This window comes from Nocardia sp. CA-084685, assembly GCF_050955785.1.
GTDB lineage: Bacteria > Actinomycetota > Actinomycetes > Mycobacteriales > Mycobacteriaceae > Nocardia.
In genome coordinates this window covers 2,298,179-2,353,322 of the sequence record NZ_CP192094.1, presented here as the reverse complement: position 1 = coordinate 2,353,322, position 55,144 = coordinate 2,298,179, and the positions used below count along the sequence as shown (strand labels likewise).

At 64.5% G+C, this 55,144-nt stretch carries 60 protein-coding genes, 1 tRNA gene and 1 pseudogene (2 of these 62 cut by a window edge); 16 read left to right on the top strand and 46 right to left on the bottom strand.

Annotated features, from left to right (window positions below; translation table 11 throughout):
- A protein-coding gene (locus ACQP2U_RS10560; protein WP_433714507.1) for a crotonase/enoyl-CoA hydratase family protein crosses the window boundary here: on the top strand, positions 1-517 show its 3' portion. 284 nt of this gene lie to the left of the window's left edge; 517 of the gene's 801 nt are visible here — the last part of the coding sequence; the start codon falls outside the window, past its left edge; its stop codon occupies positions 515-517.
- Between the two features lie 17 nt (positions 518-534).
- On the opposite strand, the gene ACQP2U_RS10555 is transcribed toward ACQP2U_RS10560, so the two are convergent.
- The 5 genes from ACQP2U_RS10555 to ACQP2U_RS10535 all read right to left on the bottom strand — a co-directional run bounded on the left by ACQP2U_RS10555 (position 535) and on the right by ACQP2U_RS10535 (position 4,953).
- Positions 535-1,194 (bottom strand): response regulator, encoded by a 660-nt coding sequence (locus tag ACQP2U_RS10555; RefSeq protein ID WP_433714506.1) that lies wholly within the window; start codon positions 1,192-1,194, stop codon positions 535-537.
- Between the two features lie 84 nt (positions 1,195-1,278).
- Positions 1,279-1,479 (bottom strand): DUF7489 domain-containing protein, encoded by a 201-nt coding sequence (locus ACQP2U_RS10550; RefSeq protein WP_397032882.1) that lies wholly within the window; start codon positions 1,477-1,479, stop codon positions 1,279-1,281.
- A 175-nt stretch (positions 1,480-1,654) separates the two neighbouring features.
- Positions 1,655-2,743: a sensor histidine kinase gene (locus tag ACQP2U_RS10545; RefSeq protein WP_433714505.1), complete on the bottom strand. Its 1,089-nt coding sequence runs from the start codon at positions 2,741-2,743 to the stop codon at positions 1,655-1,657.
- A 292-nt stretch (positions 2,744-3,035) separates the two neighbouring features.
- Entirely contained in the window at positions 3,036-3,353 is a 318-nt protein-coding gene (locus ACQP2U_RS10540) for a hypothetical protein (RefSeq protein ID WP_433714504.1), read from the bottom strand.
- Positions 3,354-3,555: 202 nt separating this feature from the next.
- On the bottom strand, positions 3,556-4,953 hold the full coding sequence (locus ACQP2U_RS10535) for a nucleobase:cation symporter-2 family protein (RefSeq protein WP_433714503.1): 1,398 nt from the start codon (positions 4,951-4,953) through the stop codon (positions 3,556-3,558).
- 253 nt (positions 4,954-5,206) lie between these two features.
- On the opposite strand from ACQP2U_RS10535, the gene ACQP2U_RS10530 reads away from it, so the two are divergent.
- Positions 5,207-5,473: a hypothetical protein gene (locus ACQP2U_RS10530; protein ID WP_433714502.1), complete on the top strand. Its 267-nt coding sequence runs from the start codon at positions 5,207-5,209 to the stop codon at positions 5,471-5,473.
- Between the two features lie 239 nt (positions 5,474-5,712).
- On the opposite strand, the gene ACQP2U_RS10525 is transcribed toward ACQP2U_RS10530, so the two are convergent.
- Positions 5,713-5,955, bottom strand: coding sequence for a hypothetical protein (locus ACQP2U_RS10525; RefSeq protein ID WP_433714501.1), 243 nt, complete (start codon positions 5,953-5,955; stop codon positions 5,713-5,715).
- 323 nt (positions 5,956-6,278) lie between these two features.
- Between ACQP2U_RS10525 and ACQP2U_RS10520 the strand changes: the two genes are divergently transcribed.
- Together ACQP2U_RS10520 and ACQP2U_RS10515 are read left to right on the top strand one after the other, a co-directional pair.
- Positions 6,279-7,082, top strand: a complete 804-nt coding sequence (locus ACQP2U_RS10520; RefSeq protein ID WP_433714500.1) for an SAM-dependent methyltransferase — start codon at positions 6,279-6,281, stop codon at positions 7,080-7,082.
- Between the two features lie 126 nt (positions 7,083-7,208).
- The gene (locus tag ACQP2U_RS10515; RefSeq protein ID WP_433714499.1) at positions 7,209-8,768 is read left to right on the top strand and encodes an AMP-binding protein; all 1,560 of its coding nucleotides are present in this window, start codon (positions 7,209-7,211) and stop codon (positions 8,766-8,768) included.
- Positions 8,769-8,923: 155 nt separating this feature from the next.
- Here the strand turns inward: ACQP2U_RS10515 and ACQP2U_RS10510 are convergent, their stop codons facing one another.
- Positions 8,924-9,121: a hypothetical protein gene (locus tag ACQP2U_RS10510; protein ID WP_433714498.1), complete on the bottom strand. Its 198-nt coding sequence runs from the start codon at positions 9,119-9,121 to the stop codon at positions 8,924-8,926.
- A 283-nt stretch (positions 9,122-9,404) separates the two neighbouring features.
- Between ACQP2U_RS10510 and ACQP2U_RS10505 the strand changes: the two genes are divergently transcribed.
- Positions 9,405-9,554, top strand: coding sequence for a hypothetical protein (locus ACQP2U_RS10505; RefSeq protein WP_433714497.1), 150 nt, complete (start codon positions 9,405-9,407; stop codon positions 9,552-9,554).
- 48 nt (positions 9,555-9,602) lie between these two features.
- On the opposite strand, the gene ACQP2U_RS10500 is transcribed toward ACQP2U_RS10505, so the two are convergent.
- Positions 9,603-10,952, bottom strand: coding sequence for a serine hydrolase domain-containing protein (locus tag ACQP2U_RS10500; RefSeq protein ID WP_433714496.1), 1,350 nt, complete (start codon positions 10,950-10,952; stop codon positions 9,603-9,605).
- A 410-nt stretch (positions 10,953-11,362) separates the two neighbouring features.
- Here ACQP2U_RS10500 and ACQP2U_RS10495 point away from each other — a divergent pair, with 410 nt between their 5' ends.
- Together ACQP2U_RS10495 and rnc are read left to right on the top strand one after the other, a co-directional pair.
- Positions 11,363-12,265 (top strand): hypothetical protein, encoded by a 903-nt coding sequence (locus tag ACQP2U_RS10495; protein WP_433714495.1) that lies wholly within the window; start codon positions 11,363-11,365, stop codon positions 12,263-12,265.
- A gap of 221 nt (positions 12,266-12,486) precedes the next feature.
- Positions 12,487-13,161 (top strand): ribonuclease III, encoded by a 675-nt coding sequence (rnc, locus tag ACQP2U_RS10490; protein ID WP_433714494.1) that lies wholly within the window; start codon positions 12,487-12,489, stop codon positions 13,159-13,161.
- 481 nt (positions 13,162-13,642) lie between these two features.
- Here rnc and ACQP2U_RS10485 read toward each other — a convergent pair whose 3' ends face one another.
- The gene (locus ACQP2U_RS10485; RefSeq protein WP_433714493.1) at positions 13,643-13,855 is read right to left on the bottom strand and encodes a hypothetical protein; all 213 of its coding nucleotides are present in this window, start codon (positions 13,853-13,855) and stop codon (positions 13,643-13,645) included.
- A 251-nt stretch (positions 13,856-14,106) separates the two neighbouring features.
- On the opposite strand from ACQP2U_RS10485, the gene ACQP2U_RS10480 reads away from it, so the two are divergent.
- On the top strand, positions 14,107-14,328 hold the full coding sequence (locus tag ACQP2U_RS10480; RefSeq protein WP_433716417.1) for a P22 phage major capsid protein family protein: 222 nt from the start codon (positions 14,107-14,109) through the stop codon (positions 14,326-14,328).
- Here ACQP2U_RS10480 and ACQP2U_RS10475 read toward each other — a convergent pair.
- From ACQP2U_RS10475 to ACQP2U_RS10460, 4 genes are all read right to left on the bottom strand, one after another.
- Positions 14,223-15,185 carry a phage terminase large subunit gene (locus ACQP2U_RS10475; RefSeq protein ID WP_433714492.1) on the bottom strand — a complete coding sequence of 321 codons (963 nt, stop codon included), beginning with the start codon at positions 15,183-15,185 and terminating at the stop codon, positions 14,223-14,225. The genes ACQP2U_RS10480 and ACQP2U_RS10475 overlap by 106 nt on opposite strands.
- Positions 15,182-15,532, bottom strand: coding sequence for a hypothetical protein (locus ACQP2U_RS10470; protein ID WP_433714491.1), 351 nt, complete (start codon positions 15,530-15,532; stop codon positions 15,182-15,184). The genes ACQP2U_RS10475 and ACQP2U_RS10470 overlap by 4 nt, the downstream gene beginning before the upstream one ends.
- A 102-nt stretch (positions 15,533-15,634) precedes the next feature.
- Positions 15,635-15,910: a helix-turn-helix domain-containing protein gene (locus ACQP2U_RS10465; protein ID WP_433714490.1), complete on the bottom strand. Its 276-nt coding sequence runs from the start codon at positions 15,908-15,910 to the stop codon at positions 15,635-15,637.
- Positions 15,813-16,154, bottom strand: coding sequence for a P27 family phage terminase small subunit (locus tag ACQP2U_RS10460; protein ID WP_433714489.1), 342 nt, complete (start codon positions 16,152-16,154; stop codon positions 15,813-15,815). Before ACQP2U_RS10460 ends, ACQP2U_RS10465 begins: the two co-directional genes overlap by 98 nt.
- 675 nt (positions 16,155-16,829) lie before the next feature.
- Here ACQP2U_RS10460 and ACQP2U_RS10455 point away from each other — a divergent pair.
- From ACQP2U_RS10455 to ACQP2U_RS10445, 3 genes are all read left to right on the top strand, one after another.
- Entirely contained in the window at positions 16,830-18,896 is a 2,067-nt protein-coding gene (locus ACQP2U_RS10455; protein ID WP_433714488.1) for a WD40 repeat domain-containing serine/threonine protein kinase, read from the top strand.
- Positions 18,897-19,640: 744 nt separating this feature from the next.
- Complete coding sequence (locus ACQP2U_RS10450) at positions 19,641-20,180, top strand: hypothetical protein (protein WP_433714487.1); 540 nt, start codon at positions 19,641-19,643, stop codon at positions 20,178-20,180.
- 977 nt (positions 20,181-21,157) lie between these two features.
- A complete protein-coding gene (locus ACQP2U_RS10445) occupies positions 21,158-22,531 on the top strand; it encodes a DEAD/DEAH box helicase (RefSeq protein ID WP_433714486.1) in 1,374 nt (457 codons plus the stop codon).
- Positions 22,532-23,090: 559 nt separating this feature from the next.
- On the opposite strand, the gene ACQP2U_RS10440 is transcribed toward ACQP2U_RS10445, so the two are convergent.
- From ACQP2U_RS10440 to ACQP2U_RS10420, 5 genes and pseudogenes are all read right to left on the bottom strand, one after another.
- Complete coding sequence (locus ACQP2U_RS10440) at positions 23,091-24,092, bottom strand: reverse transcriptase domain-containing protein (RefSeq protein ID WP_433709384.1); 1,002 nt, start codon at positions 24,090-24,092, stop codon at positions 23,091-23,093.
- A gap of 13 nt (positions 24,093-24,105) precedes the next feature.
- Positions 24,106-24,432 carry a hypothetical protein gene (locus ACQP2U_RS10435; protein ID WP_433709385.1) on the bottom strand — a complete coding sequence of 109 codons (327 nt, stop codon included), beginning with the start codon at positions 24,430-24,432 and terminating at the stop codon, positions 24,106-24,108.
- 781 nt (positions 24,433-25,213) lie between these two features.
- Complete coding sequence (locus ACQP2U_RS10430; RefSeq protein ID WP_433714485.1) at positions 25,214-25,645, bottom strand: tetratricopeptide repeat protein; 432 nt, start codon at positions 25,643-25,645, stop codon at positions 25,214-25,216.
- Positions 25,594-25,875 (bottom strand): annotated as a pseudogene (locus ACQP2U_RS10425) (tetratricopeptide repeat protein); the annotation flags it as partial. The gene ACQP2U_RS10430 and the pseudogene ACQP2U_RS10425, both read right to left, overlap by 52 nt.
- 571 nt (positions 25,876-26,446) lie before the next feature.
- Positions 26,447-26,791 (bottom strand): hypothetical protein, encoded by a 345-nt coding sequence (locus tag ACQP2U_RS10420; RefSeq protein WP_433714484.1) that lies wholly within the window; start codon positions 26,789-26,791, stop codon positions 26,447-26,449.
- A gap of 465 nt (positions 26,792-27,256) precedes the next feature.
- Between ACQP2U_RS10420 and ACQP2U_RS10415 the strand changes: the two genes are divergently transcribed.
- Positions 27,257-27,748, top strand: a complete 492-nt coding sequence (locus ACQP2U_RS10415; protein WP_433714483.1) for a phosphotransferase — start codon at positions 27,257-27,259, stop codon at positions 27,746-27,748.
- Positions 27,749-28,143: 395 nt separating this feature from the next.
- Here ACQP2U_RS10415 and ACQP2U_RS10410 read toward each other — a convergent pair whose 3' ends face one another.
- Both ACQP2U_RS10410 and ACQP2U_RS10405 read right to left on the bottom strand, forming a co-directional pair.
- Entirely contained in the window at positions 28,144-28,521 is a 378-nt protein-coding gene (locus ACQP2U_RS10410; RefSeq protein WP_433714482.1) for a hypothetical protein, read from the bottom strand.
- Positions 28,518-28,790 carry a hypothetical protein gene (locus ACQP2U_RS10405; protein WP_433714481.1) on the bottom strand — a complete coding sequence of 91 codons (273 nt, stop codon included), beginning with the start codon at positions 28,788-28,790 and terminating at the stop codon, positions 28,518-28,520. The genes ACQP2U_RS10410 and ACQP2U_RS10405 overlap by 4 nt, the downstream gene beginning before the upstream one ends.
- Positions 28,791-29,258: 468 nt before the next feature.
- Between ACQP2U_RS10405 and ACQP2U_RS10400 the strand changes: the two genes are divergently transcribed.
- Entirely contained in the window at positions 29,259-31,139 is a 1,881-nt protein-coding gene (locus ACQP2U_RS10400) for a hypothetical protein (RefSeq protein WP_433714480.1), read from the top strand.
- A 1,293-nt stretch (positions 31,140-32,432) separates the two neighbouring features.
- On the opposite strand, the gene ACQP2U_RS10395 is transcribed toward ACQP2U_RS10400, so the two are convergent.
- The 17 genes from ACQP2U_RS10395 to ACQP2U_RS10315 all read right to left on the bottom strand — a co-directional run bounded on the left by ACQP2U_RS10395 (position 32,433) and on the right by ACQP2U_RS10315 (position 43,630).
- Positions 32,433-32,882: a hypothetical protein gene (locus tag ACQP2U_RS10395; RefSeq protein WP_433714479.1), complete on the bottom strand. Its 450-nt coding sequence runs from the start codon at positions 32,880-32,882 to the stop codon at positions 32,433-32,435.
- Positions 32,883-33,081: 199 nt separating this feature from the next.
- Positions 33,082-33,876, bottom strand: coding sequence for a DUF2637 domain-containing protein (locus ACQP2U_RS10390; RefSeq protein WP_433714478.1), 795 nt, complete (start codon positions 33,874-33,876; stop codon positions 33,082-33,084).
- Complete coding sequence (locus tag ACQP2U_RS10385) at positions 33,873-34,307, bottom strand: hypothetical protein (RefSeq protein WP_433714477.1); 435 nt, start codon at positions 34,305-34,307, stop codon at positions 33,873-33,875. The genes ACQP2U_RS10390 and ACQP2U_RS10385 overlap by 4 nt, the downstream gene beginning before the upstream one ends.
- The gene (locus ACQP2U_RS10380; RefSeq protein WP_433714476.1) at positions 34,304-35,431 is read right to left on the bottom strand and encodes a hypothetical protein; all 1,128 of its coding nucleotides are present in this window, start codon (positions 35,429-35,431) and stop codon (positions 34,304-34,306) included. The genes ACQP2U_RS10385 and ACQP2U_RS10380 overlap by 4 nt, the downstream gene beginning before the upstream one ends.
- A complete protein-coding gene (locus ACQP2U_RS10375; protein WP_433714475.1) occupies positions 35,428-35,931 on the bottom strand; it encodes a hypothetical protein in 504 nt (167 codons plus the stop codon). The genes ACQP2U_RS10380 and ACQP2U_RS10375 overlap by 4 nt, the downstream gene beginning before the upstream one ends.
- On the bottom strand, positions 35,928-36,431 hold the full coding sequence (locus tag ACQP2U_RS10370; protein WP_433714474.1) for a hypothetical protein: 504 nt from the start codon (positions 36,429-36,431) through the stop codon (positions 35,928-35,930). Before ACQP2U_RS10370 ends, ACQP2U_RS10375 begins: the two co-directional genes overlap by 4 nt.
- Positions 36,428-37,882, bottom strand: a complete 1,455-nt coding sequence (locus ACQP2U_RS10365) for a hypothetical protein (RefSeq protein ID WP_433714473.1) — start codon at positions 37,880-37,882, stop codon at positions 36,428-36,430. The genes ACQP2U_RS10370 and ACQP2U_RS10365 overlap by 4 nt, the downstream gene beginning before the upstream one ends.
- 2 nt (positions 37,883-37,884) lie before the next feature.
- On the bottom strand, positions 37,885-38,208 hold the full coding sequence (locus ACQP2U_RS10360; RefSeq protein WP_433714472.1) for a hypothetical protein: 324 nt from the start codon (positions 38,206-38,208) through the stop codon (positions 37,885-37,887).
- 14 nt (positions 38,209-38,222) lie between these two features.
- The gene (locus ACQP2U_RS10355) at positions 38,223-38,744 is read right to left on the bottom strand and encodes a hypothetical protein (RefSeq protein WP_433714471.1); all 522 of its coding nucleotides are present in this window, start codon (positions 38,742-38,744) and stop codon (positions 38,223-38,225) included.
- Between the two features lie 28 nt (positions 38,745-38,772).
- Complete coding sequence (locus ACQP2U_RS10350; RefSeq protein WP_433714470.1) at positions 38,773-40,857, bottom strand: hypothetical protein; 2,085 nt, start codon at positions 40,855-40,857, stop codon at positions 38,773-38,775.
- 2 nt (positions 40,858-40,859) lie between these two features.
- Positions 40,860-41,624: a hypothetical protein gene (locus ACQP2U_RS10345; protein WP_433714469.1), complete on the bottom strand. Its 765-nt coding sequence runs from the start codon at positions 41,622-41,624 to the stop codon at positions 40,860-40,862.
- The gene (locus ACQP2U_RS10340; RefSeq protein WP_433714468.1) at positions 41,621-42,046 is read right to left on the bottom strand and encodes an RRQRL motif-containing zinc-binding protein; all 426 of its coding nucleotides are present in this window, start codon (positions 42,044-42,046) and stop codon (positions 41,621-41,623) included. The genes ACQP2U_RS10345 and ACQP2U_RS10340 overlap by 4 nt, the downstream gene beginning before the upstream one ends.
- Positions 42,043-42,306 (bottom strand): hypothetical protein, encoded by a 264-nt coding sequence (locus tag ACQP2U_RS10335; protein WP_433714467.1) that lies wholly within the window; start codon positions 42,304-42,306, stop codon positions 42,043-42,045. Before ACQP2U_RS10335 ends, ACQP2U_RS10340 begins: the two co-directional genes overlap by 4 nt.
- Positions 42,303-42,737: a hypothetical protein gene (locus ACQP2U_RS10330; protein WP_433714466.1), complete on the bottom strand. Its 435-nt coding sequence runs from the start codon at positions 42,735-42,737 to the stop codon at positions 42,303-42,305. The genes ACQP2U_RS10335 and ACQP2U_RS10330 overlap by 4 nt, the downstream gene beginning before the upstream one ends.
- Complete coding sequence (locus ACQP2U_RS10325; RefSeq protein ID WP_433714465.1) at positions 42,734-42,883, bottom strand: hypothetical protein; 150 nt, start codon at positions 42,881-42,883, stop codon at positions 42,734-42,736. The genes ACQP2U_RS10330 and ACQP2U_RS10325 overlap by 4 nt, the downstream gene beginning before the upstream one ends.
- Before the next feature lie 250 nt (positions 42,884-43,133).
- Positions 43,134-43,406: a hypothetical protein gene (locus tag ACQP2U_RS10320; RefSeq protein WP_433714464.1), complete on the bottom strand. Its 273-nt coding sequence runs from the start codon at positions 43,404-43,406 to the stop codon at positions 43,134-43,136.
- Positions 43,403-43,630: a helix-turn-helix domain-containing protein gene (locus tag ACQP2U_RS10315; protein ID WP_433714463.1), complete on the bottom strand. Its 228-nt coding sequence runs from the start codon at positions 43,628-43,630 to the stop codon at positions 43,403-43,405. The genes ACQP2U_RS10320 and ACQP2U_RS10315 overlap by 4 nt, the downstream gene beginning before the upstream one ends.
- Before the next feature lie 149 nt (positions 43,631-43,779).
- On the opposite strand from ACQP2U_RS10315, the gene ACQP2U_RS10310 reads away from it, so the two are divergent.
- Positions 43,780-45,048, top strand: a complete 1,269-nt coding sequence (locus ACQP2U_RS10310; RefSeq protein ID WP_433714462.1) for a helix-turn-helix transcriptional regulator — start codon at positions 43,780-43,782, stop codon at positions 45,046-45,048.
- Positions 45,049-45,056: 8 nt separating this feature from the next.
- Here ACQP2U_RS10310 and ACQP2U_RS10305 read toward each other — a convergent pair whose 3' ends face one another.
- The 4 genes from ACQP2U_RS10305 to ACQP2U_RS10290 all read right to left on the bottom strand — a co-directional run bounded on the left by ACQP2U_RS10305 (position 45,057) and on the right by ACQP2U_RS10290 (position 47,529).
- Positions 45,057-45,713, bottom strand: a complete 657-nt coding sequence (locus ACQP2U_RS10305) for an HAD family hydrolase (RefSeq protein ID WP_433714461.1) — start codon at positions 45,711-45,713, stop codon at positions 45,057-45,059.
- A 45-nt stretch (positions 45,714-45,758) separates the two neighbouring features.
- Positions 45,759-46,397, bottom strand: coding sequence for an HD domain-containing protein (locus tag ACQP2U_RS10300; protein ID WP_433714460.1), 639 nt, complete (start codon positions 46,395-46,397; stop codon positions 45,759-45,761).
- Positions 46,398-46,423: 26 nt separating this feature from the next.
- Positions 46,424-47,356, bottom strand: coding sequence for a tyrosine-type recombinase/integrase (locus ACQP2U_RS10295; protein WP_433714459.1), 933 nt, complete (start codon positions 47,354-47,356; stop codon positions 46,424-46,426).
- A 99-nt stretch (positions 47,357-47,455) separates the two neighbouring features.
- Positions 47,456-47,529 (bottom strand) — tRNA-Ile (locus ACQP2U_RS10290).
- Positions 47,530-47,671: 142 nt separating this feature from the next.
- Here ACQP2U_RS10290 and ACQP2U_RS10285 point away from each other — a divergent pair.
- A complete protein-coding gene (locus ACQP2U_RS10285; protein WP_433714458.1) occupies positions 47,672-48,103 on the top strand; it encodes a nitroreductase family deazaflavin-dependent oxidoreductase in 432 nt (143 codons plus the stop codon).
- 2 nt (positions 48,104-48,105) lie between these two features.
- Here the strand turns inward: ACQP2U_RS10285 and ACQP2U_RS10280 are convergent, their stop codons facing one another.
- Both ACQP2U_RS10280 and ACQP2U_RS10275 read right to left on the bottom strand, forming a co-directional pair.
- The gene (locus ACQP2U_RS10280; RefSeq protein ID WP_433714457.1) at positions 48,106-48,255 is read right to left on the bottom strand and encodes a hypothetical protein; all 150 of its coding nucleotides are present in this window, start codon (positions 48,253-48,255) and stop codon (positions 48,106-48,108) included.
- A gap of 68 nt (positions 48,256-48,323) precedes the next feature.
- On the bottom strand, positions 48,324-49,322 hold the full coding sequence (locus ACQP2U_RS10275; RefSeq protein ID WP_433714456.1) for a zinc-binding dehydrogenase: 999 nt from the start codon (positions 49,320-49,322) through the stop codon (positions 48,324-48,326).
- Between the two features lie 1,645 nt (positions 49,323-50,967).
- On the opposite strand from ACQP2U_RS10275, the gene ACQP2U_RS10270 reads away from it, so the two are divergent.
- Complete coding sequence (locus ACQP2U_RS10270) at positions 50,968-51,471, top strand: hypothetical protein (protein WP_433714455.1); 504 nt, start codon at positions 50,968-50,970, stop codon at positions 51,469-51,471.
- Positions 51,472-51,474: 3 nt separating this feature from the next.
- Here ACQP2U_RS10270 and ACQP2U_RS10265 read toward each other — a convergent pair whose 3' ends face one another.
- The 3 genes in view from ACQP2U_RS10265 to ACQP2U_RS10255 are tightly spaced (at most 25 nt apart) and all read right to left on the bottom strand, a layout consistent with a single transcriptional unit that may run on beyond the window.
- A complete protein-coding gene (locus ACQP2U_RS10265; RefSeq protein ID WP_433714454.1) occupies positions 51,475-53,247 on the bottom strand; it encodes an SDR family oxidoreductase in 1,773 nt (590 codons plus the stop codon).
- 25 nt (positions 53,248-53,272) lie between these two features.
- A complete protein-coding gene (locus ACQP2U_RS10260; RefSeq protein WP_433714453.1) occupies positions 53,273-54,364 on the bottom strand; it encodes a PDR/VanB family oxidoreductase in 1,092 nt (363 codons plus the stop codon).
- A gap of 11 nt (positions 54,365-54,375) precedes the next feature.
- Positions 54,376-55,144, bottom strand: the 3' portion of a protein-coding gene (locus ACQP2U_RS10255) for a metal-dependent hydrolase (protein WP_433714452.1). Its footprint extends 134 nt past the window's final position; 769 of the gene's 903 nt are visible here — the last part of the coding sequence; its start codon lies beyond the right edge, outside the window; its stop codon occupies positions 54,376-54,378.

The window sequence follows — 55,144 nt, the reverse complement described above, 5'->3', positions numbered from 1 at the left end:
TCCAAAAGCGTTGTACGACTGTGAGATCCCCACGATCGCCGCCGTCAATGGTCCGGCCATCGGCGCGGGGTGTGATCTGGCGCTGCTGTGTGATCTGCGGATCGCCGCACGCACTGCGGTATTCGCCGAGAGCTTCGTGCGGGTCGGACTCGTGCCCGGCGACGGTGGCTCATGGCTGTTACCGAGGGCAATCGGTATGGCCCGCGCATGCGAGATGGCCTTCACCGGTGAACCGATCGACGCGCACACCGCGCTCGATTGGGGCCTGATCTCCGATGTCGTCGAACCCGACGCCCTCCTCGACACTGCCCACCGCCTCGCCGCCCGGATAGCCACCAACCCACCGCACGTACTCCGGATGACGAAACGACTACTGCGCGAGGGCCGGCACCAGAGCCTGGACAGCCACCTCGAACTGTCCGCCGCGATGCAGGCGGCCGCCCACCATACAGAAGATCACCGCGAGGCGGTCACAGCCATGCTGGAGCGCAGACCACCCGCGTTCAACGGCCGATGAGCGGTCGGGCATGGCTGTTAGTGACGAGGCCGGACCAGTCCGATGTCATAGGCGAGCACCACCGCCTGCACTCGATCCCGCAGCCCGAGTTTGCGCAGAATCGCCGAAACATGGCTTTTCACAGTGCCTTCGGTGACATCCAGTTTCGCCGCTATCTCGGCGTTGGAGGCCGCTTGCGCGATGAGCGTCAGGACCTCGACCTCTCGATTCGTGAGATCGGCGAGATCCGGCATCGCCGCCGTTTCAGGGCGCATCTCGGCGACGAACCGATCCAACAGCCGGCGCGTCACCCGCGGCGCGAGCAGTGCCTCTCCGCTGGCCACCACCCGTATCGCTTCGACCAGTTCGGCGGGACGGGTGTCCTTCAGCAGAAACCCGCCCGCACCGGCGCGCAGGGCCGCGTACAGCAGTTCGTCCTCATCGAAGGTGGTCAGGATGATGACCGAGGGCCCGGGCTGGAATGCGGAAAGCTGTTGTGTCGCCTGCACACCGTCGACGCGAGGCATCCGCAGATCCATCAGCACGATATCCGGCAGCGTCCGCGCGGCCAGTCGCACTGCCTCCGCCCCGTCCCCGGCCTCACCGACGACCCGGATATCCGCACGTGCCTCCAGGATCATCCGAATCCCGGTGCGCACCAAGGCCTGATCATCGGCGACCAGCACACTGACAGTCATCCCCGCCCCCGAATGATCTCCCGAGTGCAGCGCGTCGCGGTGGCCGGTTCTTGGCGAGCATCCGAGTGTGCAGATCCGGACATTTCAGTCCTTCACCGGATCCGCTCCCACCTGCTTTGTCACCGCATCACCGACTTCCACCGTATGCCACAGTGCCCGGTTCACCCGGAGCTTTACGGTACTGCCGTCCTCTAACCGGACAACCAAGCGCCGGTACAGATTTGCCCCGTCGAACAACCCACGCGACTTCTTGATAACCGTCCCCCGCCATTCCTGCTGTACCACTGATCGATTCCTTCCTCCACTGGGCATTAATGCCGCGGGTTCCTTGCGGTGTGACTCCAGTGTTTCGTGTTTCCGAGCCGGGAACATCGCCTTGCAGGCTGGTATTCGCCTCTGTCGAAAGTTGGAGACGAGCCGTCAGATGGCTGCCGGTCAGCGGCGTGATCCGCCACTTTGTTCATCGTGGTTGCGACCGGACCGGAAGCCATGCCGCGACGCGGAAGCCACCGGCAGCGTAAGGGCCGGCCTCGAGTCGTCCGCCCAACTCTGTGGCGCGTCGCCGCATCCCGTCCAGGCCCCGACCACTACCGTGACCGAGTCGGCTACCGCCGCCGTTATCGGTAATCGCCACCACGAGTTGCCCCGCGGCAATCCGGACGTCGACCTCGGCGCGTTCGGCTCCCGCGTGCCGCAGGACGTTGGTCAGCGACTCCTGCACGATCCGGTAGGCAGCTTCGGCAATCCTCGACGCGACAGCGATGCCAGCTGTCCCGTGCCGGTTCACGACCACCTCGACTCCGGCCTGTGACATCGACTCGACCAGCCTGTCCAGATCCCCCAGTCCAGGCGAAACGCTCGAGTCGTGGTCGATCACCTCGAGCAGTCGACGTACTTCACCGAGGGCTTGTCGGCCAACGGACTCCAATGCGGCAACGGCATCCCGGGCCTTGTCCGGGTGAGTGTCGAAAACATCGTTGGCCGCTGCGGCCTGCAGCACCATCAGCGACACCGTGTGCGCGAGCACATCGTGTAGGTCACGCGTGATACGGGCACGTTCCTGCTGGACCATACGCCGGGCTTCGGAGTCGCGCTGGGCGGATCTGGCGCGTCCCAATGCGCCCCAGGTCCAGGCCAGCAGAGCGGCACCAGACCACAGCAAGGCTTGCAACCCTCGCCCGGTGGTTCCCAGCGCGAGCACGAAGAACAACACCGCCGCGGCAAGACCCAACAACGACGTGCGCGCGGGACGCAGCCACGAAAAGGTCGTCAACACGATCAAGGCGACGCCCGACCCCACCGGAACGTGCAGCAGTTCCAACGTTGCTCCCACGAGCAGGGAGGAAATCGTGACGAAAACAGGCCGACGGTCCATCCACCAAACGACGACCGCCTGGCACACCACCAACCCGATCACGACGACGCGGCCCGCCGCCATGGGCACCGCCTGCGGAACGAACAACCCTACCGGCAACAACGTGGCAATGGTGCAGGCGACCAGCAGCACCCTCCAACGCCGCGACAGCCCCGTCTCGAACTGATCCTGCACGTCACCGACGCTACCGGCTCCGACACCTCGACCGCCGCATCTCCCACCGGGCCGTCGGTTACTCCATCGACTCGCGCATGACGTCGCGAGATCGGGAACTCCTTGCGGCAGTTGACACCCCACGCAGCGGCGAGAAACTGATAGTGGGTGGCGCCCGATTGGTGCGGCCTGGCACTCTACGCGACATGGGCCTTTCGAGTGGTCGACATGCTCGGAATGCTCGCGGACGAGACCAACGACTGATCAAACGCGAAATAGACCCATCAGCTCACCAACTCAGGCCAAGTAGCGGTCAGGCGCAGACGCGATTGAGCTCGTCGGTGTAGGGGTCGAGGCTGGCGACGTTCTCATCTACCAGCGCGTAGGCGTAGGCGGTGATGACATCCTTCTCCGCACCCTGGGCCAGATCGGCCAGGCCGCTCAGCCTGTCGGACAGTGCTGTCGCCGTCGCCCCATCCAGGGTGCCGCCGCTCGTGTCGATCGCGATATTGATCAGCTCAATGGCCTTGGCGCAGTGGGGGGACTGCGCGTGCGCGGGTGCGGCGGGCAGGAAGAGTAGAGCGGCAGCGGCCGCACAGAGCACAGCGGCGAAGGCCGTCGACTTGGTCATGATTTCCTCTCAGAACGTTGGTCTGATCGTATCGCCACAGCGTGAGACCCTGATCGCCTGCCTACCCAGGACGGCCCTCTTCGGAGGTGGGCAGGCCCCCCAAATCGGCGCCGTCACACTGGGAAAGAAGTTTCTTCACTATGGGCCAGGTGAGTAGATCCTCGATGTGGGGCGCGAGTGATGTCGGGCGAGGACTGGGTGCTCATGGCTTGACGTCGTTGTCGAGCCGGTCGCGCTCGTCGACGGCTGCGGCGAGGACGGAGGCACCCGGTCGTTTGCCGAATTTCCATTCGTTGAAGGCCAGGTTCAGGAGCACGGCGGCGACCGCGGCGGCGCTGATACCGGAATTCAGGACCACTGCGATCTTTTCGGGGAGGGCATCCCAGAATTCCGGGGCCGCAACGGGTATGAGGCCGAAGCCGATACCGACCGCGATGATGATCATGTTGAGGTTGTCCTGGTAGTCCACCCGGGACAGGGTGCGAATCCCGCTCGCCGCAACCGATCCGAAGAGCACGAGTCCGGCGCCGCCGAGTACCGGGTACGGAATTCCGGCGACTATCGCGCCGACCCCCGGGAGCAGGCCGAGCAGCAGGAGAATCAGACCGCCGGTTGCCACTGCGAACCTGCTTTTGATTCCGGTCAGTGCGGCCAGGCCGACGTTTTGCGCGAACGCACTGCAGGTGAAGGATCCGAAGACCGGCGCAACCGTCGTCGACAGCATGTCGGCTCGCAACCCGTCCGCCACGCGCCTGGCATCGACGTCGGTTCCGACGATTTCGCCGATCGTGAGGATGTCGGCCGTGGTTTCGATCAGGGTCACCAGGATCACGATTGTCATCGCGACGATGGCCCCGACTTCGAAGGTCGGCGCCCCGAAGTGAAACAGTTGCGGCGGTGCGAGCAGGCGGGCGTCACCCACGTCGGAGAAATCGGCCTTGCCTGCGCACCCCGCGATGACGGTACCGAGCACCAGCCCGATAAGAATCGACAGTCGCGACACCGCGCCCTGGAACAGGCGACTCATCACCAGGATGATCAGCAGTGTCAGGCCGGCGAATCCGATGTTGGCCAGCGAACCGTAGTCGGATGCGGCAGGGTTGTTGCCCATTGCCCAGTTGAAGGCGACCGGCATCAGCGAAAGGCCGATCACGGTAATGATCGTGCCCGTCACCACCGCGGGGAACAATCGCACCAGTTGCGCGAAGAACGACGACAGCACCAGGCCGATTACCCCGGCGACGATGATGGACCCGAATACCGGAGGTAACCCGCCGGTGGTGGCAATCGCCACCATGGTCGACACGCCTGCGAAGGAAACTCCTTGCACGATGGGCAATCGGCTGCCGAACGGTCCGATGCCGAGGGTTTGCAGCAGCGTGGCGAGGCCCGATACGAAGAGGGCCGCGGTCACCAGTAATCCGATGTCGGTGGCGGATAGCCCGGCCGCGCCGCCGACGATCAGCGGTGGCGCGATCACACCCCCGTACATCGTCAGAATGTGCTGGGCGCCGTAGGCGGCCAACTGTCCCGGCGAGTGTCTTGCATCCTCCGGTCGTCCGCTGTCCGCCCGGCCGCGACGCCAAGTCAACATCCCCATGCCTCATCCTCTCCGACTGCGGAAATAATGTTCCGCTAGACGGAAATGTGACAGGCATCACTCGAGTGTGGCTACGGGAGGTTTGTCCAGTCTTCGGTCCCGCGTCGCCACACCGCATTGTTGGTTCGGCTAGTTGCCTCTGTCTCTACTATCGCCCCAGGCCTATTGCGAGTCGACGTGACGCAACCAGGTGACGCTCCATCCACCCGCTGTTCTGCACTCCCGACCGAGGGCCCCTGAGAACTCTGGTGTCTTGGTCGGCGGTGCGGACCTTGATACCGTGAGGGCTCATCGCATCACCGCGGAGGATCACGTGCACCGTCTTATGCCGAAAATCATTGCTGCCGGAGCGATCTCGCTGGCACTCGGTATGCAGCCGACGATTGCGGCCGCGACCCCGGACGGCACGCCGCCGGAGCCTGCATTCACCGCCCGAACCCAGACGACAGCTCCTTTCGACCCCATCTGCCCCCTCTGCTTCCTGCGAGAACTGATCGAGAGCGGCTCCAGCCACCCGTGACATTCTCGCGGTCCGCTGATGAGAACTCGGTGGATGGTCCGACCTCGAAGCCACGAAACCCCGTGTCCTGATCAAGGGCACCGTCGTATGGCTGCGCCCTGTCAAACTCGTACGGTCGGTAGATCCATTCTCCGACATTCCTCATATCCAGCGCATACGGAATCGATTCGTGCACAACCACTCGAGCAACCTGCACATGTCGAAGGGGGAGCCCGCGTCATTCCAGCCGAAGTGACCGCTCAGTTGCAACTAGCCGCCGGGAGCCGGATCTTCGAGTCGACCGCGACGTTGCGTTTTGGTTCGGGGTGCTGGTCGCGCCAGCGGATGTAGGCGGCGATGGCGTCGTCCTGCTCGCCGCGGCTGCGATGATCGGTGCCGTCAAGAGCGAAGTACCGCACTGCGGCAAACTCGGACCCGATCGAGTCCAGCGATGAGGAGTAAGTCGACAGGAACACCACCTCGAGTCGTTGACCGGGCACCACTTTCGAGCATCTAGCGGCGTTTGCGCGGGGAGACGTTATCGACGATCACATACAACTTCTCACCCGCGAGTGCCGGCGCAATGACTGCAGACGGACCCGAAACTCGGCCCGGCGCTCGCGATCTCAGGTCCGGCGGTAGGGCTGACCGGTAAATCCAAGGCGCCCAGTAGATTAGCGTGGCACGCACGGAATCGGTTTTCGGCGCGCTCACACGCTTGTAGTGGGCCGCAAGATGCGGCGCTCCCAACAAGATTGAAACGACACGCCCGCATACCATCCGCTTGCTACCTTGATGTTGCCTCGACTATGAAAGGACTCCGACCGTGGAACCCGGCTCTCCTGTCGACCTGCGGCAGAATCAGCCCCACACCGCCCGAATGTATGACTACTACCTCGGCGGCAAGGATCATTACAGCGCGGATGAGCAAGCGGCTGAACAGGTCGTGTCCATCTGGCCAGGAGTGCGGGAGGCCGCGCAGCAGAACAGGGCCTTCATACACCGCGTGACACGGTTCCTCGCAGGCGCGGGTATTCGCCAATTCCTCGATGTCGGAACCGGTATCCCGACCGAACCGAATCTGCATCAGGTGGCCCAACAGGTTGCGCCGGACGCGCGAGTCGTCTACGTCGACAACGATCCGATCGTGCTGGTGCATGCCAGGGCATTGATGGTCAGCTCACCGGAGGGGCGTACCAACTACATCTCCGCCGACGTCACGACACCCGAAAAGATCCTCAACGCACCGGGTTTGCGCGAGACACTGGACCTGAGCCAACCAGTCGCGCTCAGTCTCAACGCGCTGATGCATTTCATCCCCGACGAGCTGGATCCCTACGGAATCGTCGATACTCTGATGAATGAGCTCGTGCCTGGCTCGTATCTGGTGATGACACACGTCACGCCAGACTTCGATCCGACGGCAATAGGAACCGTGGTCGACATCTACCGCCGCAGCGGCTTGCCATGCCAAGTCCGCAGCCGAGACGAATTCATGCGGTTCTTCCAGGGACTGGAGTTGGTCGATCCCGGTGTAGCGGTGCCGCACCGCTGGCGCCCGGACGGTGTCGAACCCCCGAAGAAAATGGACGCGCAAGTATCCGCATACGCGGGCGTTGCACGCAAGTAATGCAATCCCGCGGCGAAGGTAATCGGCCCGAGGGTCAGGTGTGTCGGACCGACTGTCGAGAATCCGGTCACGCACCAGCGAGCAGCGCAAACCGCTACCCCCGCCAGTAGTGGAACACTGCGTCTCATGGATGACGTCTCGCCCAACGACCCGACGAACCCCACCATCGCCTGCGGAACCCGGACGCGCAACCAGCACGACGCCCACAATCGAGCCGGCCGCCTCGCCGCCGCCCTGGCCGCCGACGGTATCAACCGCGGCGACCGCGTCGCGGTCATGCTGCGCAACGACATCGAGTTCCTGGAGATCTCGCTCGCCATCGCCGCATGCGGAGCAAATCCCGTCCCGATCAACACTCGATGGCAGGCACCAGAAGTCGCCCACGTCCTCACCGACAGCCGAGCGCGAGTCATCATCGCCCACACCGAATTCATCGACACGATCGAACGAGCCATCGCCCGATCCGGCGTCGACGCACACATCATCGAAGTCGCCATGCCGGTCGAACTCCTCGACGAAGCCAGGCTCGACCGCGCGCTCGCGCAGCCGACGCACCGCCACTGCACCCTCGAGGAGCGGATCGGGGATCACCTCGAACCCCTGGGCTACCTCGAGGGAGCCATCGCGGATTCGATGGGACTGATCTACACCTCGGGCACCACCGGCACACCCAAAGGCGTTCTCCGCGAACGCATGACACCGCATCAACTGCTATCCATCGCGGGCGGCACCGCCAACCGCATGGGACTCACACCCGGCGGGCAGATGCTCGTGGCCGGGCCCCTGTACCACACCAGCCCGAACGCGGTCGCGGTGCTCGCGCTGCGGATGGGCACCAACATCACGATCATGCCGCGTTGGGACGGCGAGCGATTCCTCCAACTCGTCGACGAACGCCGCATCACTCAGGCCAAAGTCGTCCCAACGATGCTCTCCAGGCTCCTGTCGCTTCCTCCCGAAATCCGTAGCCGCTATGACGTTTCCAGCCTCACCCATCTGATCCACTCCGCCGCGCCCTGCCCGCCGACGGTCAAACGCGCCGGGATCGAATGGTTCGGCGACGCCCTCATCGAGTTCTACGGCTGCACCGAAGCGGGCACCATCACCTGGATCACCGCTTCCGAATGGCTCGCACACCCCGGCAGTGTCGGCCGCGGCGCCGACGGCTCAGCCGCCGTGGTGGTCAATGACGACCGAACCCCCTGTCCCCCAGGAGAAATCGGGCAAGTATTCGTCCGAGGAGCCGACTACTGGCCGAGTTTCACCTACCTCAACCAGGACGCCGCACCCGGCGGTTCGGTCCCCGGATTCATCACCGTCGGCGACACCGGATACCTCGACCACGACGGCTACCTGTATCTCACCGGCCGCTCGAGCGAGATCATCATCTCCGGTGGCGTCAACATCTACCCCGCCGAAATCGAAGCGGCCATCGCCGCGGTCAACGGTGTCGAGGACGTCGCTGTCTTCGCCATCCCCCACCACGGAGATCTCGGCGAATCCGTTGCCGCCCAGATCGTCCCACGACCCGGCACCCAGCTCACCGAAGACCACATCCGGGCGAGCCTGGCAGGACAGATCGCCAACTACAAAATTCCGGCCGATATCCGCATCGTCGGCATGCTGCCGCGTGACGACTCGGGCAAGATCTACAAACGGCAACTGCAAGCCGAATACCCGAGATGACGAGCCGACGTAGGCGCTTCGAGCCGCCGAACATGATCCGCCGCCCGGACGAGCACAACAGCGGCCCAGCGGGACCGTACCGCGGCGAATTCATCGCCCCGACACCGAGCAGCTCGAACTCTATGCGACCGACCGGCTCCGGGACGACACCGCTCTCACACGTGGTCGACCAGGCCTTTGGCACCCTCGGACACGGCGCAGTGCGCGCAGCAGAAGAATCGGCCATCTGACTCCACGCCGTGGCCGATGATCTTGCAGTCGCAGTGCTCGCAGATAGGTGCCATGCGGTGGATCGCACATTCGAAGCAGTCGAAAACATGCCGCATTCCCTGAGCTTCGACGACGATCGGCATCGCGTAATCGTTACCGCAAACCTCGCATGCGCTCATAGACCGTAGGCTACTCCGCGAAACCGGCTATTTAGCTAATTTTGAGTTATCTGCACCACGTCGAATTGCGCTGCGGAGGTCATCGCCCCGCGTTCGGCACCGACGTCCGGGCCGTCGACGCCCAGCAGCAGCCACATTCGATACGACCCGGTTGACGAATTCGTCGTCGATCGGGGCCTCCGCATGGATGCGCTCAGTGGACACGTCGGCAAATGAAGTCGGGATAGGGTTCGGCGGAGGTTATGGGATGAGTTTCAGACTGGCGGCGTACGCCGTGTGCATCGAGAAAGGCCAGGTGCTGCTCGCCTGCCCGTGGTCGCCGCCGCCAGTGATCGTACGCTCAGAGCGCGCGAACGCGGTGAAGCCGGCCAAGACACCGTCGACCCGGATCTCGTAGCGACATGAGCGCTAACGCCGGATTTCCGAGCGTTCTTCAGCGCCCGATTCAGCGGATGCCGGGCGTGCGCGGATCCGGACCGAGGCAGACTTGGACGACGCAGCCCGGCGGGTTATCCGCTAATGGTGGTGCCAATGGGTAGTTCAGGCAGCTGAGGACATCGCAGCCCGGATATGCCGCGGGCCCGACACCGAAGACCGCGATCAGCAGATTCGTATCCACGTACTCGCCCGGATCCTCGCGTGGCGGCGGTTCGACATACGGACCGGGATCGGGCACCGGATGGTCGGGGAATGCCGCGAACAATCGGCGGAAGAATTCGTGCGGCAGCTCCGTGGTGTTCTGCAGGGCCTCCGCAATGCCCTGGTTGCTGACATTTCCGAACACTCCGGTCCACACCACCGTCAAATCCAGACTCGGCACGATGAAAACGTTCTGCATGCCGAGTCCGACCATGAAGTACATGTCGGCGGGCTGGAAGCCGGAGTTCTCGGAGCATCCGAGGCCGACCCAGAACAGGTAGCCGAAGCACTTGTTCGCGGGTGACGGCTGGCGTGCCATGCGCAGATAGGTCTCGGAGACGAGTTGCCGTGTGCCCCAGCGCCCATCGTTGCTCACCAGCAGGCCGAGCTTCGCGAAATCGTTCGGCGGGATCAGCAGATGGGCGTATCCGTAGGTGTGACCGGCGCGATCGCGCGCCCAATAATAATCACCGCGTTCGATACCGAGCGGATCGAAAAGCTCACGTTGCGCGAACTGCTGCAATGGCTCGCCCATCGCCAACTCGATGACATAGGCGAGCAGATCCACATCGCGTTCGCTGTAACTGAATGCCGCGCCCGGCGGATTCTCCAACGGCACTCCGAGCGCCTGCACGGCACCATTCGGATCGATCGGAATCACCCCGGTAATACCCTCGGAGAGTATAGCCACCGCCATGCCGGACGATTCGGTCAGCAGATTCTCCACGGTGATCGACCGGTGCTGCGCATCACCGAGGCCGGGCGGCAGATACCGATCGATCGGCGCTGCTATATCGAGTTTCCCCTGATCCCAGGCTATTCCGGCGAGCAACGACACAACGCTCTTCGTCGCACTCCAGATATTCCACGCGACATTTCCGGTCGCGTCGTTCGTCGGCCCCTCACCGATCAGGCAGTTGTGCCGGAACACCTGCACATTCAACCGATTACGCGCGCTCGCGAATGCCACGGCGTCCGCGAGCAGTCCCGAATCCAGTCCAACCTGTTCCGGGGCCGCCCGTTCCGGCTCGCGCCCGGACGACACCCCACACGACAGCTGCTCGGCTGGCGCGGCCTGCGCACCCCCGGCGACAACGCTCCCCGCGACCAGCGATACCACCGCAGTTCCGGCCAGGAATCTGTAGATGCGACCCATAGCGAAAGGCTATCGTGCCCAATCGGGCCAGAGCGGACAACAGGCTGAATATGGTTCAGCCGAATACAAGCCGGGCATCCCACTCGACGTCGAATATTCCAAGATTCTTCTTGCAGAACATCGGCGGCGTGTCCACTCTGCGAACCACGCCCTTCACCCGCAGGATCGCATAACACCGCAGCCATGACAGCCATCGGCACAACGGATTTGCGCAACAGGCGCGGGTCACGTTCGGATTCGTACTCGACGCTCTTATCCGAGTCACAGCCAGCGATCCCTTCTGTAGGGAGTACTGGGTGGGCAATCGGCTGGACCTCGGTGTGTCCGCGCCGATTCCAGAGTTCAGGCGCTCGGGCACGGCTTGGCTGGGAGACCTCGTCGCCTAGCAGGTAGGCATTTAAGATGCAGCGATGACTGATCGGGAGCCGAGCCAAGTCGACGCCCCTGGGGGCTCCCCGGCGGGACAACCGGACGACCTGCCTGTCACCTTCTCGTGGCCACGCGATGTCGCATACGTCAGTCCAGGCGCGAATATGGTGGTGCGGGCTGTCGGGTCGGACGTGGGGCATGCGCTGCTGATAGAAGTCGACTTCGGCGAGCTTCCCGACCTGCGAGAAGTATCAGAGACACAGAGGGTCGTGCGGGCGCTACTACTCGCTCTCGTCGACTATGAGCTATCGAAACTCCCTGAGCGACGGCCAGATCCGGACTCGGAGACCGTGGAAAAGCTGATGCAGATCATCAACGAGGCTGCCGAAGATCACACCGAAGTCGGCGACTTGGTCCGGGGAATCCTGAAAACTCAAGACGCCGATGTACTGGCCACGGTCGTCTCCGGACTCGCGGGGCGACTACCCGCGCGAATCGAAGCGTCGCTATCGATCTCCAGCAGTGTGACGGTCAACCCGTGGCAGGAGGTCGTTCAAGTTACCGTTCCTGCCGTCACAACGGGTGGATTGATGGCCGCTGCGGCACGCGCAGGGTGGGTTGCACTGCGCAACGTACCGACGATTCTCGATGTCATCGTGCGGGCAACCACAATCAAGGCGGAGCGAGCGGCCCGGATCGCAGCTTTGGAAGCGGAAGCGTCCATCCACCAGAACGAGGCGCTGCTGGAGATAATCCGAACCTCGACAGAGGCCGCAGCCGCTCGACGCTCGCTCGAGGCGATCTTGGACGTGTCACCCGATATCGCCAGAGGGATTCGCGTTCAGTCGATTACCGATGAAGAGGCGAACGAACGACGACATCGCCTGCTACGAGCTGTTAGACAAGACGCGGAGCCATCCGATAGTCCATCTCGAGCACCATGACTGCTGCCAGTATCGGCTGCTAGGGGCAGCGGCGAACGAGCCGTGCCATTGTTTGGTTCTGGCGCAAACAAGCGAGTGACTCGGTCGCCGTAGGCTGTGGCGTTGGGTCTCGGGATACCTTGGCCCATCATCGAACGTGACATGATCGCATAGGCACGCAGACCGGAGGGGGCGCGGTGCGACGAGGTGATCGGCCGGATGGTGTTGCCGCGGTGGCCCATATGACTGGGTTGGCGATGGATGCAGCTCTGGTGCTGCAAGCACTAACCCATCGTTCCTTCGCGTACGAGCACGCCGGGCAGGTCCGCAGTGAGCGTCTGGAGTTCCTCGGCAGTGCCGCCGTGTCGCTGGGAGTCTCCGATGTGCTGTATAGCAAAAGCGGTCACCTCCCCGAGGGGGAGCTGGAGAAGCTGCGTACGGCGGTGATCAACATGCATTCGGTCGCCGATGTCGCGCGCCGTTGCGTGCCTGGTGGCTTGGGGCGATACATACGGCTGGGTCGTGGTGAAGCCGCTACCGGCGGGCGGGACAAGGACAGCATTCTCGCCGGTGCGTTGAAGGCGATCGTCGGTGCCGTCTATCTGGAGCACGGCATGGATACCACATCGCGGTTGGTCGCACGATTATTCGAGCAGGCGATAGCAGCGGCGACACAGGACCCTGGCGGTGGTCCGGATTGGAAGACGAACCTGCAGGAGCTGACGTCAAGCCGGCAACTGGGCATGCCGCAGTACACGGTGCGGGATCGAGGGGCACAGCATGAGCGGCGGTTTACCGCCACGGTCTTGGTGGGCGGCGCAGTCGTCGGTGAAGGAGAGGGCGGTAGCAAGAAGCAGGCTCAGCAGTATGCCGCGCGACAGGCTTGTACCACGCTGGGCAGCGCGAATCCGGGCTAGCTGAACCGACGCCAGGATGCGATAATCGGCGTTGTCCTCGCCATCTGTCTCTTCTCTGTGGGGGTGGCCGCTACGCGGCCACTGTTGTAGAGCTCCGCGCAGCTGGCGTTGTTTCTTCGTATGCCAGGAGAACAACGCTGATGTCTGCGCCTATGGCTCTGTTGTCGATCACCTCGGTGGCCTTTGCCGTTTCTGTTGTCCTACGCGCGTCGACCGATGCATTCGCGATCCTTCTCGCGACGGTCGTCGCCTTGTTCACGCGTGAACTTCGCGCCCGCCGAGCAATATCCGTCTTGCGGCTGCTGCTCAACGCTCGCGCGACCCGGCGATCACGCATCCACCGTGCGCTGAGCACGGCTGAAGGTCCTTCGACGCCGCCGCGACCATGATTACGTCAGGGATGCCGAATCCCGCAGACGGCGGTCACAAACCGCCACTGCGTTGATCACGATGTATGCGCCAGAACACTTCATCGGTCTGGCTACAACGACCGAAATGACAACTGGTAGACAGCTGTATGTTTGCGGTCGCTGGGATCGGGCATGGAAGTGTCCTGGCCACCGGTGATCTCGCGAGCGGTGTCGATCAGAACACCATCGACGAGGGTGCATCCGGATTCGGTGATGCGTTGGCGACAGGCTTCTTTCATGCGTTCGGCCTGTTCGTCGGTGCTGGCGTAGTTATCGACGCGCACGATAGGTCGGTCGGTGACGCCGTCTTCGGCGCCAGGCGCGATGGCTCGGCAAGCCACTGCTGCTGCACGCCGACAAATCGAATTCCACTGTGGCGCTGCGGCAGGGCTCCATCGGGCAGCAGATCGTCGGCTTCGACGCCTTCTGGACCCAGAACGTCGGCCAGCCCGCACCCAACCCGGCACCGGGCGATCCGAGCACCGAGGTCGGTGTCGCTTTCCACTCGACTGCTTTCGCTTTCGCGTCCGCACCGATGGAGCTACCGCCCGGCGCCGACGTGTACACCGTCGAATACAAGGGGCTGTCGATGCGCGTGGCCATGGACTACGACATCCGGCACAAGACCACCGCGGTCTCCGTCGACACCCTCTACGGCGTCACATGCCTCGACCCTCCCGCGCTGTCCTGCTCAAGGGCCCCAACGCCGCCACCGCACCCGCCCCGAATCCGACTGTTCATTGTCGATGGCTCGTAGCGGTATTCGTCGACGGCGTAGAGAACACCGTCGACACCGAGGCCCAGCAGGACGGCGTGGGTGGGGTTGGTGGTGCCGTAGTCGATGCCGATCGCGATCAGCTCCCGCATCAACGGCAGCGCCGCCCAGTCGATGACGTGCTGGTCAGTCCAAGAGTCGAACACACTGCCGTCCGCGGCAACCCAATGCCCGAGAATGAAGCGGCGGTACCACAACCCGCTGTACTCCCGTTTGTACTGAAGCTTGCGCTTGTCCGACAGTGCGGGGTTGTCATCGAGCTCGAAATGCCATGTCCGCCAATCCGGCAACAACTCCTCGCTGTCTGCGTCGAGCTTTCCGATGCGATCAAGGAACTCCCGTTTCAACCAGTGCACGGGGTTGTCGGGGTTCGTGCTGCCGAACAGGCGAGCATCGTCGAGGCTCATGCGACCGAGTAGCTGACGGAAGAAGTCCGGGCGGATGACGGTGATCTCATCGACGTAGGCACCGGCCACCGTCAGCCCGCGCAACGACATTTCGGCCTTGGCGTCACTGGCGCCGAGCATGTAGACGCGGCGGCCGAGGACGGTCGCCGTCGGTGCGCCGAGGGTGTAGGACACCCGCCCAGCGAGATGCCCGAACAGGGCGGGGTCACGCATGGGTTCGATGACATTACGGGCCAGCGATTCCCGCGTACGCCCAACCATCACGAACCGGCCGCCACTGGGCGGGTTCGACAGGAAGATCAGCCAGCACAGAATCGAAGCGATCGTCTTCCCGCTCCGGATCGCGCTCTCCCAAGTGTTGCAGCGGGCACTGGCCGCCACGATCGACACTGCCTGTTTGCGGGAGATCGGCAGTTCATCGAGCACACTCACCGCGACGGCCCCAATTCGTCCTCGTCACCCGGAGCGCAGACCAGGCCGTCCGCAGCTGGGTTGTCGCTGACCGTGGTGGCGGCCTGGTCGGCCTCCACAGCGGCCTTGAGTTTGCCGAACAGATCCGAAAGCATCGAGCGGTCACCCGCGCCGGTGTCGTTGCTCTGGCTGATCAACAGCTCCGAGAGGCTGCGCAGAGCCAACGACAGCGCGGTGTAGCCATCGCGGACATCCCGCAGCGGCGGCAGCGGCAGCGTCACCGGGATCAGGGAGTCGACGCCCCGCTCGTAGGTGGTGACCGGACTCCACAATCGTTCATGCAGCGCGGGGATGTGTTCTTCGATCATTTCCGCTAGATCCAGGCGGCGGCGCTCGAGCTGCTCGAGGCGCGCGGCGGTCGCCTCGGCGGTCTGGGATTCATCGAACCACAGCTCGAGCTTGCGGGCCCACTAGGTGATGGCGCTGCGTGTGACGCCGAGGATATCGGCGATTTCGTTGCGGCCCTTGCCTTGTGCGTGCAGCTCGACAATGCGCTGCCGGTCAGCGTCTGTGATCTTGCCCGGCCGCGCACCCCCGCCTCGAGTGGCGGTGCGCCGGCGGGACGGGTCGGACTTTTCGGCCGAGCCATCAGACGCGGAACCGGGCCGCCCACGCGGCGACCGTGCGGTCGGCTCGGTCGCGTACCGCGCTGATCGGGTTGGGCACCGGAGCACCGGAGGCGGCATCGATCACCAGCAGGCCGGTGGAAGCGAGGATGGCGGTGGCTTCCTGGAACTCGGCCAATGCTTCGACGTAGCAGGCGAATTCGCCCAGGTTCGCGGGATTCAGTTCGGTGTGAGGAGCTAGCTGCTCCCACATCCGGCGGGCTTCCTCGGTCAGCCACTCCGGAGGGCCGGCCTTCCACGCCGACACCGACACTGGCTGCGTCGGACGGCGCAGCGGAATCACCGGGAAATCGGGTGCGGTCATTGCGGTCGCCTCCTCCGAGAGATGAGTCACCGTGTGGCCCCACCAATCAAGATGAGGCCACCGGCAATGGGTTACGAACCGGACGTGGAGGCCGCGCCACGCGATCCGGCGATCCGGCTGCGGGCACGCTGTCCGGCTGCGCGGATCACGGTGCCCAGGCGGCGGCCTGCTGCTGCGAAGCGATTCATCTCCTACCTCCTTCCCTGTGAATCGGTTGCTGCATGCGAGGGCAGCTGGTCGGAAGACGAGGCGGTAGTCGCTCCCGGCGGTCCGGCTGATGGGTGGTCGGCCGCCGAGCGCGACGTGCAGTCTGTCGTGGTTGTAGTAGTTCACGATGGGGTGATGTGAGTTCTCAGCGAATTTCACCCCGTCACGCTGGATTTCACCGTTGATTTCACGGGAACGATCCAGATTGCACCTCCTCCGGTCGACTGATGAGACCAGACCTGCGATGCGTCGAGCCCGGGGCGAGTGACGCTGTATGGCGCTGGAAGAACCCGGCTGCGGTGACAACCCCGCTCGCGCCCCGCCGAGGGTTCCGCTCCCCGGTGTCGATTACCGTTTCTGCTGCTCATCGCGGCCGTTTCGGTACGCATGGGCGGCGAGTGTGCGTTAGATTCCATTCGGCCGCAGAACGTTTCGGCCAGCGGTGGATCGAGAGGAGCGGGGAGTCAGGTGGTTCTGGCCGCAGGGGATGTCTTCGCCGGATTCGTGATTGAACAAGTCCTCGGCGCTGGTGGGATGGGTGTGGTGTACGCCGCGCGGCACCCACGCATGGATCGCCTGGTCGCGTTGAAGGTACTCAACGACGCCCTCGCCGCCGACCCGCGCGCCCGGGCCGCGTTCGACCGCGAAGCCGCCCTGGCCGCACGCCTGGATCATCCGAACATCGTCACCGTTCACGACCGCAGCGCACCCGGTGATCCGGTGTTGTGGCTGGCCATGCGCCACATCCGAGGTGGAGACGCGGGCATGCTGCTCACCGGGGCCTCCGGTGGGCTGGCGCCGGAATTGGTGGTGGAGTTGATCGCCGATGCCGCGGCCGCCCTGGATTACGCGCACATCCAGGGTGTGCTGCACCGGGATGTGAAACCGGCGAACCTGTTGATCGAGGCCGATTTCCGGCATGGGCAGCGTGCCCTGCTCACTGATTTCGGGATCGCGCGGAGCTTGGACAGCACCGTCACCCTCTCCTCGATCGCGGCCAGCTTCGCCTACGCCGCCCCCGAACGCTTCACCCGCGCGGCCGCCGATCACCGCGCCGACATCTATTCCCTCGGCTGCACCCTGTATCACCTGCTCACCGGCCAGCCGCCGTTTCCCCGCGACGACCAGGCCGCCGTCATCGGCGCCCACCTCAGCGAACCTCCACCAGCGCCCACCCGGATACGACCCGATCTACCCGTGGGACTCGACACCGTGATCGCGGCCGCCCTAGCCAAGAACCCCGAGAACCGCTACCGGACCTGCACCGCCCTGGCCCAGGCCAGCCGACACGCTCTCACCCCGACCACGGCCCGAACCATCCACGGGACGACACCTCTCGCACCGACACCCGAACCACCACAGTCCACTGCCTCCTTCCACGAACGGCGGCTCGCGGAGACCGTGGTCAAAGCTCCGCCGCCGCCCGAGCCACCGCAGTCCGCTGCCTCCTCCCTCGAACGGCGGCTCGCGGAGACCGTGGTCAAAGCTCCGCCGCCGCCGGCAGCCTCGCCTGACCGCCGGATCGGTCGGCGCCAGCTATTGATCGGTACAGTGATCGCCGTTCCGGTCACCGCCGCCGCAGCGGGGATCATCATCCGTCGCTCCTCGAGCGACGAGTACCCCACCGTTCTCACCGTTCTCACCGTTCTCACCGGCCACACCGGCCCGGTGTTATCGGTGGCGTTCAGCCCCGACGGCACTCTGCTGGCCACCGGCAGCTGGGACACGACGGTACGGATTTGGGATACCCGTACGCATCAACCGGTCGAGCAGCCCCTCACCGACCACGACGACCAGGTGTATTCGGTGGCGTTCAGCCCCGACGGCACTCTGCTGGCCACCGGCAGCTGGGACACGACGGTACGGATTTGGGATACCCGCACGCACCAACCGGTCGGCCAGCCTCTTACCGGCCACACGGGCCGGGTGAATTCGGTGGCGTTCAGCCCCGACGGCGCCCTGCTCGCCACCGGCAGCTGGGACACGACGGCGCGGATATGGGATACCCACACGCACCAACCCGTTGGGCAGCCCCTCACCGGCCACACCGACCCAGTGTCATCGGTGGCATTCAGCTCCGACGGCACTCTGCTGGCCACCGGCAGCTGGGACACGACGGCGCGGATATGGGATACCCGCACGCACCAACCCGTTGGGCAGCCCCTCACCGGCCACACCGACCGGGTGAATTCGGTGGCGTTCAGCCCTGACGGCACCCTGCTCGCCACCGCGAGTGACGACAAGGCGGTACGGGTGTGGGATACCCGCACACATCAACCGGTCGGCCAGCCCCTCACCGGCCACACCCACTGGGTGTATTCGGTGGCATTCAGTTCCGACGGCGCTCTGCTGGCCACCGGCAGTCGGGACACGACGGTGCGGGTGTGGAATACCCGCACACATCAACCGGTCGGGCAGCTTCTCACCGGCCACACCGACCCGGTGAACTCGGTGGCGTTCAGCCCCGACGGCACCCTGCTCGCCACCGGCAGTCAGGACAAGACGGCGCGGTTGTGGAAGGTGACCAAGCCGTAGTAGATCCACCTACCCGGCCGTCGGCTCTCCAGTGATCAACAGCGCACCGATGGCCCGCCGACGTCGACAGTTGGTCAGTTCTCCAGGATTGTGTGACCCCGTCATAGCTTCAACATAGACAGGTCAAACGCATGGGCCGCCGCAATGGCGATTGCGGACGAGGCCGGGACAAGGTTCGGCGGAGGTTATGGGATGAGTTTCAGATTGGCGGCGTACGCCGTGTGCATCGAGGAAGGCCGGGTGCTGCTCGCCTGCCACGACTTTCAGCCTGGCGCATGGAACCAGCGCAAGTCGTGAGGCTCACTAGGGTGACCTCGTCACCCCGGTCTCAGGATTCCTCGTACTCATATTTTCTTGATCCGAAGCCAGATCGGGGCACTATCCCCCTCCGCGAGGCGAAACCGCCTACGCCCCAAGTCTACTGGAACAGCACAACCGCGATGCAGCGAGTGGATCCGCATATGGTCGGCCTCTTGAATCGGAAGGTGACCGAAACTGCCCGCCTAGCTGTAGTCGTAGTTCAAGGTCCGAGGATTGCCCGGATCTGGTCGGCCGCGCGGCGTGCGATCAGCTCGTACAGCGTCGCGATCGGTTCATCCGCACCCGCGAACCAACTCGCGCCGACGGTGAACGGGGTCCCGGGTGAGGGCTGCGGCGACGGGACCCAGATCGCAGGTATCGTTCTCGCGCTTGCGAGATCAGCGGCCTGTCTCGACGACGCCGCGGCTGGCAGACTCTTCGGTCATGGCGAATAGCGGATTGTGGGTCGGCGTCCTCACCGCGCTGACCGCACTCGGAGCCAGCTACCTCACCTCGCGGGCGACCTTTCGCGCAGCGCTGGCGCAATCGCGAACGACCACACGGGCAGAGGCCCTTCGTGAGCAACATGAGCGGCGCCGATCGTCCTATCGGGAGATGATGAACTGCGTGCACGCATTCAACGAGGTCACATGGCAGATCGTTGACGTCGATGCGACGCACGACCGTGAGAGTAAGGACCGGCTCCTATCGCAGATGTACGAGCGCATCGGCCCAGCGATTGGGGACATGAACAAGGCGATGCACGAGGTCCGGCTCGACGGTCCTGCCGAGGTCTCCGCTGCGGCGGATCATGCACGGGATATGGCACGGCACGTGCAATCGCTGCTCGAGGCGCTCATCGGTGACGACAGTCCCGAGGGGCGGGATGCGTACGACGCTGCCTACCGGGATTTCCGGGAGGCCTACGTCACGTTCATCGGTCTGGCGCGAGGAGCGCTGGAGGTTAAGGACGAGGACAGCTAGCCGATAGTTCTTTGCCTCAGGCGCGATCAGATACGCGCAAGCCGAGCGCCCCTTCGTCCGCCGCCAGTACTCTCGGGGCTGAATCATACGTGCTCCGCGGCATTGTCGCCTGGCACCGACAGACGGCACCGACATTTCGGGTAGATGTGTGGCGGACGTCAGGATGCAGTCTGGTCGCCGGATCGTTCCGCACGTTTGCCGCTGGCGCGCATCCGGCACGCACGGTGGAGCAGTAGCGCCCGGGTCGCCCGGTCGAGGTTCGGGTGAGGATATTCATGGATTTCGTTGCCGCACAAAGCATTTCGTAACACTCGCCCCCGGTCGGGCTGTCGACGTTACGAAACGCCGGCAGCGACAATATGTTCGCGTCAAGAGCGTAGAGGCGGTCGGACGCGATCTGGCTCGAGGTACCGCACCGACTCGCGACCGTCGTCTCCTTGCCTTCGAGCCTGATCCCAGAACCATGCAGTACTAAGAGGGCGTCCCATATGGACGGAAATGGCTACACCGCATCCTCGTCGGACGGCCAAGTACCAGAAGTCCAGGAACCATCCCACAACGGGTCTCGCTTTCGGTCTACCAAACTGAGCAATGTCGCACTGGTAACCGGGATAGCGCGGGGGCCAGTTGCAGATCATGCGCCGAAGTCTGACCTCGGACTCTGTTCCCTTACCGCCGGCCAATACGGTTCCGGCCTAGAAACACGAGCCTGGCGGCCCATCCCTGGCCAGAGGCGAGAAACCTCACCCGATGAGCACGAACCGCCCATCACAGGCTATTGTTGATCACGTGCGTGACATGTCACGCCAAGCGTCGTAGATCGCATTCGCTTCGCAACCAGCGCTTGCCGCATCCGCTCTTCTTACGGCGATCGATTTTGCCCACTGGCAATCTCGCCATTCGTGCCCCGGCGCGGACCCGGAAGGTCCACAGACGGCTCGGGCACCACCTGATGCCCGAAAGGCACCGCAACACCTATGAGTTCTGCTGACATTTCTTTTGCCGCGCTCGGCGTGAGCGCACCGCTGGTGAAGGCGTTGACTCGCGCCGGGATCACCGAACCTTTTCCGATCCAGACCGACACCCTGCCCGATTCGCTAGCCGGACGCGACGTGCTGGGCCGTGGCCGGACCGGCAGCGGCAAGACGCTCGCCTTCGCCATCCCGATGGTCAACCGTCTCGGCGGCGGTCTCGCCGGTAGGCGCGCACCGAGCCGCCCGACCGGCCTGGTGCTGGCGCCGACTCGGGAATTGGCCAGCCAGATTACGGCCGCGCTGGAACCCCTCGCCGCGGCCTATCGCATGACCGTCACCACGATTTTCGGTGGGGTCCCGCAGAACCGGCAGGTCCGGGCGCTGCGCGCCGGTGTCGATATTGTCGTCGCCTGCCCCGGCCGGCTCGAGGATCTGATGAACCAACGTCTGATCTCCCTGGATGCCGTCGAGGTCACCGTGATCGACGAGGCCGACCACATGGCCGACCTCGGGTTCCTGCCAGGCGTGACCCGCATTCTCGCGGCCACCCCGAATGACGGTCAGCGCCTGCTGTTCTCAGCCACCCTGGATAACGGCGTCAACAAGCTGGTCAGCCGCTTCCTGCCGGATGCCAAGCTGCATTCCGTCGATGAGGCGAACTCCCCGGTCGCCGCAATGACCCATCACGTTTTCGAAACCGCGAGCGTCGAAGCCAAGCGCGAGGTCGTACACCGGCTCGCCTCCGGCTCGGGTCGGCGAATCCTGTTCATGCGCACCAAACATCAGGCTCGCAAACTGGCCAAGCAGCTGACCCTCGCCGGAATTCCGGCCGTCGATCTGCACGGCAACCTCTCGCAGGGCGCCCGCGACCGCAACCTCGCGGTCTTCGCCGCCGGTGATGCCCTGGTGCTGGTGGCGACCGATGTGGCCGCGCGCGGCGTGCACGTCGACGGTGTCGAGCTGGTCGTGCACGTTGATCCGCCCGCCGAACACAAGGCGTACCTGCACCGTTCGGGCCGTACCGCGCGGGCTGGCAACTCCGGTGAAGTGATCACCCTGGTGCTGCCCGGCGAACGACGCGACCTGGCCGACCTCATGCGCAAGGCCAAGATCACTGTGACTCCGCAACGGGTCACCGCCGATTCGCCCGTGGTGGCCGAGCTCGTCGGCACGATTGCCCCATTCGTCGCGCCCTCCTACAGCGAGCGGGCGGCACGTGAAGACGACCGCCGCAGCAGCAGCGGACCGTACCGTAGCAGTGGCGGAGCGCGCAGGGGCAGCGGCGGACCGCGCCAAGGCAGCGGTCGTCGCAACGCGGCGCATGGTCAGTCGCGCGCCAAGCCGCGCGCTCACTCCGCGCGCGGAACGGCCGCATAAGGCCCGTTTTCGGTCGCTCCCCCAGACAAGCCCATGCCGAGATCGCCGAATCGCTGAGCATCGCCGGCCAACTGCCAGGCATCGAATGCTGGTGAACGTGGCTGATGACGCCGGGACTGACGGGCAACCCATCGAGTGCGAGGCAGTCGCGCCTGGTGGGTTGCCGTGCGATTGCGTAGCCGGGAAATCTGCGGGCGTGGCCAAGAGGAACACGCCGGGACACGACACTTGGACCTTTCCGATCCAACCCGGCCATCTACCCCGCGGCTTCGACCGCGCGAACGGCCACCGATCCTCCCACACAGCGAATCCAACTCCGCCGCAACAACATCCAACACCGCCCCCAGCACATTTCCGAACCGAGTGGTTGGGTCGGGAACTGGCGCGGTGTCGTGAGCGGTTGTAGGTGTGGAAGCCACTGTGACCGAACGGTTTTCCCGCTTGATCGTTCTTCTGCCCCACCATGACCGGCCATTCGATCCGTTTCCAGCTCCCGCCCGTCAAACCGTGCATGCGGTTCTCCCGCACACGGCTTACCGACGTTCTTCACCGGCGGCATTCAACCCTTCCAGGTCCGAAAGGGCCTGGGCGGCACGACGATTCCATCGAGGCTGATCAGCCCGAGGTGGTCCGGCGACGCCAGCACCTGGGCCATGCCCCATCCCCATGCGTGTCGCCGGTTGCCCCGCTTGGACAACAGCAACGCCAGACGCGAGAGGGCATAGTTTCTGATCTGACCGAACAGCAGAGCCGAGTTCCCATAACGGAAGTATCCGGCCCATCCCCGCAGGAACAGGTTCAGCTCTCCCACGATGTGTTCGGTCGGCAGCAGCATCCGGTGCCGGGCCGTGATCGACCGGATCCGGTCCCGAGCATGCTGCACCGCCTTGCGTGAGGGCCAACGAGCAAGGAACACCAGATGCGCCGACCGGGGAGTCCACCCGCGCACCAGCCGATTGTGGAAGCCCAGGAAGTCCACTCCCTTGCCGCCCTCGACCAGATGCACGATCCGGGTCTTGGACTCCTTGACCTCGAGCCCGAGCTCACCCAGCAGAACTACCAGCCGCGCAAGCGCGGCCTCGGCCTGCCGACGCGATCGGCACATCACCACCAGGTCATCGCAGTATCGGACCAGCACTCCGTGCGCATTCGTGTCCCATGCCCGGTCGAGCCGGTGCAGATACACGTTGCACAACAACGGCGAAAGCGGTCCGCCTTGCGCGGCTCCGGTCACCTCACGGCGCACCGAACCGCCGGCCATCACTCCCGCGCGCAACACCGCGCGCAGCAGCTTCAGCATGCCCTGGTCACTGACGCGTTCCTCGACCGCTGCCATCAGCTTCTCGTGCCCAATCGCCGAGAACCAGTTGGCGATATCAGTTTCCACCACCCATCGGTTGCCTCGCCAGGACTCGTCGACGAGCACCTGCAGCGCATCGTGTGTCGACCGCTTCGGGCGGAACCCGAAACTGCACGGCAGGAACTGCGCCTCGAAGATCGGCTCGAGCACGATCTTCACCGCAGCCTGCACCACACGATCACCAACCACAGGAATCGACAACGGCCGCTTCTCACTAGACCCCGACTTGGGGATGAGCACCCGACGCGGGCAACGGCCGCCACCGCTCGTTCTGCAAGTCCTCGGCCAGCTCGTCGAGGAATCTCTCGACACCGTAGTCCTCGATCTGCCCCAGGGTGGTCTCATCGACACCCGGCGCACCATTGTTGCGGCGCACCACCACCCACGCACGCCACAGGACGTCTCTGCGATAGACCTTGTCCCGCAACGCATGAAACCGTCGTCCCGGATCAGCCTTGGCCGACCAGTAAAGCGTGTGCTGCAAGGCTCGAACCGGGTCCAACGACCCCACAGCGGTGGAACTAGCCTGACCGGCACTCACCGGGCCCATCCTTTCCAGACACAACGCGTGAACGAAGCAACGGCCCTTCCCTCACCGGCGGTTATGTTGTCCGCCCGGCTCGATCGGTACTACGACCGCCTCCGACTCCCTCCCGGCACCCGATCCACTTCCCGGCTCCACACCGGTTATAGGACAAGCCTTTCCACACAATTCGCAGTGCATTTCGGCCGGGGAGGGCCTCCCCAGTTCCCGCCGTCACCTTCTGAACGTTCCGCGCCCTCTACGCCGGGGAGTCCTTCACGGCTGCGCATCCAGGCTCTTCACCGCTTCCATGGCCTTCACCGTGAACAGCCCGGCTCGGCTCTCCCTCAATGTCTAACGACGCGGCAGGCTTCGCTTCCGCTACGGACCGCTCAGTCGCTTCCCCTACAAGGGCTTTCGACGCTGGGCTTCGACCCGACCCGTTTCCAGACCGAGCCGCCAGCCTGCTACCGGGCCTCCTGGCAGCTACCCGGACCGGACTCACACCGGCAGGCGACGACGAGCTTCCGACACAGGTCATGACCGCAAAACGATCACCTCCTGATCTCTGGGCGCACCCGTTGCAGTACTAGCCGCGAGAGAACGCACGGCCATGCCGTTGAGCGGTCGGTGAGAGGTTTCTGAACTATTGTCCCGCAACGGAACTCGACCTGTGGCCGAACGCGCCCACATGCCGACTCCGGGTTTTCGCATGCGCCAACGACGAACACTCTGGACGTGCACGTAGTGCGGAAAGTCTCGACGTGCCGCACCGCCCCCGTGCAAGTTCGAGATGCCGTCACTCCTGTGTCGACGAGGGCCGTCGGTGCGGTCCTGCTTCGGACAAGGCGGCAGCCTCGTCGGGTCGGCCCGCCGACCGGTACACGCGAACGAGATCGTCGCGGGCGCGCTGCGCGAAGGGATCATTGCGCCCGACAAGCTGTTCCCGGTAAGCCAGGAGCTCTTCATACAACGGGATCGCCTGATCCCAGCGACCCGCAGCCTCACAGGCGGCAGCGAGATTGCAGCGATCTTCGTAGGTCTCGGCGCCGCTTCCCTCGACGTACGTCAGGTTCCGTTCGAACAACGCGACGGCCTCGGCATATCGACACGCCCGGTAGCAGGCCACGCCAAGCACGCGGCGAGCGCCCACAACGGAATACACCTGGGTCCGAACATTTTCTCGCGATACGCGAGAAGTTGTTCGAAGTGCGGAATGGCTTCGTCCCATCGACTCAGCGACATAAAGGTGCCGCCGAGTCGATTGTGTACGGCGTTGGTGTCGTGGTGATCGTGACCGAGCACCCGCTCCCGGTACGCCAGAAGCTGCTTCAAAAGCGGAACTTCGTCATCCCCACGCCCTGCCCGATGATAAGCGTCGGCGAGACGATCGCGCGTCTCGTTGGTGTCCGGGTGGTCGTGACCGAGGCTTTGCTCCTGCAGTGGCAGAAGTTCCTCCATCAGCGAGACGAGATCGGCCTCACCAGAAGTGGCCGCGGTCCCGCTCGCCGTGCCCTTCAAGCGCCGACTCAGAGCCGCCGCTGCCCGTTTCATCGGTTCCAACACGCCGTCCCCTCCTGGTCCAACTGGCGAGTGGAAACCTCACCGCTCCAGCCCAGAAAACCTATCTCACTCGAGTCACGACCCCCACGAAGACAACGAGCCGATGCTTCTCCGACGATCCGTGCGGCAGGCCCACGGAAACGGAACTGGGGCGGCGGCAGCCTCACTCATCAAAGGAAGCGATACGAGGTCATGAAGCGACACCGATGCTGCAATCCGAAACACGCGGTAATAGCCGATTACAGGATCCCTCTCGGCCTCGACACCGCCCGCTCCTGACCGCCGAAAGACGTGCCTGTCGGATGCTGCCGCTACACGGCACCACAGGGATTTCGCCAGACCCATCGCAGGTCAAAGCGCCCGGCCAAGACCGCGGTTCGCAATGTTCATTTCCGAGCATCACTCGGCTCGAAGTCCTGGTGCCGGTCGGCGGACGTTATCGACGGCCAGAAGCACCCAGTGACCGCCCTTATTCGCCCGCGCTCTCGTCTTTACCTTTACCTTTACCTTTACCTTTGCCCTTGCCTTTACCTTTACCTTTGCCCCCGCCCTTGTCCTCGTTCCCTGCACCGCCCGTGCTGCCGCCATCGTCGGAACTCAGCGGCGCAGAGGGCCCGAAGACCTGCACGGGTTCGACAGCACCGGCCTGATTCCCGAAGTCGATGCCCGTGCCCGTGGCACCACTTCCGGGGGTCGGCTCCCCCGCCTGCCCTTCTCCGGGTCCCGGGTCCAGCGCCTGGGCGGTGGCGACGCCTGCGGACAGGAAGACAGACAGGATGCCGACCGCGGCGGCGGTCGCGATTTTGTGAGTCACCGTGTAGCCCCTTCTCGTGCCGGAAGTGGTACATGCCTGATCAACCGATCCAGCCTAAAAGCGGGCAGGAGCCACGTTCCTGATCCTCAGTCCTGCGGCGATTCCCGCTACCGGTCTGCTGTGCTGTCCGGCGGGGAAAGCGGCGCGAGCCTGGTCGAGTTGAACATCCGCCCTCGGGAAGGGAACCGCCAGTCCAGCCCCGCCGAAGCGGTGTCGATAAAACGTGTCGAAGGGTATGGAGCTGCGAGGTGGCATCCCGCCCGAACGAACGTCCGGAAATGCCGCTGGTCGCGCTTTCCGTATACGAGATGGATTGCAGCTCGCGCCGTCCTGTCCTATCCGACTGTGCGCTTTGCGCTGAAAGGTGCTGGAAGGCATGCGAAGTTCAGGCGCCCGAGTCTTCGTGACCCTGTCCCCTCCAGCAGCCGGAGCGGGTCGGCTGCCCTCTGGCTACTGTTGATCCGCATGACGCACACCGGGATCGAGATCACCGCGGAGTTGGTGCGGGATCTGCTGCGTGAGCAGCATCCCGACCTCGCTGACTATCCTGTGCGGCTCGGCGCGCGCGGCTGGGACAACCAGCTGTGGCGGCTCGGCGATGACCTCGCCGTCCGGTTACCGTGGGCGACCGAGTCCGCGGACGCGCTGCTGCGCAAGGAGCACACCTGGCTGCCTGTCCTTGCCCCGCACCTTCCTCTGCCGGTTCCCGTTCCCCTGCGCGATCCTCGCAATGCCCGCAAGCAACTACAGCGGGCACTCGACCGCATCGGAGTCACCGGGATACCCCAGAACCCCCATGCGGCGCGCAAGACCGTCGGCACACATCTGGCCGAAGACGCCGATGGCGGGCAATCCGATATCGGTGTCGCGGCCGCCCAACTCGGCAACACCGAAGCGGTGACACGAAGGCACTACGTTCAACGCACCCATCAAGGCCCGGACGCCCGGAATCGCTGAGCGGCCTTCGCTCTGCCGAATGAGCAAGACGGGACTGCCACGACGAGCCGAACATGATGCCTCGAGAGTGCCCAGCGACGCCCGGCGTCGGTCATCATTGGCTAGCAAACAACCAGCTCCCGATGCCCCGGCCGGGCAGGGTGTCGGGAGCTGGGGGGAGCAGCATGTGCCCGCAATTTGAAAAAGGTGAGTAAGTGGTGACCTGGGCGGTTGAAGCACAACCCAAACACCAACCGCAACCCCCTGACCAGGGGGTTTGTGGGGCGGGCGGGGCTCGAACCCGCGACCAATGGATTATGAGTTCAATCACTGTCAGCGTTGTGCATAACCAGGGAAGACACTGCTCACTGGCGAGCATTTTCCAATAATCTATTCGTCTTCATCGGCAGCGCCCGCTACAGCACTTCCAGGTCGAGAAGTGTGCCGAGATGACTGTAGGCGGAGGGGTCATTGGTCAGGACGGGGTATCCGGTGACCTCCGCTTCCCACGCGACCTGCGCGACGTCAGGCGGGATCGATGTTGCGGCGGATTGGGCGACCAGCGCGATCCCTGGCACGATGGCCTGGCTGAACGGGGTGACAGTGAACCCGTGGGCATCGAAATCAGCCGGGTCGGCTCCGGCGAGCACTGCGACGTACAGACTGGTCGCCGGGATAACGAGCGGCCGACGCTCACGCACACTGAATCCGATCACCGTTTGGGCGTAGATGCTGCGGGGCAACGCAAGCAGAGCGGAAGCATCGAGGATCGTCCCGGCGGCGGTCGGCCTCACGCGGCGCCGTGACCGTGCAGGCGTCGGTCTGCGCGGTCGAACAGGGCCCGCGCTCGTGCCTCGGCGGCGGCGGTCTGTTCGGCGCTCGGTTCGCCGTGCTCGGCACGCCACCGCGTGATCGTCTCTTGCACGGTCGTGCGAGTCTCCCCTGATCCGGCTGCGGTAGCGATATATGCGCTCACCGAGCGGGCCTGCCCGGCTTTGACGGCGTTCTCGGCCCGCACCACCAGCTCCTCTGGCAGGGTCAGGCTCACCTTCCGCGTGCTCATGGCGGTAATCCTACCTTTATCGCACCTAGTTGTGCTGTACATAATGCCAACGGACGGACTGGTGCAGTCTGTACGTCGACCAGCAGGTCTGCATGTTTTCGTGGCGGGTTTTTGGCCGCGAATTGGTGGCTATGTGTGCGGCGACAAGGGGACACTGCCGCGATCGCCGTCAGCAAGCCCATCATGCGCCCGACTGCTATCTCGCTGACTGTAAGCAACTCGCAGGCCACTGGGCGCCTGCGAGTCCAGCCGGTGATCGGCAAACATCTGGCGCGAAGCCAAACAACGCACGCCGTCGAGCTATTAGTCGGACTGTGCGGAGCTCACTCTCTACAACCATGCTGCTGCACCTACTGCATCGCGCACCAACGTCGTCAGTCGAAGCGGCGGCAGGCGAAACGTTGAGATATGAACCGACGACGATAGTGGTGCCGCACCTTCGCGGCACGGGAGAAAGAGTGGGTCTGTATGGGACGTGTACCGTGGGCAGCGCTCGATGGCGACGAGGTAGAAGCCGTCGTTTCGAACCTGCTCTACAACGAGCACAATCGAGCCAAGCGAATCCGACCTTCACAGGGCGACTTTGGGATCGACATCATCGTGCCGCGTCAGGGCCAGCACGGCGAGGTGTGGGACGTCTATCAAGTCAAAAAGTTTGCCCTGAATCTGAGCGGTGATCAGAAGGCGCAGGTCGAAAAGTCCTTCCGGCGTCTCATGTTCGCGCTGGTGCGGAAAGGGATTCCAGTCGGCGACTGGTATCTCGTAATGCCATTGAATCCCACGACCGACAACCTTGAGTGGTTCGAAGCGATGCCCGACAGCGTGATCGCTGACATGTTTGCCGAGAATCCCAAGTTGCCGATCTCCGCCGAGGAGAAGAAGAACCCTCTTACTCCGAGCGAGCGCACGCAGATCGAAGCCTGGCGATCTGCCGATGGCCGAATAATCGACTGGAAGGGCCTCAATGCATGTGAGGCCTGGGTCTCAAACTACTGGTACGTCGTTGACTATTACCTCGAAGGTGGTAGTCAGCGAATAAGGAATGCCGTGGCCGAGGTCGCAAAACTGCTGCAGCGCGATGGGCAGCTTGCTGACGACGGCGATCAGACTGCTTTGCTAACACCGGCGGAGCTTGAGGAACATCTGCTGCGGCTCCAATCGACGCTCGACGGAGACCCTCACTTTCGGTATGGAGTTAGCCTCGATCCGCACGTGCCAGATTTAGCCAACGATGCAGGGTTGACCGCGGCAACTCAAAGGGTCGCCGCGGATGGCTCCTGTCTGACCTTCCGCATCTACCTCCGCTTCGATGAAGCGCTCAACGAACGCCCGATCCCCATCAAGCTGAAATTCGCATTCGACGATCCTCGGTTCGACCAAAGCGCATACGAACGATGGCGCAAGTACGGAACGCCGCTCGATGCGCCCGCAGCCGCTGAAATCAACCTTCCTGGCGGTCTCGGCGACGTGGTCAACGTAGCGTGGGTCAGTATTCTCCCAGCCGATGGCAGGACTCACGAGATGCGACTGCGAGTTCGTGCTGACGATGGCGCGATAGGCGCTGAAGTGAAATTAACCATGACAACGACCGTCGGGCCGGACCAGACCGGCATCCGGTCGCACGGCAGGGACTCGTCTGGGCTTTTGTTGACAGAGGGAAACCTCGATCTCGAGACGAACGCCCACAGCCTCCAGTTTTCACTAAGTAAGGTCAGCGGGGCGGAAATCGGCGAAGCGTGGCCCGCAATCGCCCTGGCAGGGGACCTTGTTCACCCGAATGTTCTACAAATTGCGGCCAAATATGGCCCGTTCCATGACGTGTTCACAGTCCCGGATGGATCGCAGGTAATGAGCCCCAACCTGCTCCAGTATCTCCGCGCCCTTTGGCTTATCCAGTCATGCACATCAACGTCGATTCGCATTCCTTCCATTGAAACGGTCACAGTTGAGGAGTGGCGCGCAGCACTTCATTCTGCGACATTGATCGAGGGTCAAGTCGCTGTCGGGTCGTGGGCACCGTTCAATCTTGAGTCACATATCGCAGACCAAATCGATCGGGATAGTGACTTCGAGCTCATGCTTATCGGAGCGCACAAACTCTCGATCGGCGGCCAGGCTGTCACGCTCACCGGAACAGTCACCCAACGGATGCTGTCGGCCAGCCTGGGAGAACCCATTGACGGTCACGTCCGCGTCTTTCCTCATCTCAATGACACGTGTCATCGCTCGTTCGACCCGTCGTCTCCTCCCATCGAGGGGCAATATCAGGTCCTCTACCGCCGAAACGAAGACCAGAGCGAACTGACAGTCGCTGACCACGAAGCCAGCGCCGGAGATGTCGAAGAGTAAACACGGTCCGATCCCCGGCCTTACCAGCGTGTTCGAGTAGTCCGAGTCGCGGGTTTTTCGCCGCGAATTGGTGGCCATATCTCCAATGATTCGCCCGACTGCGACTTCTATTGCCAAATAATTGCTAACTCAATGCTTATGAGTTAGCTGGCGGGTTCGCTACCTTCCGGCTCGGCGGCCGACTCGCCTTGCCTGAGTGCTGCGGTAGACCAACCGGCCGTAGCCTTCGCACCCCGTCCCTCTGGGTGGCCTGGCCCGCCGCCGAGGCGATGCTCTTCCGCGCCCGGTGGGCGCGATGCTCTTCGGTCGGAAGCGCGAAGCCTGGCTTGTGCTGTGTCCCTCCGGTATGGCCTGAGGGCGTCACATCACAGCCGCGGTTCTGGCCCGCGCCCTACAAGCACACCGTGCGATGCCATGCCAAGCGCGCGGGACAGGTTCCGGCTGTGATAGCCCTCAGATCAGGCCATACCGGAGGGACACAGCACCCGCGCGCCGAACGCGCGACCGCCAGGTCGCGGAACCCTACATCGAATCACGACGCGCACTGCATCACTGTGCTCTGCACCAGCCAGCGCCCACACGCTTACCGCCACACGCATTGATTACCTGACTACCACGCATAGCCGCGTGTAGTAGACCGCAGCTGATGCACACGACGCCACCACCGTCACCGTCTCCCCAAAGCAACCCACTCGCCAACTTTCCGACGCCCACCCAGCGCAACCGCTTCTTTTTCTCTCAACCACCACCCCAACCCTCCTCACTTTGATCTTTTGATTTCTGATTGCTCCCCCACCCCCACCCAGTCCGACATCTCGTTGACCACGAAGTGGGTGATGAGATGTCGGACTGGGTGGGGGTGGGGGAGTGAGCAGAAATCCCGCCCTTTGCCCAGCTCACGGGAGGGTTGGGGTGGTGGTTGAGAGCGCGAATAAGTAGCACACGCGTGTGCTACTTATTCGCTACCTTTTGTCGGGGTTTTCGCGCCGACTGACCGCGCCGACCGGCACCAAGATCGACTGCCGACACCACGGAGTCGGCCCTTCCTCGGCCGGATAGTGTGAGTCCGGCTCGCTGGTCGTTCAAGGGCGCTCCTGCCGTCGCGTCGGCTGCGCCGATGGCCTGGCGGCCACCCTTGAGCAACCAGCGCCCCGAACTCGGAATGCCTTCGGAGGAAGGGGCCGGGGAACAGTCGGCGCAAAGCGCAGCCACGGCACACGAATCGCCGACCGGCTGAAGACACGACGAAGCCCCGGCCGAAATCTCGGCCGGGGCTCCGGTAGGTGGTGGACTTTAGTCGGCGGGCGGGAGGTAGGCCACCAGCTCGTAGACGCGGCCGTAGCCGCCTCCCTCGACTGGGCCGACGTAGACCAGTTGATCGAGGCGACCGCCGATCGCGAAACCGCCGGCGCGAGCACGACGCACACCCGCGGCGATAGCGCGCTGCATGTCACGATCCAGGGTGATCGAACGCAGACCCTCATCATCGGAGTCAGCACGCTCGCCGGTCTCCAAGATCAACGCGGAATCGATCACCGGGTCCCCGGCCTGAGCAACCATCGGCTTGCGGTTGACCCAGTACAGCGGCTGCCCCTGGCTGTTGTGGCGGTGCCGCCGCACCACGGCCACGATCTCACCGGAGACGGTGGTGTTCGGTTCAACGTCACGCCCGAACGGGTTGCGGGCGCCCTGGCTCATCAGCTCGGCGTTGATCTGGTCCAGGTCGGTCATTGCGTTCGTCATGAGATTCTCCTCCATGGTTGAGGTGGTGAAAGGGGATGAACGGGGCAGGCTCACTGCCTGCCCTCGAAGGGCTCTGCCCGTGTGGCGGTGGAGGCTCGCGGGTCCAGGGTGGCCGCAAGGCCATCGGCATCGCCGACGCTGTGCGCCCTTGACGCGGGAGGGACCGCCGCACACCCTCCCGCACCACCTGGGCTATCGATCAGCGAATCAAGCTCAGCACCTCCCCACCGGGGTCGTCCGTGTCGGCGGCGGCGATGATCTGCGCGACCCGCGACTTCGACAACCCGACCGCGGCACCGATCCGGCGCGTCGACTCCCCCGCCGCCACACGGCGAAGGATCTCCGCGTCGCGGTCGGCGAGTGCGTCACTGTCCACCGTGACGGCCGCGACCGTCTGCCCGCTGTCCAGCTCCGGTGCGGCGTTGTCCAGTGGTGGACGGTCGCTGTCCAGTCCTGTCCGGTCGGTGTCCAGCCGTGTCGAGTCGGCGTAGATCGGCGTCAACTCGGGATCCGTGCTCGGGTCGGGGATTCGCGGGACTTCGATCAGCGCGGTCAGGCCGTGCGTGGCGGCCAGGCCGAACAGCGGCGCCGCGCCAGCCACGCACGCCGCGATGGTGGCGGGCAGGATGCGTTGCCCGGATTCCGCAGCGTGCAGGCCATTTCCGACCACGCTGATGAGTTCGGCGGCGAACAACTCACCCCAGAAGAAGAACACCGTCGAGTTCTTGACTCGGACACCGGTTCGTTCGCGTCGCTGCAGCGAGACCAGGGCGACAACGGACTGGACAATCGCGCCATCCACGAAAATCGGACCGGCCCACGCTAGACGGTGAGTAATCCCGGCCATCTGACTCAGTTCGGTCAGCGCGGCGAACGACCACGCGAACGCCCCCAAACCGATCACGATTGTCATCGCCAACGCGGTCAGCTCGGCCAGATCGAACCGGCCGGTGGACGGCTGGTGGACAGAGTGGACAGTGGCTGTCGAGTTCATCGGTCATATCCCTCTCGGTCGGTAGACGCGGCCCACGGGCTCCACGCCGGAGGGCGAACCAGGCGTTCCTGCTCTTCGTGCAGGGCGTGCCCGGCCAGCTGATCCAGGGCGTTGTCCAGGTCGCTGGCCATTTCTCGGTTACGGTCTTCCAGCTGCGCGGCTTCGTGTTCGGCGGCGTCGCGGGCCGCGACCGCTGCGGCGAGCTGCTCCTCCAGCTCGGCGGTGCGCTGATGCGCCGCGATCAGCCGCTGGGCCAACTCCTCAGCGCTCAGGCCTGCCACCGGCTCCGCCACCGAACTGGCCTGCACCTGCGGTACGGGTACCGGGAAACTGGTCGGGGCGGAGTCCCGCATCGGTGCCGGCAGGGCCGGGATCGCCCAGATCTGTGCTGCGGAGGCGGGCATGGTCGCCTCGATGGCCGGGGCGCTCACCGCTCGGCCCCATCACGCTCAGCGTTTGCCAGGCTCGCAGCCAGAGCATTGCCCGGCCGATAGTTCGCCAACGGCGACACGCTGCTGGCCAGCTCGCGGGTACGGGCCGCAGCGAAGGCTGACGACACCGGAAACGGTGCGCTGGTTCGGATTTCGGCAGCATTCGCCCACGGCATGTCCCGGGCAGGCTCGCTGGGCCGGTCCGTCTCGGTATCCCAGGTGCCGTGGCCGGTCAGTTCGGCGGCCTGCTGATAGTTGCGCCATCGGATCGGCTCGATCGACCCCTGATCGCCGACAGCTTGACGGTCAGCGATCAGACGACAGGTCCTGCGCATAGTCTCTGGTTCGCCCTCCCACGCGGTAGTCACCGCGCCCAGGTGATCCCACACATCGCGCCAATACCGTTCGTCGTGGTTTTCCCACCGAGTGGCGATGTCGTCGGCGGCCTGCCGGTGACCCGCGACTTCGGAACCGTCAGTAGCTACGTCGGGGTCGATGGTGACTGCGTCCGCGTAGTTCAGTTCGTCGATGTAGCGGACGTAATCCGCGCGCAACTGACGTTCGTCATCCGATTCGGCGGTGCTGTAGTACTGCGGATCGGTCATCGGAATGAATCGGTCATCCGAAGCCGATACGGCCCGGTTGTCCACGCGGGTCACATAGTGGGAGGTCAGCAGACCGGACTGGTCGCGCTCGATACCGTGTTCGGCGATCCAGCGGGCCTGCTCCTCGCTGCGTACCTCGATCGGCGACAGGGCGCGCTGATGCATGGCAAGCATGCGCTCGGCGTAGGCGTGGTCATCGCGCCACCGCTGCGTCGCGTCCGACAGGTACCTCCAGTGGTCGGCCCACTCGTCGTTGCGGTCCAGCCACGGCGAGGCGTACTCGCGGTAGTCCAGCTCGTCGGCCGGGTCGTAGTCTTCCGGGTCCCGCGAGCTGTACAGCTCGGCGTGCATGAAATCGCTGCGCATCACCTGCTCGAGACCGGTCACCAGGTACTGGTGTGCGGCGGCGGTAGTGTCGGTCATTGGTTCGGCTTCCTTCTCGATCTGGTAGTTGGGGTTGGTGTCGGGCCGATCCATGCCGGGCGGTCGCACGCCCGGCATGGCTGTTTCGGTACTCACCGCTCGGCCCCGTCCCGCTGGGAACCGTTGCGGGCCACGGCATCGGCCAGGGCCTGACCGGGCTGGTAGTCCGCCAGCGCAGAACGCGGCGCGGACTCAGCGGCCGGGTACCAGAAACCGTGGCCGGTCATCTCGCGGGCCTGCTGCTGGCTGCGCCACTGGATGCCGGACAGCACATGGGCGCCCGCGGCTTCATCGATGGCGACCTGCTCGTGGAAGCGGCGCATCGTCTCCGGTGAGCGCGTCCAGTCGTCATGGGCATCACGCAGGTACCGCCAAGCGGCGCCGAGGTCGTCGTGCCGCGACGACCAGCCCACCGTGATCGCGTCGGCCTGCTCGATGAGCTGGTCGAGTTCCTGCTCGGTCTCGGCGTGCGGCATGTTGTCGCGGATCTCTTGCGCGCGAGCGAAATCCGCGCGCATCAAGACCTCTTCCGGGTTGGTGACCTTGTCGGCGTACTGGTTGATGAACGGGTCATCGAGATCGTCGGCGCGGTTCATCGCTCCATCCCTTCCCGGTCGCGGCCGTTGCGTGCCACGGCATCGGCCAACGCGTGACCGGGCTGGTAGTCCGCCAGCGCCGACTCGGATGCGGACTCGGCGGCCTGCTCCCAGGAACCGTTACCGGTCATCTGCCGCGCCTGCAGCTGACTGCGCCATTCCATGTCGCTGATCGCGTCGACGCCTTGGTCCTGGTCGTGGCGGAACTGGTCATAGAACCGGCGCATATAGTCCGGTTCGCACTTCCAGTCGTGAAGCGCGAACTCCAAGTAGCACCAGGCTTCGCCGAGGTCGTCCGCGCGGCTGTGCCATCGCGCGTCGACCCCGCGGGCCTGGCTCAAGAGCAGAACCCTTTGCTCCTCGGTTTCGGCATACACAGACATTCGCCGCAGCTCTTCGGCGCGGGCGAAGTCCGCGCGCATCAGTACCTCCTGCGGGTCGGTGACCTTGTCGGCGTACTGGTTGATGAACGGGTCATCGAGATCGTCGGTGTGGTTCATCGCTCCATCCCTTCCCGGTCGCGGCCGTTGCGGGCCACGGCATCGGCCAGGGCCTGGCCGGGCTGGTAGTCCGCCAGCGGGGACCGCGGTCCGGGCTCGGTGGCTGCTTCGGTGGCCTCGCGGGTTTGGTTGCGTGCCTGCTCGGCTTGGCGTTCGGGGCTGCCGTAGCGCTGCTCGGCCGGGGTGCGTTCGGCGAGCTTGCGAACCGCCTCGTCCCGCTCCGACAGCAGCTGATCCCGCTCGGCGCTCAACGCGGTCAGCTGCCGCGTCAGCTGGGCATTGCTATCGGCCAGTTCGCTGTTGTGCTCGATCGACAGATTCAGCCGGGCCTTCAGCGAATCCCGTTCCGCGGCAAAATCCTGCCGATCGCGGCCGGTGCTACGAGCCGGGCGTCCGTTGCGGTCCGGATCTCCGAACGGAGTGTGATCAGTCCGACCCTCGTCAGTGCCCATCCCGAGCGGGCCGTCGACCCTCTCGGCGCTGTCGCGCCGATCGGACTCGCGGGATGCCGCATGGGTGTGTTCCTGTTCGGCCGTTCGGCGGTCGGTCAGGACGTCGATCCGATCGTTCAGCTTGTCGGTCAACGCCTGCGGCTCGCCGTAGCTCCAATGCGTGATGCGGTCGTGTACCGAGCTGGCCTGGTTGTCGACAACATGCGTGGAAAGGCTGATACCCTTCGGCCACCGCCCTTCGGCCACAGCGTGTTTGAGCCACTCCGTGGCTGCCTCCTCGCTTGCGAACTCGCGCCGCTCGACAGCCACCGGACGCCACGACACAGCTCGGCCAGTCCGAGCCGCGCGGGCACGGTCAGCGGCGGGGCTGTTCCAGCCGAGTTCAGCGACGAACCGCAGGGGTTCACCCTCACGGCTGAGCTGGGCCGTCTGCTCGCTCGTCCTCGCGGCTCGCTGCGCCGACTCTCGCCCGGCCCCCTGGGTGTTCGGCTGGTACGAGACTTCACGGGCTACCTGCGCCCGATAACGCAGTGCCTCAATACCTTTCACCTTGTGGGCGCGGTTGAACAACTCGCCCGTCTCGAACTCCGGAAACGCTGTGGCCGCGTCCAGACCATCGAGAGCGATACCTTTCTCGACCTCGCTCAGGTGCGGGTTGCGCAGCAACAGGTCCCGCATATCGGCCCGATGCCGGGCCAGCACCTGCTGATCACGGAACCGGCGGGTGTGGTCGACGGTCGGATCGTTCGCGCGCTGGTTCACCGCAAGCGCGTGCACCCGGTACTTGTCGACGGCCTGCTCGGAATACACCAGATGCCGCTGGCGGGCGGCCTGCTGCTCGCGCGCCTCCTGGCGGGTGATCAGGCTGATCTCACGGCGTGCGCGACGCCGATCCAGCCAGTTCGATGCTTGGGCGTAGTGGCGCATCGCCGCCCGCATCGAGGTACTGAATTTCCTTGCCTCGGCAGCCAGTTCGTCTTCGACACTGCGATCGGACATGATCAATTTCCTTCCTTCTTGGTGGCCGCGGTCGCGGCCTGCTCGGCTTCATAGGCGCGGATATCGCTGGCGAAGTACTCGCAGAAATGGGTCCAGCCCTGCGGCCACAGCCGCAGCGCGCGGTCGATGACGACATCGGCTGCCATGGCGTCGACCTCGGTGGTGTGCGCCCGGGTCCAGCCCGGCGCCATCTCGACACAGGCACGCAGATAGCCGCGGGCGGTATCGATCTCGGCAAGGCTCGGCGACGACGGCACCTCGACACGTCGCAGCAGCGGTATGCCGCCCATTTCCTCGATTACTTCGTCAATGGCGTTGTCACACATCGGTTCTCGCTCCTCTACTCGGCTTGGGGTTCAGCGTTCGGGCGGGTGCGGCGCTGCTCGTAGCGGGCGCGGCGTCCGGCCACCTGCTCGATGTGACGCTTGATCCAGGCGCCAGCGTCGGCGACGGCGTAGGCGAGCATCCGGACGGTCTCGATCGCGCCTGGTCGTCCGGCGCAGTGCCACCACGCGAACGCGGCCAAAGCGAGCACGTACAGCGCCAGCGGGCCGGGCAGCGGCAGCACCGTGACCGCGGTTGTTCCCGCGGCTGTGGCGGCGACGGCCGGTCCCCAAATCTGTGCCCAGCCACGAATTTTCGTGAGCCGGTCGATATGGGGTGCGACGGTGCGCCCGACCGATCCGCCGTCGGGAACGACCGGAACCACCAGCTGCTGGGCGAGCTTCTCGGCGGCGGTGCCTTCCATGTCGGCGGTGAGCGCTTCGAGGATCTGCTGCTCGCGGGCCTGCTCGGCGCCGCGACGGCCACCCAGTTCCTCGCCGTGGTCTTCCGGATCAACCGGGGGGTTGGGCATAGCCATGATGTGAATCTCCTTGCGGTAAACGGGTTTACGCCGGGCGGCGCTTGGGCAGGTCGATCACCGACGCCAGAGCATCGGCGTTGGTGTCGGGGTCGGGGTCGGTGAAGCGGTCCAGGCCCGGCAGCGGGCGCATACGCTCGCGCTCGTCGTCATCGAGCGGCGAGATGAACCCCCAGCGGGCGCGTCCGCCCGAGACCTGCACCACGTCGCCTTTCTTCATGGCGCGCAACCGGTTCGGTGGAATCAGGAACTGATCCGAGGACTGGACGTTGCCTTCGTCGCCGTCGCGGTTGCCGCTGATCAACTTGCGCGACAGCTCGAACTTCGGGCGGGTGCCGTACTTCTTCGCCAAGGTCTCTGGATCCGGAGACCGCATCAGCAACGAACCACCCGAGGCGGCCGAGACCAGAGCGTCACGGTTGTCGTCGTCGTGGCCCAAGCCCTGCCAGGACTGCGCAATCCACCACGACCCGATACCCGCCTTACGTAGCCGCTCAACCCACTTCACCGCGCGGGTCTTGCCATCGGAAACCGCGCTGAACTCGTCCACCGCCATCAGCGCGGTACGTCCGTGCTGCTTGTCGGCCAGCTGCTCGAACATCGTGCCGAGCGCACCGAACTGGGCCCGGGCACGATCAGGGGTCTTCACGCCCTCCAGCACGATGTAGATCAGGTCGAAGTCGGTCAACGACTTGTCGCCGTCGAACGCATCGCCCAACGACCGGTAGAGGTTCGCGAATTCGGCGCGCGCCGAGTTCATGACCGGCTGCTTGCCATCGAGGGTGGAGGCGATCTCCATCTCTACGCCCATGACCCCGGTCCATGGCGTCGCCCCGAGCTCACCGCCCCACAACCGCGCCAACCGCGCCGGATCCAGCCGCGACAAGAACTCGATCCAGGACCGTGGCGGGTTCTCACCGATCGGAGTCGGAACGCCGTCGATCAGCTCGACACGGGCCGGGGCGTCCACGACCAGATGGATCAGGGTCTCGCGGATCTCGTGGAAGTACTTCTCGGTGTCGGTGGTCGGCGTGGAACCGCCGGAGATCATCGCCGACAGGATCGAGCGCAGGTCATCGACGCTGGCGTTCCACAACCCGAGTGATACGTCGTCGGGGAAGACGCCGATGCGGTCGGCGGGGACACCCAACGCGCGGAACCACTTCCGCAGGCTGTCCGCTACCTTGCGGCTTTCGGGTCCGCCGTTGCAGTCGACCACGATCGCCAGCGGCCGGCCGGGCCGATCCAGCCGCCACCACTGCCGATGCCGCGTCCACGTAGTAACGAACCACGACATCAGCACCCGCTTGAGCAGCGTCGTCTTACCCGAACCGCTGGACGCGACGGTGCTGAAGTGCTCGGCGACGTTGATCCACGGCAGAATCAGCCGGGTCTCGGTGCGACCGGTCAGCGACCGCAGCGTCGAACGCGGTGGCGCCTGGTCGCACTCGACCGCCAGGCGCCCGATCACCAACTCTGGGTTCAGTCCACCGGTCGTAAACGGCAGACGCCGCCGCGACAACCGGGTAGCGGCACGCTGCTCACGCTGGGCCTGCATGTACAGTGCCCGCTCGGTGCGGGCCGGGGACGCCAAACCCACCGTTGCCAGCTGCACACGCTTACGGGTGTAGGTGATGGTCGCGGTCAACCACGCTGCCGGAATCAGCAGCGACGCCATACCCAACAGACCACCGACGTAATGCCCGGCCATGAACTCGGTTGCGGCCTGGGCGAAGTCGCGGGCCGGGGCGAACACATCCCACGCCCACAACGCCGCCGCACCCGGCATCACAAGGACGCTGCCGAACAACCAGTTACGCAGCCGCTGAGGCTTCCACCCCAACAAAGTCGCCGGTGCCAGGATCACCAACGTGCCGATCAGGACCGTCACCAGCACCGCCGCACCCAGCAGGGCACCATCACTCACGCTGTCCCACGACCATGACGAGAAATCGGGCAGCCAACCGAGCGGGTCATGCTTGAGCCCGACCGGCGGCATCGTCGGGTGGACATCGATCCGCGGTGCCTCGGTCGGCGTCGGAATCGGTGTAGCCGCAGGCGTCGGGGCGTACGGCGCGCAATCAGCGGGGGTAATCATCGGAGTGCAGGTCATGATCAGACCGCCCTTCCATTGCTTGGGTCTGTGACCTGGGTGATTTCGTGATCAGCGGCACCGCCCGCGATCACCCGGAGCCCGGGTCGTGGAGCGAGCGTGGAGGATTCGGCCTTCTTTGTGGCCAGCAGCTCGTCAAGATCGCGAAGGGTCAACTTCGGCCCCTTCGACAGACCGGCCGACGCAGCACGAATGACGTTCTTCACCGCTTCACCGCGGCAGTAGTAGGTCAGTCCCGCACAGTTGACATGCTCGGCCACATGCAGCGCTCGCGCCACCGAAGTACGTGCCGCAGCAATGCTTTTCGCGGTCAACTCGACCTCGACCGCCCACAAATCACCAGCAGCGGTGATGTAGCGGCCGTCGTGGATATGCGGACGCGACTGCTCAGCCTTCAGCAGACCGACTTCGGAACGCAGCTGCCGTTCAGGAATCCAGCGGTCCAGATCCATCCCGGTCAACGCCAACCGCAGTTCAAGTACCGCGAGGGTGTGGGCGGCCATCTTGGGTTTGGGCACCCAGTGACGAACCGACCGACCCAGCAGGGCCTCCGCCGCCGACCTCGTCGGGTACACCCACACCGACCCCGGCACCGGGCGCACACGGTTGTCGCTGATCATGCGAGCCGCCTGCCACCGCGCCACAATCCGATACGCCCGCGAACGGCTCACGCCCAACATCTGCGCCACCAATTCCAATGGCGCACCGTACATCTCGGCCAGAATCGTCAGCACCACCATGTCGCGTGGCGAAAAACGAATACTCATCGGTCCATCCCCTCTCGTTCGGCGCCACGCGCGAGCGAGACAGCCAGAGCGCTGCCAGGCTGGTAATTCGCAAGAGCGCCGGTGGATGTGTCCCAACCCGGACCCGGATCCCCGACCTGCTCGAACTCGGCACGGTCGATGCCGCGACGCTCCGCGGCCCGCAACTGGTGCTCGCGCGTGGCCTTCGCCAACGCGGCCAGCTGCGCCGGGGACGCCTCTCGCTTCGCGGCAGCGAGATTGATGTCATAGAGGTAGGCCGTCAACGGCTCCCCAGCGCGGCGCGGGCGCTGCACCTTGCCCGCGATGTCCTGCCCATTCGGGCGCAAACCATCCGCCGCCAACTGGCGACGAGTCCGCAAATGCAAGGGCGCACACCGCCACTGGTAAACCGGGATACCACCCTCGGTCGGCTGCTCGGTCATCGCCGCCACCCCGTAGAAGACGGAATATCCTGCGGCGGAACACAACCCAGCGCCGAGGCGCGAGCTACCTGGTCATGGCGGCACACATTCGGCGACGGCACGTAATCCTGGTAGTCGATCCACGCCTTCCCACAAGACGCGAACGCGATCAACAGACCGAACATCAGCAGGCCGAGCCGCATCAGCGGCGGCAGCAGCGCGAACAACTGCCCACCGGAGCGAGCGACCTGAGCATCGGTCTTCACGACCGGCCCGATCATCGCTCGGCTCCGTCCCGCTCATCCCGCTCGCGACCACTGGCTAGGTCCGCGAGCGTGTGCACTGTGACCGTGGCGAGGGAGGAGGTCGGCGCGGTCGCCCCAGCGGACTGGTCTCGCTCCGGCTGCGGGTACTCGCGGACCTTCTCCGCCAACTCACGAGCCGAATGCAAGTGGAACTTCGCCGCGGCGGCCATATCATCGACCGCATCGCCAAGCCGGATCGCGGTGTACTTGACGTTGATGCGGCCGTACTCCTCGACCGGGCTCCGATCGGCGCTTGGTGGCGGATTGTTGTACCGCTCCGCGTGAGGCTCTAGCGCCGCATAGCGCGCCTGCAACGCGACCGTGCGCTGCCGCAACAGCTCGTGTGCCTGAATGATCGAATCCAACTCGTCCAGCAAGTCGACCGGATCGTGGAACGGCTCGTTCATCGCCGCACCCCCATCCGCGGTCGGAATCGCCACACCGCCACCAGGACCAGAAGCATCACCGTGACCCCGACGACCTCGGGATTCGTCAACAGCAGATAACCCACAGCCACCGCCGCGACCACCACACCGAACGTCCGCGCCTTCATCGCTCACCGCCCTCGGTGACTGGGCCCCCAAGTCGCATCAGCTGCTCATCGACCTCAGTGATGTCGATGGCCCTCTGCGCAGCGGAGAGAACTACATCCGGCGCCCAGCCACACACGAAACCCATTGCGTAATCACGCTGCTCAGCCGTCAGCGATTGCCATGCCGTCAGTGCTTGTCGCACGTATGGGTCAAGACCCTCGAACGGATCGGTGACTACGTCCGGTGCGACACCAAAAGTTCGGGCGTGCATCACAATTCACCGCCTCGACGGTTCTTAACGCGACGGCGACGAACCTGCGCGGACTTCAAAGCAAGCCGGGTGTAATGGGCCTTCCGCGCCTGCGCCGCGCGGTAAGCCCGCTCTTCTGGGCTGAGCAGTCCATCGGGATCAACGAGGCGATCGAATTTGGTCAGCAGCGCATCACGGGCCTTCGCCGTCCGAGCGGCTCGATCCGATGTCTTTGCCCAGGACTCGTGCGCGGCGATCCGCGCCTGCAATGTTCTCTCGACCGGGGTGCTCATGCCGCACCACCAGCGACGGAGGTAGGCGCAGCAACCGGTTGAACGAGAGCAAGCACCGCCGCGCGACGAACGCGCCACCGGCGACCGTTGACCAGCCATCCCTGGAGGTCACCGGCCTTGATCCAGTTCTTGATGGTTTTGGCGTCGACGTCGACAAGGGACGCCGCGGTCCTGACAGTGATGAGGTCCTCGGGGACCTGGATAGATGGGAGATTGATTGTCATCGAGAGTCCTCCTGGGAAATTCGGAAAGTTCTTCCAAGACAGGCTCTCTCAGCACAAAGTCCTATTAAAGGCCAAAATATGGGCCATTGATGGGACAAATCACGGCCGCTTTTGCTGCAACGGCCGCTCTAAGGCACTAGACTGTCCTCATGTCAACCGCAGGTAACGCAGCACTTCGCGCCGCCAGGCAGGCCCTTGGCATCAGGTCTCAAGCCGATCTGGCGAAGGCGCTGACTAACACGGCCCGCGAGATCGGACTGCGGGCCGAGGTCGCTCCCCGGACCGTGCGTAGATGGGAATCGGCGGAACCGCCATGGCCTCACCACGATCACGTGTCAGCGCTCGAGGCACTGTTTCGACGCCCGATCACCGAGCTTGGATTCACCCCTCCATGGGCAGATGAACGCCAAGCAACCGATCGCAGTGGGCTGCCCGAGCCCCGAGTTTCAGCCAGTCAACGGCTACACAATGCGGCGTCGCATCAGCTTCCGCCTTCTGTTGCAACGGATTTCGCAACCGTGACTGTCTCGCATCGCCACATGTATTGGTCCATCCCCGCAGCGCGACTTCATCGGCTTGTTGCCGAGCACGCGCAGCTCGGAATCGACCTCCTGCCACAGGTGCCTGGCGCTGCGAAAGAGGTCCTCGCCCGAGCAGTTTCAGAATCAAACTTGCTCGCTGGCAGGTTGGAGTTCTTTGACCTTCAGCAGCCAGAGTCAGCGCACACAAGCCTCGTTCTCGCTCTCCAGGCCGCGCACGAGGCGGCCGACTCGCTCCTCGGCGCTGCAGCGCTCGCACACATGGCATTCGCGCCCGCCTTCTCCGGCGAACCGGCACGCGCGGAGGAAGCGCGTGAACGACTCCGCGCTGCTCGAGCCTTCGCGCGGCGCGGCGGCGCAAATGCCGAATTCACGGCATGGCTTGACGCTGTCGAGGCTGAGGTTGAAACCCGGTTCGGAGATACGCGACGCGCGCTAACGCTGATTCACCACGCCGAAGATGCATACAAGAGCTACAGCTCCGAGACCGATCCGTCTCCGTCGTGGATGGACTGGTTTTCGCCAACCCGACTGGCTGGCTTCAAGGGCAACACGCTACTTACTGCTGGGCGAGGCCGTGAAGCGCGCGAGACGCTAGTAAGCGTCATCGGCGATCTGCCTCCGGAAGAGGTCAAACAGAAACCTATCTACCTCGCAGATGCCGCTGCTGCATGTGTTCTGGAGAGGAACCCAGAGGCCGCGTGCGGTCTTCTTGAGGAAGCACTCGACCTCCTCGCCCGGAATTGGTACGCCACCGCGCTTGATCGAATCAAGGCTGTACGGCAGTCACTTCGTCAGTGGGACTCGTTGCCCACGGTCCGCGCGCTGGACGAACGTCTATACGACTGGCACACGACGGTGAACTCACTGATTAGCTAGCTGTAGTGCTACGTCGCCACGTTCTCAACGCCGACGATCCCCGGCAGCTCGTTGAGGTCACGGATTCTCCAATCGGAGAGTTCCGTGACCTCTTCTTTTTCACGATGGATCCAACCCCACGGACCGCGCTCTATATATGCAGTCCGCATCCCGACTCGCTTTGCTGGTGCTACGTCGTTGTCAATCCGATCCCCCACATAGACGATTTCAGCCGCGGCGCAGCCCGCCGCCTCGATTACCTTGTGGAAGAACTCGGGGTCCGGCTTCTGGATTCCCCAATCATCTGACGTGGCAATGAAATCGGTCGGCAGATCCAGCCCACGCAGCAGACCTCCGGCGCGGACTGTCTGATTACCGACGACTCCGACCCACACGCCCATCTCGCGGAGCTTCGACAGTGCAGGCCTCACGTCGGGATACAGGTCGTCTTCTCCGAACCACTCGGGCTGGCCAGCATCAGCCCGAGCCTGCCGCTCGAGGTCGAGATCGAACCCAGGCCGAAACACCTGGAAGGTCTCGCGGTAGTCGAGGCCGGACGCAATGACGGCACCGAAAACTGCAGCGAACGTGTGCCGCGGCACCCCCAACCAGTCAGCCCAAGTTCCATATTCTCGGGTCTCGTCGACCAGCGTTTCGCCCACATCGAAGACCACAGCACGGATCACGTCTCTACCCGTTCCTTCCATCGAGTTCGAACTCCCAGGATCTCATCAATCCCGACGTATGGTCCTGCCCGCCCCTGTCCTCGAGCGGCCGGGTGACCATTTACCGGAGCGATGGGCGGCCTCCATGGTCCGCGCTCCTGCGGCCAACAGTTCCGGCGCAGCCTCGGTTACGGAACGCGAGACGATGTGCTCTGGTCCATAGCGCTCGCACACTTCGGCGAGGCGGCTCGAAATATCGGTGGTTTCGCCAGTCGGCGTGGTAGTCATGTCAGCCCACCAGAGGGCATCGCGAAGCGGACCGCACTCGTCCGGCCACGGCAAGGGAACCTTGCGGTTCCGCGCCTCGACTCGTGCGCATGAGTGATTTGCGACGAGCGCGCACAGCCGGGGCGGCGCCCCCTGGTCCCGAAGAAACTCCGCACCGTCAACAGGATGAAACCCTGTGCGCACCAACTGCGGCGAATAACCGACATCATGCAGCCAAGCGGCGGCGATAAGAAGGTCGCCATCATCGACCAAGCCTGCAACAAGCTCAGCATGACGCGCGACGCCCGCGACATGCGCGAGTCGGGTGGGGAGGTCGCTCAGCAGTTCGTGCGCGGTCCGTTCGGCCCATTCCAGAAGCTCTGCAGCCATGTCGCCACCGTAGCCGCTCTGAGGGCGACGGCCGGTCGTCAAACCCAACTCGCACCCGCCGCTGTACGGGTATCTCACAGCTTGTCCCCGAGACGTGCTCGGCGGTGGGCTGCTTTTGCGCGTTCGTCGGCAACAGACTTGCCGTATCGATCGAGCATCTGCCTCGAGCGCCATCCGGCCAGCATCATGAGGTCTTGCTCCTGGCCGCCGTTGGCGAGCCAGTTGTGGGCGAACCAGTGGCGCAGCATGTGCGGGTGAATGTGGTCGATGCCCGCGGCCTGCGCGCGGCGTTCCAGCATCTGCCGTATGCCGTGGTCGGTCATGGGACCCTGCCGACCTAGCCACAGCCGGTCGCTCTTCTTCGCGAACGGATGTTGGTTGCGGGCACGGAGGTACCGGCGCAGCGCGATGCGCGTCTTGTCGCCGAACGGTGACGATCGTGGCCGGCCGCCCTTGCCGACGACCAGCGCGCTGTCTTCCTCGAAGTCGAGATCATCCAGACCGAGGTTGGCGACCTCGCCGCAGCGACACCCGGTGTCCGCGAACAGACGGATGATCGCGTTGTCCCGCCGCGAATCGAAGTCGGTTCCGGCGCACTGATCGAGCAGGGCGCGCAGGGATTCGAGACTCGGTACCGGCACGAGCTTGTCCGGAGCATCCGGCAGGCTCAGCTTGTCGAACGGGTTGGATTCGATGATCTCCTCGGCCGCAAGGTATTTGAAGAACTGCTGAAGGCTCCGATACTGGCTGCGCGCGTACTGCGGGGACAGCGGCTCACCGGTGCGGCGGTTCGTCCTCGACAGCAGCGTCTCGATGTACCCGCCGATGTGGTCACGGGTGATCTCGGGCGCGTCCGTGGGCAGAGCTTCGGAGATGAGGTAATCGGCGAAGTAGCCGATGTGGACCAGGTAGACATCGATCGTCTTCTTGGCGCGGTTCTTGCGCCGCAGCTCGGTCGCGAAGTCGTCGCGCAACTCGCGGATGTCATCCAGCGAAACGGTCCCCATACCGCCCGATGCTACCGCAATAATCTATTCGTGGAAGAGCGCTGTTCTAGATCGAAATCTCTCCAGAAAAACAAAAACCCCCTGCTCAGAGGGGGTTTGTGGGGCGGGCGGGGCTCGAACCCGCGACCAATGGATTATGAGTCCACGGCTCTAACCGACTGAGCTACCGCCCCGTGTGTGGGATATCCACAGCGTTGGGATGGTACCGGGTGGGGTGGGGTGGGCACCAGTCGGATGGGGTGGCGTGGTGACCGGAGGGGCGAAGTTGGGGTGGATAGGGTGGGGGTAAACCGGGAACAGGGTGGAGGGTGGGCTGTGGCTAGTTTGTTTGCGAATGTGTTGAAGGTGCATCAGTGGGTCTATGAGAACAGCGGTGGCGTGGTGGGGCATCGGGTGCTGTTCGGGAATCCGACGTTGTTGTTGCGGACGGTGGGGCGGAAGACAGGGCAGGCGCGGACTTCGGCGCTGACATATGGGCGGGATGGGGCGGATTATTTGGTGACCGCGTCGAATGGTGGGTCGCCGCGGCCACCGGGGTGGTTGGCGAATGTGAAGGCTGAGCCGGAGTGTGAGATTCAGGTCGGGCGGCGCAAGATAGTGGTGATCGCGCGGGCGACGTTGCCCGACGATCCGGATTACGCGCGGCGCTGGGCGATTGTCGACGAGGTCAACAAGGGGCGCTACAGCGAGTACCAGAAGATGACCAAGCGGCCGATCGCGGTGGTGGTGTTGACTCCGGTCAGGTGAGTTCAGTCGGTCTCCCAGCCGTCGTAGTCGTCGTCGACATCACCACGGTCCCAATCGGACTCGCCGCGGGGCGGGCGGCTGGCCCACTGCACGATGAGAGCGACGAGACCGAGCACGGCGAGGACGACGACTACGACAATCAGCGTTTCCACGCGGGGCACCCTAGCGCCCCGAAGGGGTTACCTGCACGTACGTGAGACAAGTTGTCACAGAAGGCCGTTCAGACCGTAAGAAGTGTGCGTCCAACGGCGGTTCGCGATTCTATTGCCACATGTGCGCGATCGGCCTGTTCGAGTGGGAAGGATTGGCCGATAACGACTTCCAGTCGTCCGGCCGCCGCTTCCGCCAGTGCACGGGCGGCCAAGGCGAGCCAATCGATATCGCCTTTTCCGGTCAGATCGAACAGTCCGACCACGTCGATTCCGTGCGCCGCCACAGCTTCTCGATCGAAGTCGGCGAATTGACCTGCGGCAGCGCCATATCCGATGAAGCGGCCGCCGCTGGCCGCTGCTTCGATCGCGCCCGCACCCAATTCGCCACCCGCACCGTCCAATACAACGTTCGCGCCGGACCCACCGGTCGCGGCACGCGCCTTCGCCGACCAGTCGGACTCGGAGTAGTCGATGACCGCATTCGCGCCGAGTCGTGCCGCGAGCTCTAGTTTGGCGCTGCCGCGCGCCGCGGCAACCACATTCGCTCCAGCCGCGCGGACGAGTTGAATCAGCAGGGTGCCCAATCCCCCACCCGCCGCGGTGATGAGCACCCATTCGCCGGGCTGGATCGCGGCTCGATCGAAGATGGCGAGCGCGGTCTTGCCGTCGTGGGCGAGCGCCACCGCCGCTGGCAGGCTCAGGCCCTCTGGCACGGCGACCAGGGTTTCGGCCTTGGCGAGTGCCTGCTCCGCGTAGCCACCGATCGGCTGGCCACCGCCGATACCGCTAGCGGCGGTGTCGGTGACGACGCGTTTGCCGATCCAACTCGGCTCGATGTCCGGACCGACCGAGGTAATCACACCGGCGACCGCACCGCCGGGTACGTACGGCGGTTCGAGCTGGAAAAACTCGGTGCCCCAACCACTTCGGAGCTGGACGTCGAGGAACATGACATCGGCGGCCGCGACGTCGACGACCACCTGTCCCGGCCCGGCCACCGGCTCCGGCACTTCACGCACCGAAAGAACCTCTGGCCCACCGAATTCCGCAGCGTGCACAGCGCGCATGACAAACCTCCATCAATTCCTGACTTGATCCGACATGGACCAGCCTGGAACCTGAAGCAGTGTTGAGGTCAAGCCGAGGGGGTCGATTACGCTCAGCGCGGAACCCGGAATAGAAGCGCTCCCCGGGCCCAACACACGCGCTGAGGGCACAGCGTGAACCAGCGCTGTCACTACGCCCCACCGCAGCTGCTACTGCTCGACAACATCTCCCCGGCCACACGCTAGAAGCCCGCAGCGCCCCAGTCTGGTGGCCGTCGGGCACCCGCCCGAAGCCCACGGCCCAGCCCTGGAACAGAACCATCAGGAACCACTCCCGCCGCAGCTGCTGCGTCCACCACAAGCACCGCAGCTGCTGTTGGAGCCACCCCTACCGCAACCGCTGCTGCCTCCCCGCGCAGCCGGAACCACCGGAGTCACTGCTATCCGAATCTCCGGCATCTCGAGACGAAGAACGACGTCCCCTGATCCACCCGAATCCGCGCCGCAGCAGCCGACTCGGCGGGTTTGATCCTGCCAGTGCCGCGTCCAGGTAGCTTCTGCGGTAACTGAGATCCGTCGAGCGCAGTCATATGCCGGTGCCTGCGGGGCCGTGTCGTGCCGCGTTTCGACTGCGCTCGGCGAGTGAGCCGGGACTGATAGCGCGGCAACGTATCCGGACGGGGCAGAGGAGCCCATGGGGCGCAGCGCTGTGGAACCAAAGATCAGAAACCACCCCATCGCAGCTACTGCCTCCGCCACAACCGCCCGCCGCCGCTGCCACTGGAGCCACCGCCACTACAGCCCGAACTGCCGGAGTCACTGCTACCCGAATCTCCGGAATCACCCTATGAAGAACTCGGCCCCCGATCCACCCGAACCCGCACCGCAGCGGCCAACTCAGCAGCTAGTCACCGGCAGCGAATCGAGGCGATCCCGCCCACGATCCCGGAGCCCAGGTACCACCGGGCCCAGCGCCGTGGAACCAACGCGATCAGGAACCGCCCCGGCGCAGCTGCTGCCTCCGCCACTGCCACAACCCCAGCCCCCCAGAGTCACTGCCAACCCAATCTCCTACATCCCACCACGAAGAACTCGGCCCCCGATCCACCCGAACCCGCACCGCAGCGTCCGACTCGGCTGGTTGGTCACCAGCAGCAAGAATCCGAAGATCCCGCCCGTGATGAGGGCCGTAATCAGGAAGACCAGCAGCAGAGCGGGCATTCAGGACCCGCCACCACCGCAGCTACTCCCACCACCGCCACAACTGCTCCCCCCACCTCCGCAACTACTGCTCCCACCGCTACAGCTGCTACCGCCACTACAGCTGCTGCCGCTGCCACCATCGTGTCCGTGCCCATGATCATGCCCGTGGCCATGCCCATGCCCCCCACCGTTGCCCGGATCGAACCCCATCCCAGAATCGAACCCGGCGGCCCCGTAAACCCACGGCGAGTCATTGGAACCCCCATACCCCATCTGCCCACGCGACGATGCCCTGTTGGTGGACCGCGTGATCAGAAACCCGACCAGTGCCGTGATGCCACCGCCGACCAGGAGGATGAGCAGCAGCAGTACAACGAAGAAAACCACCATTCCGAAATGGTATAGGCCCACTCCCATGAGCAAAGGCTCGCCGAACAATCGCCCATTCGCCGTAGAGTGAATCGTGGCTTTGTTACGAAACCGTCCCCAGCGCCGAATCGACCTGGGCGATGTCGACCGAGTAGTGGCCGCACTCGAATTTCCCGACGCGGTTTTCAAAACCAGTCCATGGCAGCCACGGGAACTGGTGGAAACCGGACTGCGGCAGTGGCTGCGCTGTTGTGGCGCTGCCATGCGCGACGGTCAGGTCATCGGTATGCCCTCCCATGCGGTGGATGAGGCCTGGCACGGATTCATTCTGTGCACGCAGATGTATGCCGCATTCTGCACCGAGGCATATGGCCGATTCCTCCATCATTTCCCGGAAGGCGTTGCGACGAAAGGCCCTTCGCACGGCTCCAAGGGCGAACAGCTCGGCCGCACGGTAGTCGCTTGGTCGATGGTCGCAAAGCCTGGCGAAGCGTGTGTGCTGTGGGATCTGGACAGCAAGGTGGGCGTCGAACACCCGTGGGGCATCGGCGCAGAGCGAGTTGCGGCCATCGAAGCCGAACTCGCGAGCACACCGTAGAAGCTAGGTGAGCTTCACCCGCGCGGCGAAGAACCGCACCACTGCCGGGGCGAACTTGTTGAACTGGTACTGCAGCCTGGCCTCCGGAGTGACCGGCACGATGCTGCGATCCCGTTCGACCGCACGCACGATCTGGGCCGCGACTTTATCCGGCCCGTAGCGCCGTGCCTGATACAGCTTGTCGTACCGCTCCTGCTTGCGCCGCTCCTCCTCCGCGCTGACACCCGAAAACCTCGTAGTGGCAACAATATTGGTGTGCACGATACCGGGGCAGATGGTGTGCACCGAGATTCCGCGCCCGGCCAGTTCGGCACGCAGGCAGTCGGAGAACATGAATACCGCTGACTTACTGGTGGCGTATGCGCTGAAGCCCTGCTGCGGACTGTAGGCCGCCATGCTGGACAGGTTGACGATATGCCCGCCGAGTCCGCGCTCGGCCATCGCCGCACCGAAGGCGCGGCACCCATTGACCACGCCGCCGAGATTGATCCGCATGACCCGATCGAACTCCGCCGACGGCGTATCGAAGAACCCACCGGCCTGCCCGATTCCGGCATTGTTGATCAGAATGTCGGGCACGCCGTGTGCGGCGAACACATCGACCGCATGCAAGTGCACTGCTTCCTCATCGGAGACATCGAGCTGATAGGCGTGCGCCACACCGCCTTCGGCGGCGATAAGCTCGCGCGTCTGCTTGGCCGCATCCAGATTGATATCCGACAGCACGATTTCCGCACCGAGCCGCGCGAATACCAGAGCCGTCTCGCGACCGATACCGCTGCCACCGCCGGTGATCAGCACGAGCCGATCTTCGAATCGCTGTCGGGTGCGCCCGATTTCGGCTCGACGCAGGCCGCGCGGCGCTGCACCGCCGGCGACCGCGTCGATGAGCTCGGTGGTCGCGGTGGCGAGCAATTCGGGATGGGAGAACGGCATCCAATGTCCGGCAGGTACATCGCGGCGCCAGAGCCGCGAAACCCATTTGCGCTCATCGTCATAGCCCGCGGGTCGTACCGCGACATCGCGACCGGCGACGATCAACTGGACCGGCACCTCGGTGCGCCGCTCTCGTGGCGCGAGCAGTCGCGGCAGGATATTGGCACGGTAGATGAGCAGGCCTTCGACGGCGTCGCGACGGAACGTCGGGCCGAGCACGATACTCGACGGCGCGGTGTCGTTCATGATCGAAACAATGCGCTGCCAGCGTTTTTCGTGCGCGACCACCCGGAAGACCTGATCGAGCCCCGGCGTCATGGAGAAGATCGTGTATCCCGACGACAGTGCCTGGGTGAGCGGCTGCCACAGATTGCGCGGCGTCGGCCGGGACAGCCTGGCACGCACCCACTTCGCGAGATGATCCAGGTTCGGCCCGGAAACCGAAGTGAACGAGGCGACCCGCTCGGTCGCTTCCGGTTCGCACACCGCCTCCCACACCTGAACCGAACCCCAGTCGTGCGCGAGGACGTGCACCGGCTGATCCGGGCTCACCGCGTCGGCGACGGCGAAGAAGTCACCGGCGAGTGCATCCAGGCGGAAGTCTCGGGCGCGCCGGGTGCGGGTGGACTCTCCGTGGCCGCGGGTGTCGTAGGTGACGACGTGGAAACGCTCGGTCAGCAGTGGCACCACCGCATTCCAGAGATGATGGGTATCCGGCCAACCATGCACCAGCACAATGGTTTCCGCGCTCGGATCGCCGTATTCGAAGACGGCGATGTCGAATTCGCCGTTGCGCACGATCCGCCGCGTCGCGGCCGAGTCCAGGTCGGTCGTCGTCATCGACGTAACTCCTCGGGGTTCCTACTCACAGGTCCAATACCAATCGCCCACCCCGCGAACGCGAGACGCAGACGAGCATCTCCCCCGCCTCGTGATCGGCGGCGGTGAGCACGCTCTCGCGATGCTCGGGTTCACCGGAGAGCACCCGCACTTTGCAGGTCCGGCAGAAACCCTGGCGACATGAATACGGTCGATCCGGGCGGCTCCGCAGAATCGCCTGTAGCGCCGATTCAGCCGCGGGCACCTCGACAACTTCACCGGTGGAGGCGAATTCGATCTCGAATGGCACACCATCGACGATCGGCGGCGGCGAAAACCGCTCGGAATGCAGTTCGACGCCGGGCATTTCGCGCACGGCCGCAGCGACGGCGGTGGTCATCGGAACCGGGCCGCAGCAGTACACAGCAGTATTGGAGGTGACCCCTGCGAGCAGTGTTGCGGCGTTGGGCACTCCGTGTTCGTCATCCGCGCGCACGGTGACCCGAGCGCCGAATCCCGCGATCTCGTCGAGAAACGGAATCGTGTCCCGGTTACGCCCGGTGTATACCATCGACCAGTCGATGCCGAGCCGCATCGCCAATCGCGCCATCGGCAGAATCGGCGTAACCCCGATCCCACCCGCGATGAAATGCACACGCGCAGCGGGTGATCCGTGACCGGGTACCGCGAACGGAAACGCATTGCGCGGACCGCGAACCACAATGCGCGATCCGACCGGCAGCTCGTCGTGCACTTCCACCGAACCGCCGCCGCCCGCTGGAATCCGGCGTACCGCGATCCGATACGCCCGGGTATCGGCCGGATCACCACACAGCGAGTACTGCCGCAACCGACCCGAAGGCAACTCCAGATCGAGATGCGCACCCGGTCGCCACGCAGGAAGTGCGCGCGCATCCGGCGATTCCAGCCGCAGGCTCACCACATCCTGGTCCTGCGCCTCGATGCGTCGACCGGTCACAACGAGCGTCAGCCGGTGATCATCGGCGGGCGGTGACAGATCGCGGCGGTTGATGATCGTGGTCCACCGCAGCCGCGCCGAGGCGACCGCATCGAGCACCCGTACGGCCCGATCCTCGTCGCACTTACCGAACAGATCGGCTGGCCGCTGCTCGGGCATCGGTCTCCAGTTCAAGACGCAACCGCCTGGGCCGCAGGGGATTTGGCCAGATACGCCACCGCCTGCGCGGTCGAACCGACGGATTCCGGATTGTAGCCGGGCTTGAATGTCGTCAGCGCACTCCACAGCAGCGAGGGCACACCGGGCAGCGCACCGCGCCACATTGCGCCGAAAACCCGAGTGATCAGGCGCGGATAACCGAGGTCGGGCAGCGCGGGATCCTGGTGCACCATGAATTTGGTGCCGCGCACCACCAGCGTGAGGAAAATCGGGAAGACGATCGTCATGATCGCCGCCCGTCGCACATAGCCCGCGCCGAAGTAGACAGCCACATCGTGGGCGACGTGCCGGTGCTCGACCTCCTCGGCACCGTGCCAGCGGAACAGGTCCGCCACGCGGGGGTCGGCGCCGAACTTTTCCAGATCGGCATTGAGCACCCAATCGCCGAGGTAGGCGAAGAAATGCTCCAGGCAGGCGATGATTACCAATCGCTCGACCATGACCTGGCGCTGCGCGACGCCATCGACATTCTTGGGCCCGAGCGACTTGCGGAAAAGGTATTCCGCCTGCCGCACATAAGGTTCCGGATCTATGCCGTTGGCGGCGAGTACCTCGTGCAGCACCTTGTCGTGGGTCTCGGCGTGCATGGATTCCTGACCGATGAAACCGAGCATGGCCTCGCGCAGTTTCTCGTCCTTCACATAGGGCAGCGCCTCGGAATACGCGGCGCAGAACATCCGCTCGCCCTCGGGCAGCAACAGGTTCAACGCATTGATCAGA

What these genes read in the sequence shown, in the direction of transcription:
- ACQP2U_RS10555 (WP_433714506.1), bottom strand. Translation starts at nt 1,194, where the DNA reads ATGACTGTCAGTGTGCTGGTCGCCGATGATCAGGCCTTGGTGCGCACC.
- ACQP2U_RS10540 (WP_433714504.1), bottom strand. Translation starts at nt 3,353, where the DNA reads ATGACCAAGTCGACGGCCTTCGCCGCTGTGCTCTGTGCGGCCGCTGCC.
- ACQP2U_RS10535 (WP_433714503.1), bottom strand. Translation starts at nt 4,953, where the DNA reads ATGGGGATGTTGACTTGGCGTCGCGGCCGGGCGGACAGCGGACGACCG.
- ACQP2U_RS10515 (WP_433714499.1), top strand. Translation starts at nt 7,209, where the DNA reads ATGGATGACGTCTCGCCCAACGACCCGACGAACCCCACCATCGCCTGC.
- ACQP2U_RS10510 (WP_433714498.1), bottom strand. Translation starts at nt 9,121, where the DNA reads ATGCCGATCGTCGTCGAAGCTCAGGGAATGCGGCATGTTTTCGACTGC.
- ACQP2U_RS10505 (WP_433714497.1), top strand. Translation starts at nt 9,405, where the DNA reads ATGAGTTTCAGACTGGCGGCGTACGCCGTGTGCATCGAGAAAGGCCAG.
- ACQP2U_RS10500 (WP_433714496.1), bottom strand. Translation starts at nt 10,952, where the DNA reads ATGGGTCGCATCTACAGATTCCTGGCCGGAACTGCGGTGGTATCGCTG.
- ACQP2U_RS10495 (WP_433714495.1), top strand. Translation starts at nt 11,363, where the DNA reads ATGACTGATCGGGAGCCGAGCCAAGTCGACGCCCCTGGGGGCTCCCCG.
- rnc (WP_433714494.1), top strand. Translation starts at nt 12,487, where the DNA reads ATGACTGGGTTGGCGATGGATGCAGCTCTGGTGCTGCAAGCACTAACC.
- ACQP2U_RS10480 (WP_433716417.1), top strand. Translation starts at nt 14,107, where the DNA reads ATGGAGCTACCGCCCGGCGCCGACGTGTACACCGTCGAATACAAGGGG.
- ACQP2U_RS10470 (WP_433714491.1), bottom strand. Translation starts at nt 15,532, where the DNA reads ATGATCGAAGAACACATCCCCGCGCTGCATGAACGATTGTGGAGTCCG.
- ACQP2U_RS10465 (WP_433714490.1), bottom strand. Translation starts at nt 15,910, where the DNA reads ATGCCGCCTCCGGTGCTCCGGTGCCCAACCCGATCAGCGCGGTACGCG.
- ACQP2U_RS10460 (WP_433714489.1), bottom strand. Translation starts at nt 16,154, where the DNA reads ATGACCGCACCCGATTTCCCGGTGATTCCGCTGCGCCGTCCGACGCAG.
- ACQP2U_RS10450 (WP_433714487.1), top strand. Translation starts at nt 19,641, where the DNA reads ATGGCGAATAGCGGATTGTGGGTCGGCGTCCTCACCGCGCTGACCGCA.
- ACQP2U_RS10445 (WP_433714486.1), top strand. Translation starts at nt 21,158, where the DNA reads ATGAGTTCTGCTGACATTTCTTTTGCCGCGCTCGGCGTGAGCGCACCG.
- ACQP2U_RS10430 (WP_433714485.1), bottom strand. Translation starts at nt 25,645, where the DNA reads ATGGGACGAAGCCATTCCGCACTTCGAACAACTTCTCGCGTATCGCGA.
- ACQP2U_RS10415 (WP_433714483.1), top strand. Translation starts at nt 27,257, where the DNA reads ATGACGCACACCGGGATCGAGATCACCGCGGAGTTGGTGCGGGATCTG.
- ACQP2U_RS10405 (WP_433714481.1), bottom strand. Translation starts at nt 28,790, where the DNA reads ATGAGCACGCGGAAGGTGAGCCTGACCCTGCCAGAGGAGCTGGTGGTG.
- ACQP2U_RS10400 (WP_433714480.1), top strand. Translation starts at nt 29,259, where the DNA reads ATGGGACGTGTACCGTGGGCAGCGCTCGATGGCGACGAGGTAGAAGCC.
- ACQP2U_RS10395 (WP_433714479.1), bottom strand. Translation starts at nt 32,882, where the DNA reads ATGACGAACGCAATGACCGACCTGGACCAGATCAACGCCGAGCTGATG.
- ACQP2U_RS10390 (WP_433714478.1), bottom strand. Translation starts at nt 33,876, where the DNA reads ATGAACTCGACAGCCACTGTCCACTCTGTCCACCAGCCGTCCACCGGC.
- ACQP2U_RS10375 (WP_433714475.1), bottom strand. Translation starts at nt 35,931, where the DNA reads ATGAACCGCGCCGACGATCTCGATGACCCGTTCATCAACCAGTACGCC.
- ACQP2U_RS10370 (WP_433714474.1), bottom strand. Translation starts at nt 36,431, where the DNA reads ATGAACCACACCGACGATCTCGATGACCCGTTCATCAACCAGTACGCC.
- ACQP2U_RS10365 (WP_433714473.1), bottom strand. Translation starts at nt 37,882, where the DNA reads ATGTCCGATCGCAGTGTCGAAGACGAACTGGCTGCCGAGGCAAGGAAA.
- ACQP2U_RS10360 (WP_433714472.1), bottom strand. Translation starts at nt 38,208, where the DNA reads ATGTGTGACAACGCCATTGACGAAGTAATCGAGGAAATGGGCGGCATA.
- ACQP2U_RS10355 (WP_433714471.1), bottom strand. Translation starts at nt 38,744, where the DNA reads ATGGCTATGCCCAACCCCCCGGTTGATCCGGAAGACCACGGCGAGGAA.
- ACQP2U_RS10350 (WP_433714470.1), bottom strand. Translation starts at nt 40,857, where the DNA reads ATGACCTGCACTCCGATGATTACCCCCGCTGATTGCGCGCCGTACGCC.
- ACQP2U_RS10345 (WP_433714469.1), bottom strand. Translation starts at nt 41,624, where the DNA reads ATGAGTATTCGTTTTTCGCCACGCGACATGGTGGTGCTGACGATTCTG.
- ACQP2U_RS10340 (WP_433714468.1), bottom strand. Translation starts at nt 42,046, where the DNA reads ATGACCGAGCAGCCGACCGAGGGTGGTATCCCGGTTTACCAGTGGCGG.
- ACQP2U_RS10335 (WP_433714467.1), bottom strand. Translation starts at nt 42,306, where the DNA reads ATGATCGGGCCGGTCGTGAAGACCGATGCTCAGGTCGCTCGCTCCGGT.
- ACQP2U_RS10330 (WP_433714466.1), bottom strand. Translation starts at nt 42,737, where the DNA reads ATGAACGAGCCGTTCCACGATCCGGTCGACTTGCTGGACGAGTTGGAT.
- ACQP2U_RS10325 (WP_433714465.1), bottom strand. Translation starts at nt 42,883, where the DNA reads ATGAAGGCGCGGACGTTCGGTGTGGTGGTCGCGGCGGTGGCTGTGGGT.
- ACQP2U_RS10320 (WP_433714464.1), bottom strand. Translation starts at nt 43,406, where the DNA reads ATGAGCACCCCGGTCGAGAGAACATTGCAGGCGCGGATCGCCGCGCAC.
- ACQP2U_RS10315 (WP_433714463.1), bottom strand. Translation starts at nt 43,630, where the DNA reads ATGACAATCAATCTCCCATCTATCCAGGTCCCCGAGGACCTCATCACT.
- ACQP2U_RS10310 (WP_433714462.1), top strand. Translation starts at nt 43,780, where the DNA reads ATGTCAACCGCAGGTAACGCAGCACTTCGCGCCGCCAGGCAGGCCCTT.
- ACQP2U_RS10295 (WP_433714459.1), bottom strand. Translation starts at nt 47,356, where the DNA reads ATGGGGACCGTTTCGCTGGATGACATCCGCGAGTTGCGCGACGACTTC.
- ACQP2U_RS10275 (WP_433714456.1), bottom strand. Translation starts at nt 49,322, where the DNA reads ATGCGCGCTGTGCACGCTGCGGAATTCGGTGGGCCAGAGGTTCTTTCG.
- ACQP2U_RS10265 (WP_433714454.1), bottom strand. Translation starts at nt 53,247, where the DNA reads ATGACGACGACCGACCTGGACTCGGCCGCGACGCGGCGGATCGTGCGC.
- ACQP2U_RS10260 (WP_433714453.1), bottom strand. Translation starts at nt 54,364, where the DNA reads ATGCCCGAGCAGCGGCCAGCCGATCTGTTCGGTAAGTGCGACGAGGAT.